Here is a 54,169-nt window from a genome sequence, read left to right as displayed (position 1 = left end):
AGCTCGCGCACCGGCTCGGTGTCCGAGGCGACGATCTGGCAGCCGGCCGCCATCGCCTCGGTCAGCGACCAGCTCAGCACGAAGGGATAGGTCAGGTAGCAATGCACCTTGGCGACCTGCAGCAGCGCCAGATATTGCGGATAGGGCACGCGGCCCATGAAATGGATGCGCGACAGGTCGAGCTGGCCGTCGAGCTCGGCCAGCATCTTCTCCTTCCAGCCGGCGGCATCGCGCGGCGGGCTGCCATAGCTGACGCCGTCGCCGCCGACCAGCACCACCTGCGCATCCGGCCGCGCCCGCATCACCGCGGGCAGCGCGCGCATGAAGCGGTGAAAGCCGCGATAGGGCTCCAGCGAGCGCGAGACATAGCTCAGCACCTCGTCACCCGGCCGCAGCACCCGCCCGTCCGGCAGGGTGAATTCCGCCGCCGGATTCGGGCAGACCTTGTCGGTGTCGATACCGTCATGGATCACGGTCAGCTTCTGGCGCAGCTCGGGCGGAAAGCTTTCGGCCTGATAGCGCGTCGGCGCCAGGCCCGCGTCCGCCTGCACCAGCCCCTGGATCAGATGCGCCGAGCGGGCGACGGTGGCGACCCGGCCCTCGTCGCTGTCGGGGCTGATCTCGGGGTCGAAGCCGACGTCGTGGCCGCGGGTGCGATACAGAAGCTCGGCATAGACCAGCAGTTTCGCCTGGGGCCAGATCTCGTGCAGGAACAGCGTCTCGCCCCAGCCGGAATGGCCGAAGATCACGTCGGGCGTATAGTCGTGGCGGTCGCGCAGCGCCCGGCAGCCGCGCGCGGTCAGCCAGCCGCGCTCGGCATGTTCGCTGTAGGTGCGGCCTAGGATGCCGGGCAGCTTCATGTCCTCGGGCGCCTTATAGCGCACCACCCGCACCGGGCTGGGGCGCGGGTTCTTTTCGTCGGTCAGCCCCATGACGTGATGGCCGCGCGCCGCCAGCGCCGGGGCCAGGTGCAGGAACTGGGCGGGGAAATTCTGGTGGACGAACAGGATCTTCATGCGATGGCCGTCAGAAAGGCCGCCTCGATCAGGCGGCGGGTGTAATCGCTTTGCGGATGCTCGAACACCGCCTCGGTCGTGCCCTGCTCGACCACCTCGCCGGCGCGCATGACCATGATCTGATGCGACATGGCGCGCACCACGCGCAGGTCGTGGCTGATGAACAGGAAGGCCAGCCCGTGCTTCTTCTGCAACCGCCGCAGCAGTTCCACGATCTGGACCTGCACGGTCATGTCCAGGGCCGAGGTCGGCTCGTCCAGCACCACCAGCTTGGGGTTCAGGATCATCGCCCGGGCGATGGCGATGCGCTGGCGCTGGCCGCCCGAGAACTCGTGCGGATAGCGGTGCATGGTGGCGGGGTCGAGGCCGACCTCGCGCATGATCTCATCGACCATCTGCCGCCGGTCGCGGCCGGGTTCGACGCCGTGGACGCCCAGGCCCTCGGCGATGATCTGCTCAACCGTCATGCGCGGCGACAGGCTGCCATAGGGGTCCTGGAACACGATCTGCATGTCGCGCCGCAAGCCGCGCAGCGCCCGCCCGCCCAGGCCGGCGATGTCGCGGCCCATATAGACCACCGGCCCGTCGCTTTCGATCAGCCGCATGATCGCCAACGCCAGCGTGGTCTTGCCCGAGCCGGATTCGCCGACGATGCCCAGCGTCTCGCCCGCCCGCACCGACAGCGTGGCGCCGTTGACCGCTTTGACGTGGCCGACGGTGCGGCGCAGGAAACCGCGCTGGATCGGGAACCAGACCTTGAGGTCGCGGGTCGAGACCACCTCGGGCGGATCGCCCACCAGCGGCTCGGCCCGGCCCTTGGGCTCGGCGGCCAGCAACATGCGGGTGTATTCGTGCTGGGGATCTGCGAAGATGCGCTCGACCGGGCCCTGCTCGACGATCTCCCCGCCCTTCATCACGCAGACCCGGTCGGCGATGCGGCGCACCAGGCCAAGGTCGTGGCTGATGAACAGCATCGACAGGCCCTCGGCGGCCTTGAGCTCGGCCAGCAGCTGCATGATCTGCGCCTGGATGGTGACGTCCAGCGCGGTGGTCGGCTCGTCCGCGATCAAGAGTTCGGGGCCGTTCGCCAGCGCCATGGCGATCATGATGCGCTGGCGCTGCCCGCCCGAGAACTGGTGCGGGTAATCGGCCAGCCGCTGTTCCGGGTCGCGGATGCCGACGCGGTTCAGCAGTTCGATGATCCGCGCGCGCGCCTGCGCGCCCCGCAGCCCCTGGTGCAGCGCCAGGCTCTCGCCCAGCTGGCGTTCCAGCGTGTGCAGCGGGTTCAGCGAGGTCATCGGCTCCTGAAAGATGAAGCTGATGTCATTGCCGCGCACCCGGCGCAGCTCGGCATCCGAGGCGCCGACCAGTTCGCGCCCGGCGTATGTCACCGAACCGGACAGCTCGGCGCTGTCGCCCAGCAGACCGACAGTGGACAGCGCCGTGACCGACTTGCCGGAACCGGATTCGCCGACCAGCGCCACCGTCTCGCCCTTGCCGACGCTGAAGCTGACGCCTTTCACGGCGGGCACCACCTGCCCGTCCTGGCGAAACCCGATGCGCAGGTCGCGCACGTCCAGAACCGGCGTCATCGGAAGGTCTTTCTTGGGTCGAAGGCATCGCGCACGCCCTCGAAGATGAACACCAGCAGCGACAGCATGATGGCGAAGGTGAAGAAGGCGGTGAAGCCCAGCCAGGGCGCTTGCAGATTCTGCTTGGCCTGCAAGGCCAGTTCCCCCAGCGAGGGCGCCGAGGTCGGCAGGCCGTAGCCCAGATAATCCAGCGCCGCCAGCGACGAGATCACGCCGGTGACGACAAAGGGCAGCATGGTCAGCGTCGCGACCATGGCGTTGGGCAGGATGTGGCGGAACATGATGGTGCGGTCGCTGACCCCCAGCGCGCGGGCGGCGCGGACATATTCGAAGTTGCGCGCCCGCAGGAACTCGGCCCGGACCACGCCGACCAGCGCCGGCCAGCCGAACAGGATCGAGACGAAGACCAGCAGCCAGAAGCTGCGTCCCAGGATCGCGAACAGGATGATGATGACGTAAAGCGAAGGCGTCGAGCCCCAGATTTCCAGCATGCGTTGCAGGAACAGGTCGGTGCGCCCGCCGAAATAGCCCTGCACGGCGCCGGCACTGATGCCGATGACCGAGCTGATGGCCGTCACGATCAGCGTGAACAGGACCGACAGCCGGAAGCCGTAGATCACCCGCGCCAGCACGTCGCGCGAGGTGTCGTCGGTGCCCAGCAGGTGGGCGCGGTCCGGGGCGCTTGGCGCGGTGCCGACGTTGTTGATGGTGCGGTAGTGATAGGGGATGGCGGGCCAGATCATCCAGCCCTTCTCGACCGCCTCGCCGCCGACCTCGCCGGTGTCGCGGGCCAGTTTCTCGGTGCCCTCGGGGTCGTCCCAGCATTCCTGCCGGCCGCCGGTGACGATCAGGCATTGCACGCCGGGGTCGGTATAGATCGCCTCGGTGCCGAAATCGCCGCCGAAGGCGGTCTCGGGGTAGAACTTGTAGACCGGGAAATACAGCCCGCCCCGGTAGCTGATCACGATCGGCTTGTCGTTGGCGATCAGTTCGGCAAACAGCGAGGCCACGAACAGCAGCGTGAACAGGATCAGCGACCAGAAGGCGCGCGTGTTGCGGCGGAAATTGCGCAGCCGGCGGCGGTTCAGTTCCGACATCGCCATCAGCCGGCCCTCCGCTCGAAGTCGATGCGCGGGTCGACCAGCACGTACATCAGGTCCGAGAGGATCCCGACCAAGAGACCCAGCAGGCCGAAGACATAGAGCGTGCCGAAGATCACCGGATAATCGCGCTGCACGGCGGCCTCGAAGCCCAGCCGCCCGAGACCGTCGAGCGAGAAGATGGTCTCGATCAGGATCGAGGAGCCGAAGAACACGCCCAGGAACATCGCCGGAAAGCCCGCGATCACGATCAGCATGGCGTTGCGGAAGACGTGGCCGTAAAGCACGCGGCGCTCGGTCAGGCCCTTGGCGCGGGCGGTCATGACATATTGCTTGTTGATCTCGTCCAGGAAGCTGTTCTTGGTCAGCAGCGTCAGCGTGGCAAAGCTGGAGATCGTCGTCGCCAGCACCGGCAGGGTGATGTGCCAGAGGTAGTCCTTGACCTTGCCCCACAGGCTGAGGTCGGCAAAATTGTCCGAGGTCAGGCCGCGCAGCGGGAATGTCTGCCAATAGCTGCCGCCGGCGAAGAGCACCATCAAGAGCACCGCGAACAGGAAGGCCGGGATGGCGTAACCCACGATGATGATGCCGCTGGTCCAGGTGTCGAAGGCGGTCCCGGCGCGCACCGCCTTGCGGATGCCGAGCGGGATCGAGATCAGATAGGCGATCAGCGTCGACCACAGCCCCAGCGTGATCGAGACCGGCATCTTTTCCAGCACCAGGTCGATGACCGAGATCGAGCGGAAGAAGCTGGTGCCGAAATCGAAGCGCAGGTAGTTGCCCAGCATGATCAGGAAGCGCTGCGCGGCGCCGATCTTTTCCTTGTGGCATTCGGGCGATTTCAGGTCGGGCTCACCCTCATGCGCGGGGGTGCAGGCGATCCTGGCAAAGCCCATCTGCACTTCCAGCTGGTCCAGCAGCTCGGACGGGATGCCGCGGGCGCCGGCATATTCGGTCGATTGCGCCGCCTGCGCATCACCGCCGCCGGTGATGTTGCGCAGGGCGTCGCCCTCGCCCTGGACGCGGGCGATGATCTGCTCGATCGGGCCGCCGGGGACGAATTGCGTCAGCGTGAAATTGACCAGCATGATGCCGATCAGCGTGGGTATGATCAGCAGCAAACGCCGCAGGATATAGGCTGCCATCCGCCCCTTTGCTCCGCCTTGCTCCGCGCCTGGGCCCGGGGGCCTAGCGCAGCGCGCCGGATTGTTTCAGCTTTTCCGCCTTATCCGCGTCATACCACCAGAAATCAAGTTCACCCAGCAGATAGGGCGGCAGCTTCTCGGGGTGGGCATAGATATCGTAATAGGCCAGGGTGTAATCGGCCTTGTACCATTGCGGCACCCAGAAGCGCAGGGCGCGCAGGCTGCGGTCCAGCGCATGGACGATGGCGTCCATCTCGGCTTGGGTTTTGGCCTCGATCCCCTTCTCGATCAGCGCGTCGATGGCCGGATTCGCCAGCCCCATCGGGTTGAACACGTCGCCCACGTTTTCCGAGCCGAAGACCTGCTCGGTGCCGCCGCCGACATAGAAGCCAAGCTGGGCGAAGTTGTCGGTGATCATGTCGAAGTCGTGGCCGCGGGTGCGGTTGGTCATCTCGGCATCGTCGACCCGCGCATTCACCGCATCGACGCCAAGCGCGCGCAGGTTCTGCACGAAGGGGTTGATGATGCGGTCGAAGCTCTGGTTGTCGTTCAGGATCTCCAGCTTCAGCCGCTGGCCTTTCTGGTTCACGCGCATGCCGTCCGGCCCCGGCTTCCAGCCCGCCTGGTCCAAAAGCGCCGAGGCCGCGCGCAGGTTCTTGCGGTCGAGCTGGGTCTTGCCCGAGACCGGCTGCACCACCGCATCCTCGGTCAGGACGCCCTCTGGCAGGTCCTTCGCCAGGGGTTCCAGCAGCGCCAGCTCCTCGGGCGAGGGCTTGCCGGTCGCGGCCAGTTCGCTGTTGTCCCAGAAGCTGTTGACGCGGGTGTTGAGCCCATAGAACAGCGTCTCGTTCGACCATTCGAAGTTGAACATCAGCCCGATGGCCTGGCGCACGCGGATGTCCTGCCAGGTCTCGCGCCGCAGGTTGAAGATCCAGCTTTGCCCGGTGGCGAGATCGCCGTTCGGCAGCACCTCCTGCTTGACCGCGCCGGATTTCAGCGCCGGGAAGTCATAGCGCGTCGCCCAATGGATCGAGGAGGTCTCGTTGCGGAAGGTATAGACCCCGGCCTTGAACGCCTCGAAGGCGGCGTCGTAATCCGAGAAATACTCCATGCGGATCTTGTCGAAATTGTGCCGACCCCTGTTGATCGGCAGGTCCTTGCCCCAGTAGTCTGGATTGCGCCTGACGCTGAGCGAGCGCCCCATCTCGGCGCTGTCGAAGACATAGGGGCCCGAGCCCAGGAAGGGGATATTGCTCGACTGTTCGATGTCGCGCTTGTTCTTGCGGAAATCCTCGCGCGAGAACACGATCTGGCTGCCGACCTGCTGGATCACGTCGCGGCGCGGATAGCCGGGCTGGAAGATGAACTTGATCGTATGCTCGTCGATCACCTCGGCCTTGGCGACCATCTTGGCGATGCCGGTGCGATAGGACGACAGGCCCTTGTCGCGCAGAAGCTCGAAGGAAAACAGCACGTCATGCGCGGTCAGCGGCGTGCCGTCCGAGAATTTCGCCTGCGGTCGCAGGTGGAAGATCACCCAATCGCGGCTTTCGGGATATTCGATGGTCTCGCAGAGCAGGCAATAGGACGAGCCGCGCTCATCCGCCGGATCCTCCATCAGCCGTTCCAGCATGATGACCGACAGCGCGGTGGCGCGGCCGCGATGGGTAAAGGGATTGTAGCTGTCGAAGCCGCCGATTCCCCATTCCGAGATCTCGCCGCCCTTGGGCGCATCCGGGTTCACGTAACGCAGATGCGGATAATCCGCCGGCAGTTCGGGCGTGCCGAAGACCGCGATGCCGTGCGACACGATGGTCCCGGGCTTGGGCTCTTGCGCGGGGGCGGTGACGGGCAGCAGCGCCAGCAGCAGGGCCATCGGGGCATGTCGCAAAAAGGGCATCGTCATCGGGTGTTGCTCGTCCTTGCATGTCGGGGCCTGATCCGGCCCGCTTGTTGCCCGCAGGCTAGCAGCCGGGCCGGGCGGTTCAACATGCAATTGCGTGATGGGACGACCCCGCCCTGCCCTCGCGCCATGAAAAGGGCGCCCGCAAGGGACGCCCCGTCATGATCTGCCGCGCGGAAGGCTTATTTCAGCGTTTCCAGATAGGCGATCAGGTTCGCGCGATCCTCGACCTTGGGCAGGCCGGCAAAGGCCATCTTGGTGCCTTTGACCACGGTCTTGGGGTTGGTCAGGAAATGCTCCAGCGCCTCGGGGGTCCAGTCCGGAGCCTCGGCGGCATGGGCCTTCATCGCGTCGGAATAGTTGAAGCCGGCGGCAGAGGCGACCGCGCGGCCGACCACGCCGTTCAGATGCGGGCCGGTGCTGTCCGAGCCGTCGATCTTGTGGCAGGCCTTGCACTTGCCGAAGACCTTCTCGCCCGCCGCGGCATCGGCCGAGGCCATGACGGTGGCGAAATCGGGGCCTTCCTCGGCCGCTTCCTCGGCGCCGCCGGCGCCGGCGTCCTCGACGGGAATCGTATAGGCCTGGGCGTGCTCTTCCTCGCCGCCATGGCCTGCGGGGCCGACGTGATAAATGCCCGAAGCGGCCCAGCCCATCAGCAGAAGGAACAGAAGCGAGCCGATGATAGCCCCGGCTGCCTTGGTGATGGTCATGGTATCGAACATGTCTGCGGGCCCCTTGGGTCTATCCGTGGATCTGGGCGGTATCTATCCGCTTTTGTTTCGCTGGTTCAAGGTATAGTTGTCGCTCGCGCGCGACAAAACCCGCCGGCGTCACCGCCTCGCCACGGGGCTTGTCGCCGCAAGACCGGGGTCGGACCCCGCGACGACAGGCCTGCAAGGACAAGGGGGCAAGGGATGAGCCAGACCGAAAGCCAGGGCGTGATCGCCTTCCAGGGCGAGCCGGGCGCCTATAGCCACCAAGCATGCCGCCACTACCGGCCGCGTATGGAGGCCCTGCCCTGCCGCACCTTCGAGGACACCATCGAGGCGGTGCGCGGCGGCCGCGCCGAACTGGCCATGCTGCCGGTCGAGAACTCCACCTATGGCCGGGTCGCCGACATCCACCACCTGTTGCCGGAAAGCGGGCTGCACATCATCGACGAGGGCTTCGTGCGGGTGCGCATCAGCCTGCTGGCCGTGCCCGGCGCCACGCTGGCCGAGGTGACCGATGCGATGAGCCACCCGGTCCTGCTGGGCCAGTGCCGCGGCTTCCTGCGCCGCCACGACATCCGCAGCCTGGTCGGCGCCGACACCGCCGGCTCGGCCATGGAGGTGGCGCGGCGCGGCGAGCGGTCGCTGGCCGCCCTGGCCGCGCCGCTGGCCGGCGAGATCTACGGGCTCGACGAGATCGCCTCGGGCGTCGAGGACCGGCAGAACAACACCACCCGCTTCCTGGTCATGGCGCGCCAGCCCGATTTCAGCCGCCGCAAGAATGCCCAGGGCGACGGCACGATGATGACCACCTTCGTCTTCCGCGTCCGCAACATCCCGGCCGCGCTCTACAAGGCGCTTGGCGGCTTCGCGACCAATGGCGTCAACATGACCAAGCTGGAAAGCTATATGGTCGACGGCGTGTTCACCGCGACGCAATTCTATGCCGACATCGAGGGCCACCCCGAGGATCCCAATGTCGCCCGCGCGCTGGAAGAGCTGGATTACTTCACCTCCAGCCTGAACATCCTCGGCGTCTATCCGGCCGATCCGCTGCGCGCCGCGCAATTGCGCGACCAGGCCCAGGGCTGAGACGCCGCCGGGCGCCGCTTAGGCGGCGGCCTCGGCCGAAATCTGGGTCACGAAATCGGCGATCCGCTGGGCGAACTTGCGGTCAAGCTGCGCCTTGCCCAGCTTCGCGGTCTGCAGCAGCAGCCGCGCCTTCATGCCGCGCGGCTGCACGTCGGCCTCGAAGATCAGCCGCGACCGGCTGGGGGTCAGCGCCACCACGGTCATGCGGATCTGCAATTCGAACTGGTCCGAGGTGCCATCCAGCGCGATCAGCTCATTGGGTTCGTAGCGGGCAACGCGCAGGTCCAGCCCGCGCCGGCGGCCGCGCCAGTCGAAGCCGATCTCCCAGCCTATGCCGACCCCGGGCCGCACCATGTCGTCCAGCCGCCGCACCGTGGCACCGCGCCGCACCAGCATCCGCTCGAGGCTGGGAAAATTGCCGACGGCGCGGAAAAGGGCATCGGCGGGAATGTCGGTGTCCTGGCGAGTCGAGAATTTCATCGAAGGTCCACTGCTGCTGAAAACGCCCAAAGCATCATGCGCGGTTTTTCCCATGTTGCAGCGCAGCATGCAAGCGCACCCCACCGTATCGGCGACGCAGCGTCAATATGCAATCCAAGGTTGCATAATGCTTATAATGTCCGCATGCATGGGCAATGGATCACGATCCCGCCCTGCCCCGTCACGCCGCCACCGCGGCTTCCGGCCCTGCCGAGGATTGCCTCGACCTGCGGGTGATGGCGACGACGGATCTGCACATGCATGTGCTGGGCTATGATTACCTCGCCGACCGGCCGTCCGAGCGGCTGGGCCTGTCGCGGGCGGCGGCGCTGATCGCGCGCGCGCGCCAGCAGGTGCCGAACTGCCTGCTTTTCGACAATGGCGACGCGCTGCAAGGCAGCCCGATGGGCGACTACCTGGCCGAATCCGGCGGCATCGGCCCGCGCCGCCGCCACCCGGCCATCGCTGCGATGAACGCGCTCGGCTATGACGCGGCAACGGTCGGCAACCACGATTTCAGCTTCGGCCTGGGCTTCCTGCGCGCCAGCCTGGAAGGGGCGGCGTTCCCGATCGTCGCCAGCAACCTGCAGCCGCGCCGGCCGCTGCCGGTCAGCCCGCATCTGCTGCTGGAGCGGCGCTTCCTGGACCGCCAGGGCCGCCCGCGCCGGCTGCGCATCGGCGTCCTGGGCTTCCTGCCGCCGCAGACCGTCGACTGGGAACCGGCCCTGCGCCCCGAGATCGCAGTCGCCGATATCCTCGACTCGGCCCGCGCCGGCATTGCCGCCCTGCGCCAGCGCGGCGCCGACCTGGTGCTGGCTCTGTCGCACAGCGGCATCGGCGCGCTGGAGCCGCAACCAATGATGGAGAATGCGGCAACCGCACTGGCCGCCCTGCCCGGGCTCGACCTGGTGATCGCCGGCCATACGCATCGGGTCTTCCCCTCGGCCAGCCATCCCGGCGGCCCCGGCATCGACGCCGAGCGTGGAACGCTGGCCGGGAAGCCCGCGGTGATGCCGGGCTTCTGGGGCTCGCATCTGGGGCTGATCGACCTGCGGCTGCAGCATGACGGCGCAGCCTGGCGCATCGCCGATTTCACCTGTCGCGCCGAGCCGGTCGCGGCCGAGGCCGACCACCCCGCCGTCACCGGCCCGGCCATGCCGGCGCATCGCCAGACCCTGCGGCATTTCCGCCGCCGCATCGGCCGCACCGAACGCGCGCTCAGCAGCTATTTCGCGCTGATCGGCCAGGATCCGGGGCTGCGGCTGGTGACCATGGCGCAACGCTGGCACGTTCGGCGGGCGCTGCGCGGCACGCGCTGGCAGGATCTGCCGATCCTTTCGGCGGCAGCACCCTTTCGCGCCGGCGGGCGCGGCGGGCCGCAGCATTACACCGACGTGCCGGCCGGGCGGCTGACGCTGCGCAGCATCGCCGATCTCTACCTGTTCCCGAACCGGCTCTGCGCCATCCGGCTGAGCGGGGCCGAGGTGCGCGAATGGCTGGAACGCTCGGCCAGCCTGTTCCTGCGGATCGAGCCGGGCCTTTCGGACCAGCCGCTGATCGACCCCGAGTTCCCGAGCTACAATTTCGACGTGATCGACGGGCTCGACTGGCAGATCGACCTCAGCCGGCCGCCGCGCTATGCGCCGGACGGGCGGCTGGCCCATGCCGATTCCCACCGCATCGCCGACCTGCGCCACCGCGGCCGGCCGGTCGCCCCCGGCCAGCCGTTCATCCTGGTCACGAACAGCTACCGGCTGTCGGATTGCGGGCTTTTCGCGGCACTGGCCGCAGGAAGGCCGGTGCTTCTGGACAGCACCGCCCGCACGCGCGAGGTGCTGCGCCGCTATGTCGCGCAGCGCCGGGTGCTGGCGCCCGATTCCCGCACCGGCTGGAGCTTTTCGCCCCTGCCCGGCACCTCGGTCCTGTTCGAGACCTCGCCCGCCGCCGCCGGCCATCTCGACCATCTCGATACCCCGGTCGAGCAGGCGGGGCTTGGCCCGGACGGATTCCTGCGGCTGCGGCTGCACCTCTGACGCCAAGGCGCTTGCATCCGCCGCCGCCCGCGCCTATCTAGGCGCCGAGAGGTTGGCGCGGGCGAGCGCCTCGCCAACCCGGTCAGGTCCGGAAGGAAGCAGCCGTAACGAGTCCCGCTTGGGTCGTTGTCCAGCCTCTCACCTGTTTTCCCCGCAACGCTTTGAAGCTAGAAGCCCTCGCTTTTCTGGGCTTGGTTCCGTTTCGGGGCCAGAATTCGGTGCCGGAAAGAGGGTTGCAGATGGCTGGTCAGATCCGGCCTTTGACGGTCAAGCTACGTCCGCGCAGTCCCCGTCACGCTGCAACCTGTCCTCGGCAAGAAGAGCTAACCGCCCCTCTCGGCCCCGACCGGCGAGGTGACCCGCGCCCATCATCAGGGGCGCCGAAGGGGGATTCCGGGTGTCGCCCGTTGAAGGGCGTCCGGCGGGGAAACGATCCACCGATCGCTTCTGAACCATCTTCCACCCCACGACCAGGATCCACCTCCGCGTCAATGGCGCGGACCTCCTCATGAGGTCGGACATCACCCCGGGGCAGACATCGGACCATCTCCTCGTCCGCCAGGGCAGCCGGGTCATCATCCACGAGCCAGCGGTTGGCGCGGGCGTGCTTCAGGACTTCCAACCTCGGTTGCGGAGACGCCGCGCGATGTTCCACCCTCGGCCGGACAGCCGGGCAGGCTCCAATCGACGCCAGGAACAGCGCCATGCGCCGAAAGCTGGAAAGGCTTACGAGTTGTAGCTGTCCTCGTCCCTGTGAATCTGCTGCTCCTTCAGGCCGAGCTTTCTCGCCAGCTCCTTCTCGGCAAGGCCGCGCGCGATGCGAGCGCCCACCAGCGTGAGGCCCGGGTCGTTCCCGGCCCGCCGCTGGAGGTCCCTCAAAGTTTCCGGTCTTCGCCGTCTCATCCGCCGCCAGAGCTTCGAGTTCATGCTTCGCCGCTGACAGGCTTTCGGAAGCCGTTCCCCGCCTCGGGAGGGAAGCCGGCGACGATCGGCCAAATGCCCGCTCCGATGACAGCAGTCCGTCGAGCTCGGAAGCCGCTGCCGGAGCATCCCGCGCCTGCCGTTCGTTCAGCATCACCGAATGTTTCCATCATGCCTTCTACACACCAAAATCGTTGTGTTCAGCGAAACGGGCGGGGCGGAGTCCCTGGCCTGTGGGAACTGGTGCCGGCGGAGAGGATCGAACTCCCGACCTTCGGTTTACAAAACCGCTGCACTACCGCTGTGCTACGCCGGCTCCGGCGGACACCGATCTCGGTGCCTATTCGGTACTCGGTCGGACCGCACGCTCGTTAAGCGCATGATCCGATTCGCATTCTCGCTCCAAGGCCCTCCGATTACAAATCAGCTGCTCTACCAGCTGAGCTAAACCGGCATCTGCCTGATCGGATAGCCCTTCGCGCGGCGCAGCGCAAGCGCGGGCTGATGCTCGCGACCGCTCAGCCGGTGACGGCCAGCACCGTCTCGACCAGCCGCTGCGGATCGAAGGGATGCGGCAGCCAGCCGGCGGCGCCGGCGTTGCGGGCCCGGGTCTTGAGGTCCGGCATGGCCTCGGCCGAAAGCACCAGGATCGGCATCCCGTAAAGCGCCGGCTGCTGACGCACCGCCTCGATGAAGGCGAATCCGTCCAGGCCGGCCATATTCACCCCGGTGACGATGGCGTCGATCTCGCGCTGGCCCAGCCGTTCCAGCGCCTGCGTCCCGTCGACGGCGGGAATGACCTCGAACCCCGCCTCGGTCAAGGCGGCGTAGGCCTGGGCGCAGAGCGCCGAATCGTCATGCAGCAGCAAAACCGTCAGCGTCATCGCGATTCACCGGACGGATAGCGGCACCGGCAAGCGGATTTCAGGACGGTCATGCGCAATCTTCCATGGCTGAATCGGTGTTCGTCTTGCGCGACCATCGCGCAAAGAGTTTAAGACATCGTTGACCGCCGAACTGCCCGGTTCGCCTTTTTGATGCTCTTGCGGCAGGCCGACGCGGCTTCGGGCTTGCATTCGCGGCCGAACCGGACTATGTCGCGCGCACTTCACAGGCGGGGTCGGGCCTTCGGGGGAGAAATCCCCGCAGGTCCACCGGTTGGGGCATCCGCCCTGAAAACCCTGCCAAGGCGCAAACCGGAAAGGAACATGGAATGGCGCTTCCCGAATTCTCCATGCGTCAGCTGCTTGAAGCTGGCGTGCACTACGGTCACCAGACGCAACGCTGGAACCCCCGGATGGCCGAGTTCATCTATGGTGAACGCAACGGCATCCACATCTTCGACCTGACCCAGACCGTCCCGATGCTGGACGCCGCTCTGCAAGCCGTGCGCGACACCGTCGCCAAGGGCGGCCGCGTGCTCTTCGTCGGCACCAAGCGCCAGGCGCAGAAATCCATCGCCGATGCCGCCGAGCGTTCGGCACAGTTCTACATGAACCACCGCTGGCTGGGCGGCACGCTGACCAACTGGAAAACCGTGTCGCAGTCGATCCAGCGCCTGAAGGCTCTGGACGAGACGCTGGGTTCGGGCGCCGAGGGCCTGACCAAGAAAGAACGTCTGCAGATGGAACGCGAGCAGGCCAAGCTGCAGGCCTCGCTGGGCGGCATCCGCGAAATGGGCGGCCTGCCGGACCTGCTGTTCGTCATCGACGTGAACAAGGAAGACCTGGCCATCCTGGAAGCCAAGAAACTGGGCATCCCGGTCGTCGCCGTGGTCGATACCAACTGCTCGCCCAAGGGCGTTGACTACATCATCCCGGGCAACGACGACGCCGCCCGCGCCATCGCGCTGTATTGCGACCTGGCCTCGCGCGCCGCTCTGGACGGCATGACCGCGCAGATGGGCGCCGCCGGCGTGGACCTGGGCGCGCTGGAAGCCTCGGTCGAGGAAACGCTGGAAGGCGCGACCGAAGAAGCCGAAGCCTGATCGGAAACCGGCGGGGGCCGACGCCCCCGCAAGGGTTTACGCAATATTCATCAGGCGGGGATAAGCCCCGCCTGACGCATTGAAAAGCAAGGAGATCCCCGATGGCTATCACCGCTGCGATGGTGAAAGAGCTGCGCGAAACGACCGGCGCGGGCATGATGGACGCCAAGAAGGCGCTGACCGAAACCGACGGCGACATGGAAGCCGCCGTGGACTGGCTGCGCACCAAGGGCCTGGCGAAAGCCGCCAAGAAGGCCGATCGCGTCGCCGCCGAGGGTCTGGTGGGTGTCTCGGTCAAGGCCGGCCGCGGCGTCGCCGTCGAGCTGAACTCGGAAACCGACTTCGTCGCCAAGAACGCCGACTTCCAGGCGCTGGTGCGCGAGATCACCAATGTCGCGCTGGAAACCGCCGAGGATGTCGAGGTGCTGCGCGCCACGCATCTGAACGGCAAGCCGGTTTCGGAAGTCGTGACCGACGCCATCGCCCGCATCGGCGAGAACCTGACCCTGCGCCGCATGCATGTCCTGGAAGGCGACACCGTGGTCTCTTATGTCCACAACGCAGCGACCGAGGGCATGGGCAAGATCGGCGTGCTGGTCGCGCTGAAGGGCCCGGCCGACAAGGCGCAGGCCATCGGCAAGCAATTCGCCATGCATATCGCCGCGACCAACCCGGTCTCGCTGTCGGAAGCCACGCTGGACCAGGCGCTGCTGGCGCGCGAGCTGGAAGTGCAGACCGCGAAGGCGCTGGAAGAGAACGCCGCCTCGGCCAAGCCGAAGCCCGAGGCCGTGATCCAGAACAACATCATCCCGGGCCGGATGAAGAAGTTCGTGGCCGAGAACACGCTGCTGGGCCAGGCTTTCGTCATCAACCCCGACCTGACCGTCGAGCAGGCCGCGAAAGAAGCCGGCGTCGAGATCACCGGCTTCGCCCGGGTCATGGTCGGCGAAGGCATCGAGAAGAAGGAAGAGGATTTCGCCGCCGAGGTCGCCAAGACCCGCGCCGGCGCCTGATCCCCGTCTTTCTGCCAGACAGCAACGCCGGTCCGCGAGGGCCGGCGTCGTTCTTTTGGAGCGCCGCCTTTCGCGCTCCGCCGGCAGGTGGCCGGTCGCATGCGATGGCACCGTCGAGGCAGCGCGGCGACATGCGCGCGGCGCGGGCCTTCGGCTGACTCGCAGTGCGGTCTGCGACCGCAGGGTCCGGCGGCGCTGGCCTGCGGCGGTCGTATCAGGTCGCCCGGCGGTTCGGGCATAGCGTTTTCGCACAGGCTTCCCGGCGCTCTGCGCGGTCGGAAGCCGCCCGGATGACGAGCCGCCCAACCGACCGATGGCGTCGGCCTCATCTTATCAGACCCTGGACGGCGTCACGGGACACCGCGGCCCTGATGGGCGGATCCCCTGCCTGCCATCCGGCACGATCCTCGCAACTCGCCCCGGCACCGATATGCGTCAGGCCTGCCCGCAGCGCGGCAGCCTGGCGACGGCCGTCTCGGTCCGGGGGGCCGGCGCTGCGAAGCTCTGGCAGCGCCAGGCGCGGCCAGCCGCCAGGCTCTCGCCGGGCTCGACGGTGCAGCGCTCGCCTGGGCCCACGAAGATCTGCCGGCGGTTGCTGGCCAGCAGGATCGCCTGCGGCGTGGTTCGCGCCGCCAGCGCCTGGCGCGCCAGCCGCAGGTGCTTTTCCACCGTCGCCCGCGACACGCCCAGAAGCCCGGCGATCTCTTGCGTGGTGCGGCCGACGGCGATCTGCTCCAGCACCTCGCGCTGGCGCTGCGTCAGCACCTGCTCGGGCGGTTCATAGGGCAGCACCGACAGCCGCAGGTGGATCAGCCCGGTCAATGCCTCGACCAAAGATCCATGCTGCTGCCACAGCCCGTCCAGCCGGCGCTGGTCCACGCCCAGGACGCCCGACAGGATCACGCCCGCCCGCACCGGCTGCACGCTGTCGCCCAGGCCGACCGCATAGCCCGCGACATGGCCATGGCGCGCGAACAGGTCCAGCATCCGCTCCTCGGCCGGGCTGAGCCGGCCGGCCTGGCGCAGCCGGCGCATCCAGTCCCAGCTTTCGCTGCCGCGGTTCCCCGCCGTCCAGCGATACATCGGCACGCTGGCCAGGGCGTCCTGCGCCAGGATCTCCTGCAACAGGCGCGGCGTGCAATTCGTCAGGAACAGGCAATCGTCGATCTGGCGCTCGCCCGCCGTCTCGATGATGCGGACGCTGTAATAGGAGGCATAGGGGAAACCCAGCCCGGCCAGCCGCTCGGAATAGTACCGCCACAGGCTGTCGGTCGTGCGCGCCGCCAACACCGTCTCGATGTCCGTCAGGAGATCCATGGGTCGGGAACTCTCAATGCCTGTCGTCATAATTGCCGGTGAAAAGCGAAATGTGAAACGATCTTTCCCCCGCTGGAACCGCGCGCAGGACGCCACCCGGCGGATTTCCCCGATGTCGCGCGAAATTACCGCAGGCAATTCACATAAAGCAATTGGAAAGCCGAGTTAATCCGGTTGCATCCCGTTGACGTAGCGTCAGCGGTTCTGCGCGCCCGGAATTCAACCAGCGGGTTTTCCCGGCCGGCATAGCTGGTTACTGTGCGCCGGAAACGAGTCAGGAGTTCCCCGCACCATGCAGGTCGTCTTTCACTGCGGCGTCCACGGCACCGATCTTTACCGCATGGTCAAGACCCTGCTGCAGAATCGCGACTGGCTCTTGCGCAACGGGATCGAGCCGGTGACGCCGAACCGGCACCGCGACGTCTTCAACGAGGCGCTGAGCGCGCTGAACGGCGGCGCCGCCACGGCCGAGATGGAGCAGGTGATGCTGGATGCGATCCTGGACAGCGACGATCCGCAGCGCATCATCTGCAGCACGCCGACCTTCCTTGGCAAGGCCGAGCGGGCGCTGTCGCTCGACGGGCTCTATGCCGCGGCGGGCGAGAAGATGGCGGCGCTGGCCAATCTTTTTCCCAGCGCCGAGGTCGAATTCTTCATGGGGCTGAAGAACCCGGCGACGCTGATCCCCTTCGTGCTGGCGCAAGAGGGCAGCGGCACCTATGCCGAGGTCATGGGCGGCATCGACCCGGAAAGCCTGCGTTGGGCGCCGGCGATCCGGCGTATCCTCGCCGCCCTGCCCGGCCACCGCCTGGTGGTCTGGTGCCACGAGGATACCTCGCTGATCTGGCCCGAGGTGGTGCGGCGCATCTCGACCATGCCCAGCGACGTGCCCCTGAAAGCGGGCCTGCAGATCCTGGGCGACATCCTGCACCCGGACGGCATCCGCATGATCCGCGATGCCATGGCGCAGGAAACCCGGCTGACCATCGAAAGCCGGCGGCGCATCTTCTCGGCCGCCTTGCAGAAACACGCCCTGCCCGACCAGATCGAGGTCGAGCTGAACCTGCCCGGCTGGGACCAGGCCCTGGTCGACCGCATCGGCGCCGCCTATGACGACGACATGGCCGAGATCGCCGCCCTGCCCGGGGTCGAATTCATCACGCCCTGACGCCGCACCGTTTCACCGTTTTCCAAATACTCCGGCAACCGTGCCTCAGGCCGGCCAGACCGCCAGGATCAGCGGCACGCCGACCAGCACCACCAGGGCCGACAGCGGCGCGCCCAGCCGGGCGTAGTCGCCGAAGCGATAGCCGCCCGGCCCCATGACCAGCGTGTTGCACTGGTGGCCGATGGGCGTCAGGAAATCGCAGCCCGCGCCCACCGCCACCGCCATCAGAAAGGGGTCGGGCGCATGGCCCAGCCGCTCGGCGAAGATCGCGGCGATGGGCGCCATGACCAGCACGGTGGCGGCATTGTTCAGGAAGGGCGTCACCGCCATGGCTGCGACCATGATCAGCGCCACCGCGCCCCAGACCGGCAGGCCGGCCGCCGTCGCCGACAGCAGGTCGCCGATCAGTTCGGCGCCGCCGGTCTTTTGCAGCGCCTCGCTGACCGGGATCAGCGCGCCCAGCATGATCAGGATCGGCCATTCGATCGCCTCATAGGCGGCCTCGGCGCTGATCGCCCCGGTCAGGATCATCGCCAGCGCCGCGCCGAAGAAGGCGATGGCGACCGGCACCAGCCCGACCGCCGTCAGCGCCATGGCCGCGGCCAGGATCGCGACCGGCAGCAGGTCGCGCCGGACCGAGCCGAAGCGCAGCTCGCGCTCGGCCAGGGGCAGAAGGCCAAGCGCCTGCATCCGCCCGGGCAACAGGTCGAGCGGGCCCTGCACCAGCAGCACGTCGCCGGCGTCGAGCATGGTCTCGGACAGCCGCTCGGTCATGCGCTTGCCCGCACGCGACAGGGCAAGCAGATTGACCCCGTGCTGGTCGAAAAGCTGCAGCCGCGCCGCGCTTTGCCCGACCAGCGGCGAGGCGGTCTTGACCACCGCCTCGATGACGCCGATGCGGGCCTCGGGCGTGTCGGGCGGCGAGGGCACGTCCTGGCGCGCCAGCAGCAGCCCGCCCTTGGACACCGCCCGCTCCAGCGCGTTGGGCTTGCCGCGCAATTGCAGCACGTCGCCCGGCTCGATCACGCTGTCCGAAAGCGTCACGGCGCGGCGCTTGTCGTTGCGGATCACCCCGGTGACGGTCACCTCGCCATCGGCGAGGCCCAGGAAGTGGCCGATGGTCTTGCCGGCGACCGGGGCATCGGGCGGCACGCTGGCCTCGGTGTTGTAATCGGCGATATTGACCGCCTCGCCCAGCGAGGCGGTGGCGCGGCGGTCGGCGGGCAGCAGATGGCGCGCGGCGAACATCAGGAAGACCAGGCCGACCGCCGACAGGCCAAGGCCGACCGGGGCATAGTCGAACATGCGGAACGGCTCGCCCGTCATCTGCTCGCGCACCCGGCTGACGATGATATTGGGCGAGGTGCCGACCAGGGTGATGAGCCCGCCCAGAAGCGAGCCGAAGGCCATGGGCATCAGGTAGAGCGCCGGCGAGCGGCCTGATTTCCGCGCCATCTTCAGCGAGGCCGGCATCATCATCGCCAGCGCGCCGATGTTCTTGATCAGCGCAGACAGGATCGTCACCCCGCCGACCAGCACCGCAAGCTGCGCGTGATAGCTGCCGAGCTTGCGCACCAGCCAGCGCAGCGCCACCTCGATCATCTCGGAGCGCGAGACGGCGGCGCTCACCACGAGTGCGCTGCCGACGATGATGACGATATCGTCGCTGAAGCCGGAAAACGCATCCTCGGGCGTCACGGTGCCGGCCAGCAGCGATACGGCCAGCGCCAGCATCGCCACCAGATCATAACGCAGCCGGCCCCAGATGAAGAGCACCATCATGCCGATGATGATGGCGAAGGACAGCACCTGGGGTAAGGTCATGGAAATTCCGCGCAAAAAGGCAGCCCGACCGACAGGCTGCCACGCGAAACGTGCCGCTGCCCCGCCGGGTTCCGGCGGGCGTAGGGTTTCGGAAGGCTTCGGCTCAGCTGCCGACCGGCACCACCTTGACCGCGCCGTTCTGAGCCGAAAGCGCGATCTCGCCGGCGGCAAGGCGCAGCGCGTCGCGGCCAAAGACCTCGGCCCGCCAGCCCGCCAGCGCCGGCAGATCCCGCGCGCCCGAGGCGATGGCGTCCAGTTCCGCCGCCGAGGCGATCAGCCGCGGCGCCACGCCCGCCGCATCCGACTTGGCCTTCAAGAGCACCCGCAGCAGTTCGGCCAGCGCGGCATTGCCGGGGCGGCCGGGTTCTTCGGGCGCGGGCTTGGGCAGGTCCTTGGCCTCGAGCCCGGCCTTGACCGCCGCAAGGATGCCGTTCGCGATGTCGCCGCGCCGCGCGTCGCGCAACAGCAGGCGCGACTTCGCCAGGTCCGCCTCGGTCAGCGGCTTGGTCGAGGCAAGCTCGATCAGCGCATCGTCCTTGAAGACGCGGGCGCGCGGAATGTCGCGTTCCTGGGCATAGGTTTCGCGGAAGCGCGCCAGTTCGCGCACCACCGCCAGGAAGCGCGGCGAGCCCGAGCGGGTGCGCACCCGCTCCCATGCCTCGTCGGGGCGGGTGATATAGGTTTCCGGGTTCAACAGCACCGCGACCTCCTCGCCCAGCCAGGGCCCGCGGTCGGTCTTGTCGAGCTGCGCCGCGAGGAACTCGTAGATCGCCCGCAGATGCGTCACATCGGCCAGCGCATAGGCCGCCTGCGCATCCGACAGCGGCCGGTGCGACCAGTCGGTGAAGCGCGAGGACTTGTCGAGCGGCTGGCGCGCGATCTTCTTGACCAGCGTCTCATAGCCCGCCTGCTCGCCGAAGCCGCAGACCATGGCGGCGATCTGGGTGTCGAACAGCGGGTCGGGAAACACGCCGGCATCGTGAAAGAAGATCTCCAGATCCTGGCGGGCGGCGTGGAACACCTTCACCGTCGCCTTGTGGCGGAACAGGTCATAGAGCGGTTCCAGCGACAGGCCCTCGACCAGCGGGTCGATCAGCACGGCCGGGCCGCCCGGCAGATTGCTGGCCGAAGCCGGCGGCAGCGCGGCCTGGATCAGGCAGAGCTTGGAGTAATAGGTGCGCTCGCGCAGGAATTCGGTGTCGAGCGTGACATAGGGCTGAGCCTTGGCCAGTTCACAGAACTCGGCCAGTTCGGCCGTGGTGGTGATGGTGCGGATCTCGGTCTTGTGGTCGGTCTGTGGGTTGGCTGCCATTGGGTTCTTTCAGGGGCGGCGGGTCATCCGCCGGGCGATTCCCTTCGGCAATATCGAAGGTTTGGCGAAATTCAAGGAATTACCTTGGGTTTCACAGCGGATCGATATCGCCCTGTGCTCGCAATGCCGCGAATTCCGTCACGAATGCGGTCAGTTCCCCGCGCGCGATGGCCTCGCGCAGCCCGGCCATCAACTCCTGGAAGTAATGCAGGTTGTGCCAGGTCAGCAGCATCCCCGAGATCATCTCGCCGGCGCGGAAGACATGGTGCAGATAGGCGCGGCTGTAGCCGGTGCAGGCCGGGCAGCTGCAATGCTCGTCCAAGGGCCGCGGATCGTCGGCGTGCCGCGCGTTCTTGACATTGATCTGACCGCGCCGGGTCCAGGCCTGGCCGGTGCGCCCGGAACGCGAGGGCAGCACGCAATCCATCATGTCGATACCGCGCAGCACGGCGCCGACGATGTCGTCGGGCTTGCCCACGCCCATCAGATAGCGCGGCTTGTCCGCCGGCAGGAAGCCCGGGGCATAGTCGAGCACGCCGAACATCGCCTCCTGCCCCTCGCCCACGGCAAGGCCGCCGATGGCATAGCCCTCGAAGCCGATCGCCTTCAGCGCCTCGGCCGATTCCTCGCGCAATTCGCGGGTGACGCCGCCCTGCATGATGCCGAACAGCGCATGACCGGGCCTGTCGCCGAAGGCGTCGCGCGAGCGCGCGGCCCAACGCATCGACATGCGCATCGACTGCGCCACCACCTCGTCGCTCGCCGGCAGCGCCGGGCATTCGTCGAAGGCCATGACGATGTCCGAGCCCAGCAGGCGCTGGATCTCCATGCTGGTTTCGGGCGAGAGATGGTGCTTGCTGCCGTCGATATGGCTGGAAAAGGTCACGCCCTCTTCGGTCAGCTTGCGCAGGCTTGCCAGCGACATGACCTGGAAGCCGCCGGAATCAGTCAGAATCGGGCGGTCCCAGTTCATGAACCGGTGCAAGCCGCCCAGCCGGGCGATGCGCTCGGCGCCGGGGCGCAGCATCAGGTGATAGGTATTGCCCAAGAGGATGTCGGCGCCGGTGGCGCGTACCGATTCGGGCAGCATGGCCTTGACCGTGGCGGCGGTGCCGACGGGCATGAAGGCCGGCGTGCGGATCCGGCCGCGCGGCGTGTCGATGATGCCGGTGCGGGCGCGGCCATCGGTGGCCGAGACCTGGAAACTGAATTTCTCGCTCATGCGGCTGCTGATAGGCGTTCCGGCGCCGGATGCAAGGCCCGCTCAGGCCCCGGCGGCACGCAGGAGTTTCGCCCGGGTCGAGGGAATGGCGCCGATCTCGAGCCCGGTGAAGACATGCAGCGTGTCCATCTGCCGGTCGACGACGGCATGGTCGCTGACCCAGCCACCCATGGCCAGATAGCTGCGCAGCAAGGGCGGCATCGCCGCCATGGCCCGGCGCGGGTCGGGCTTGCGCAGCCGCAGCACGCGGGCAAAGCGGAACACCTGCGGCGCCTTGACCCGCGGCAGCCAGCGTTTCGGCGCCAGGTGCCGCTCGCGCAGCATGGCAAAGGCGTCCTCGTAGCCGCGCGTGTCGGTGCCGATGAAGCTGGAGCAGCCGAAGAGCATCGCCACGCCCTGGGCATCGACATGGCGCGCCAAGGCGCCCCAGGCCAGGCGCAGGATATCGGGATCACGGATCTCGGGATGGATGCAGAAGCGGCCGATCTCGACCATGCGGCCGTGGAAATCGCGCAGACGTGACAGGTTGTAGTAGCGCGCGGAATAGCTTTCGCCGATCTGCGCCCCGCCCTCCAGCGTCATCATGCGGAAACAGGCCACCAGCCGGCCGCCGGTCTCGCGAATCAGCACATGGGTGCAGCGGTCGTCATAATCGTCGGCGTCCAGCAATCCGGTGTCGCCGTCCTCGCGCCCGCGCGCGATGAAGCATAGCCAGCGCAGGTGCTGCGCCTCGCGGATTTCCTCTGCGGTTTCAGCGAAACCGACCTCGTAGCGGCCCTTGCGGAATGCCATCATCGCGCCTTGCCCGATCCTGAGTTCGACCGTCACCCGGTCCCGATCCGACTTGTTACGCCCCTCCCTGCACCCATCTTGTAACAGCTGCATGGTGGATTGAAGCGCAAAGATGACAGCGCGCGCCAGCAGACGCCCCGCGCGCTTGCGGCAGGCAGCGCGGGCCGCGCCTTGCCTATTGCTGGTCCAGCAGCTGCCCGGCCGAGACGCGGCCGACGTTGCCCATCAGCTGCCGGATCAGCCCGAGGCTGGTCACGCCGCTGTCGGTGACGCGCTGCGACAGCACCACGACGCGGCCGCGCTCCAGCCCGAAACGCTCGACATTGCTGACGGTGCCGGATTCGTTGAAGCTGACGGCGACGACCTCGCGGTTGATCTCGCGCGGCTGGCGGGCGCCGAAATATTCCCAGCGCGAGCCGACGTAATACCAGCCCGATCCGGTCAGCAGGCCCTGGGCCGAGGGCCGGCCGACCAGCCCCTCCAGCTCGGATTGCGAGGTCTGGCCGACGACCACCTGCGACAGCTGCTCCTCGGGCGGGACATAGCCGTGGTTGCGATAGGTGGCCTGGCAGGCGGAAAGCGCAAGAGGTGCGACCAGTGCCAAGGCCATGATCTGCCGCCGGGAAATCTTCATCGTCTCTCTGCCCCTCTACGCGCCTGTTGACGCCGCGCGACCGGCTTAGCAAACTCACGCCCTGCGCTCAAGAATATCCAGACCCAGGGCGAAGCCGCCCGCGAAAGGCCCATGATGACCGATATGAAGCCCCCGCAGTCCCGCTTTCGGGTGGCCCATCTGAACCCGCGCCAGCCGACCGAATTCACGCTGGCGCCCGACGCCGCGACGCGCCAGGCGCTGGCGGCCGAGCTGGGGCTGCTGGATCTGCCGAAGCTGCGCTTCGCCGGCCGCATCCAGGCCGTGGCCCAGGACGCCTGGCAGGTGACGGGCGCGCTCAAGGCCCGCGTGGTCCAGCCCTGCGTGGTGACGCTGGCGCCGGTCACGACCGATCTCGAGGAGCCGGTGCACCGCGTCTTCTCGCCCCATGTCAGCGCGCCCGAGGGCGACGAGATCGAGATGCCCGACGACGAACTCGAGCCCCTGGGTCCGTTCATCGACCTGGCCGCCATCATGGCCGAGGAACTGTCGCTGGCCCTGCCGCTCTATCCGCGTGCCAAGGGCGCCGAACTGGACACCCCCGAGACACCGGATGCCGAGGAACCGACCCGCAAGCCCTTCGCCGGCCTTGCGGATCTGCTGAAGGATTCGAAAAAGCCGCAGTAAGCTACGCGGAACGCTGCCTTTCCTGCCATTCCGGGTCCATCTGCGGCCCCAGGTTCAAGGGCGCCAGCATGCCTTGGCCCAGGATGTGATCGGCGGCCTTCTCGCCGGTCATGATCGAGGGCGCGTTCAGGTTGCCGTTGGTGATGCGCGGGAAGATCGAGCTGTCGGCCACGCGCAGCCCTTCGACCCCGATCACCCGCAGCTCGGGATCGACCACCGCCATGTCGTCGTCCCGCCGGCCCATGCGGGCCGTGCCGCAGGGGTGAAAGGCCGACTCGGCATGCTCGCGGATGAAGGCATCGATCTCGGCGTCCGTGACCACGCCCTCGCCCGGCTGGATTTCATAGCCCTTGTAATCGGCAAAGGCCGATTGCTCGAAAATTTCCCGGGTCAGGCGCACGCAGGCGCGGAACTCGGCCCAGTCGTCGGCATGCGACATGTAGTTGAAGCGGATCTCGGGCGCCTGTTTCGGATCGCCCGACTTCAGCCGCACCGTGCCGCGCGATTTCGAGCGCATCGGCCCGACATGGACCTGGAAGCCATGACCCTCGGCCGCCGCCTTGCCATCGTAACGCACCGCCAGCGGCAGGAAGTGATACTGGATATCGGGATATTCCACCCCGGCGGCCGAGCGGATGAAACCGCAGCTCTCGAACTGGTTCGAGGCGCCCAGGCCCGTCCCGGTCGCCATCCATTGCGCCCCGATCGAGCCCTTGCCCCACAGGTTCCAATGCTTGTAAAGCGTGATCGGCTTGGTCGCGGTATATTGCATATAGATCTCAAGGTGATCCTGCAGGTTCGACCCCACGCCGGGCCGGTCCGCCCGGACCTCGATGCCATGCTCGCGCAGATGATCCGCCGGCCCGATCCCCGACAGCATCAGGATCTTCGGCGTGTTGATCGAACTTGCCGAGAGAATCACCTCATGTTTCGCCCGGAACACGTTGACGCCGCGCGTATTCCTGACCTCGACACCGACCGCGCGCCCATCCTCGAACACCACGCGCTGCGCCATGCCGCGCCGCAACCGCAGCAGGCCGGTTTCCTGCGCCGGGCGCAGATAGGCATTGGCGGCAGACCAGCGCCGGCCTTCCCAGATGGTGGCCTCCATGGCGCCGAAGCCCTCCTGCCGGGCGCCGTTGTAATCATCGGTCATCGCATAGCCGGCCTCGTTGCCGGCGCGGATGAAGGCGTTGAACAGCGGATTCTTGCGCGAGCCACGGGTGACATGCAGCGGGCCCTCGGTGCCGCGATAGGCGCTGACCGCGCCATGCGAGGTCTCCATGCGCTTGAAATAGGGCAGCACATCGGCATAGGCCCAGCCGGCCGCGCCGCTCTCGGCCCAGAAATCGAAGTCCCGGGCATGGCCGCGCACGAAAACCATGCCGTTGATCGAGGACGACCCGCCCAGAACCTTGCCGCGCGGCGTCACCAGCCGCCGCCCGCCCAGATGCTCCTCGGGCTCGGACGAGAATCCCCAGTCATAGCGCCGCATGTTCATCGGATAGCTCAGCGCCGCCGGCATCTGGATGAAGGGCCCGATGTCCGAGCCGCCATATTCGATGATATCGACGCGCTTGCCGGCCATCACCAGCCGATAGGCCAGCGCGCAACCGGCCGAGCCGGCACCGACGATCACATAATCCGGGATCATGCCCTGACCTCCTGCACCGCCCTGCGGGCTTTCTCTGTTTTCCAAATACCCATGCCGACCGCGCCGCCGGCGCGGCGCCGCTCAATAGGGCGCATCGACGCCCCCCATGCCGACATAGACCGACTTCAACTGCGAATAATGCTCGATGGCCGCGGCCGAGTTCTCGCGGCCGATGCCCGACAGCTTCACCCCGCCGAAGGGCGCCTCGACCGGGGTCAGGTTATAGGCGTTGATCCAGGTCGTTCCCGCCTGCAAACCCGCCGCCATCCGGTGCCCGCGCGCCAGATCGCGGGTAAAGAGCCCCGCCGCCAGCCCATAGGGCGAGGCATTGGCGCGGGCGAGCACCTCGGCCTCATCGGCGAAACTCAGCACCGACATGACCGGGCCGAAGATCTCCTCGCGCACGATGAACATCTCGTCCGTGGCATCGGCAAAGACGGTCGGCGGCACGAAGGCGCCCTCGCCCGCCCCGCCGCAGACCAGCCGCGCGCCTTCGGCCTGGCCCTTGCCGATGGCTTCGCGGATCTTGGCGGCCTGGGCCGGGCTGACGATGGGACCGTGCTGGGTGTCCTCATCCAGCGGATCGCCGGCCTTGACCGAGGCGAGCCGCGCCGACAGCCGCTCGAGGAAGGCCGGCAGGATGCCCTCTTGCACAAAGACCCGGGTGCCGTTCGAGCAGATCTGCCCCGAGGAATAGAAATTCGCCAGGATCGCCGCGCCCACGGCATCCTCGAGGCTGGCGTCGTCGAAGACGATCAGCGGCGACTTACCGCCCAGTTCCATGGTAACGTGGCGCATGCCCTCGGCCGCGGCGGCATAGACCTTCTGCCCGGTCGCGACCGAGCCGGTCAGCGAAACCTTGGCGACCAGCGGGTCCGTCACCAGCGCCGCGCCGACCGCGCCGCGGCCCTGCACGACGTTGAAGATCCCCGCCGGCAGCCCGGCTTCGGTCAGGATCTCGGCCAGTTTCAGCGCGCCCAAAGGCGTCTCCTCGCTGGGCTTGAAGACCATGGCATTGCCCATGGCCAAGGCCGGCGCCGCCTTCCAGCAGGCGATCTGGCTGGGATAGTTCCAGGCGCCGATGCCGGCGCAGACGCCAAGCGCCTCGCGGATGGTATAGACGAAATCGCCGCCCAGCGGGATGCTCTGCCCGGTCACGGTCGGCGCCAGCCCGGCGAAATATTCTAGCGCATCCGCGCCCGAGGGCCAGTCGGCCACTCGCGTTTCCTGGATCGGCTTGCCGGTGTCCAGCGTTTCCAGCCGGGCGAGTTCCTCGCCGCGCTCGCGGATGATCTGGGCGGCCCGCATCAGCACGCGGGCACGCTCGACCGGGCGCAACGCCGCCCAGGCCGGCTGCGCGGCGGCGGCGGCGGCGGTGGCCTGCGCCACCTGGGCGACCGAGGCTTCGCGCAGATCGGCGATCACCGCGCCGGTATAGGGGTAATGCACGGGCAGCGCGACGCCCTCGCCCTCGACGAAGGCGCCGTCGATATAGAGGCTGGCGGCGGGTTGCGCGGTTTGGCGGGCGTCATGGCTCATGGCAGCACCTTCTCCAGATAGTCCATTGTCGTGCGTTCGGCGGCGGCGGCATCGGCCTCGTTCGACAGCGCCGCGCGCAGGTAAAGCCCGTCGATCAGCGCGCCGACGGTGCGGGCGATACGCTCGGCCCCGGCGCCGGCCAGCGGCCGCAACGCCACCAGCAGGTTCGAGCGCAGCCGCTTGTGATAGATGCGCAAGAGCCGCGCCGCCTCGGGTTCGACCAGCGCCAGCGCATAGAAGTTCAGCCAGGCGGCGACCGTCTCGCGCGCAAAGTTCTGCGGCGTGAAGTTCGCCCGCACCACGGCGCGCAGCCGCTCTTGCGGTTCGGGCGCGTCCTTCAGCAGGCCGCGCGCCGACTCGGCATATTGCGTCAGGATATGCCGCATCGCGGCAAGAAAGATCCGCTCCTTGGAGCCGAAATAGTGATGCGCCAAGGCCGAGGACATCCCCGCCTCGCGCGCGATCTGCGCCACGGTCACGTCAAGCGACCCTGCGCGCCCCACCGTGGCAATGGTGGCGTTGATTAATGCCGCCTTTCGGATAGGCTCAACACCCAGTTTGGGCATGACAGGACACCATTTTGCAGCTTGTTTCAGCTTTCACGCGGAAAATTCCGCCCCATTCACCTGCATCTGGCAGATCTTTGATTGACTCGTCAATCAATAAAAGCCTTAATCAGGTAACGAGTCAACAAACCAGGGAGAACAAGATGACATTACGCCGCACCGCAGCGCTGATCGCGGCCGGGCTGGCCACCCTGCTCGGGCCGGTCGGCGCCGCGCAGGCCGAGGAACCGGCCGAGTGCCGCGAGGTCGTCTTCTCGGATGTCGGCTGGACCGACATCAGTTCGACGACTGCGCTGGCCTCGACCGTGCTCCAGGCCTTGGGCTACGCGACCGAGACCAAGATCCTGTCGCTGCCGGTGACCTATACCGCCATGGCCAAGGACGATGTGGACGTGTTCCTGGGCAACTGGATGCCCAGCCAGGAAAACGACCTGAAGCCCTATCGCGACGCGGGCACCGTGGACGTGCTGCGCACGAACCTGACCGGCGCGAAATACACGCTGGCGACCAACGAGGCCGGCGCCAAGCTGGGCATCGACGATTACAGCAAGATCGCCGCGCACAAGGCCGAGCTTGACGGCAAGATCTACGGCATCGAGCCGGGCAATGACGGCAACCGCCTGCTCTTGGAGATGGTGGCCGAGAACAAGTTCGACCTGGGCACCTTCGAAGTGGTCGAAAGCAGCGAGCAGGGCATGCTGGCGCAGGTCGCCCGCGCGGACGGCGCCGGCAAGCCGGTGGTCTTCCTGGGCTGGGAGCCGCATCCGATGAACACCCAGTTCAAGATGACCTATCTTTCCGGCGGCGACGAGATCTTCGGGCCGGACTTCGGCGGCGCACGGGTCGACACCAACGTCCGCGCGGGCTATGCCGAGACATGCCCGAATGTCGGAAAGTTCCTGCAGAACCTGGAATTCACCCTGCCCATGGAAAGCGAAGTCATGGGCCTGATCCTGAACGACGGCGAGCAGCCCGGCGATGCGGCGCTGAAATGGCTGAAAGCCAATCCCGATGCCGCGAAGCCCTGGATCGCGGGCGTGACCACCGCCGATGGCGGCGACGCGCAGGCCGCACTGGACAAGGTGCTGAACGACTGACGTCAAGCACGGCCGCCCGGCACGGGCGGCCGTTTCCGCAGGGCGCGATCGTGCCGAATCCTGTCGCGATTGCGCCATCCGCCGCCCGGGCCGGGCCGTAATCCGGTCCCACCGTCGCGGCCCGATGCCGAGATGACGAACCGTCCCCGCCGGGACCGACCATTCCGCCACGCCTCACAAACCCCGGGTCTTGATGACCCCGAACGGTAGCAAAGGAAGCATGGACCAACTCACAGCTCTGTTGACCGACACCAAGATCCCTGTCGGCAAGACCGCCAAAGCCATATTCGACTGGCTGAACGCCCATGCCGCGTTCATCTTCAACGCCATTTCCAAGCTGCTCGACGGGCTGATCAACGGCATCCTGCAGATCCTCGACTTTCCGCACCCGCTGGTCTTCACCCTGCTGGCGGTGGCGCTGACCTGGGGCCTGCAACGCAGCTGGAAGACCTGCCTGCTGGTGGCTCTCAGCCTGCTCTTCATCCTGAACCAGGGCTATTGGGACGAGACGATGCAGTCGCTGACCCTGGTGCTTTCGGCCTGCGTGGTCTGCATGGCGCTGGGGGTGCCGATCGGCATCGCGGCGGCGCACCGGCCCCGGCTTTATGCCTGGATGCGGCCCGTGCTCGACCTGATGCAGACGCTGCCGACCTTCGTCTATCTGATCCCCGCCATCGTCTTCTTCGGCATCGGCATGGTGCCCGGCCTGATCGCCACGGTGATCTTCGTGCTGCCGGCGCCGATCCGGCTGACCTATCTCGGCATCAGCTCGACCCCGCAGGCGCTGGTCGAGGCCGGGACCGCCTTCGGCGCCACCCCGCGCCAGCTTCTGTGGAAGGTGGAACTGCCCAGTGCCGCGCCGCAGATCATGGCCGGGCTGAACCAGACCATCATGCTGTCGCTGTCGATGGTCGTCATCGCGGCGCTGGTCGGGGCCTCGGGCCTGGGCGTGCCGGTGGTTCGGGCGCTGAACAGCGTGAACACCGCGCTGGGTTTCGAAAGCGGCTCGATCATCGTCGTCGTCGCCATCATGCTGGACCGGATGCTGCGGGTGGGGAAACACCATGACTGAACGCGCCATGACGGAACGCAATGCCGTCGAATTCGACAATGTGAACATCGTCTTCGGCGACCGGCCCGAGGCCGCGCTGCCGCTGATGGACCAGGGGCTGGAGCGCGGCCCGATCAAGACCGAGACCGGCCAGGTCCTGGGCGTGCACAATTGCAGCCTGACCGTCAAGGAGGGCGAGATCCTGGTGCTGATGGGCCTGTCCGGCTCGGGCAAGTCCACGCTTCTGCGCGCGGTGAACGGGCTGAACTCGGTCTGCCGCGGCGACGTGCGGGTCTGGGACGGCGACCGCATGGCCTCGGTCAGCAATGCGGGCGGCGCCGAATTGCGGCGGCTGCGGCGCGAGCGCGTCGCGATGGTCTTCCAGCAATTCGGCCTGCTGCCCTGGCGCACGGTGCGCGAGAACGTCGGCCTGGGGCTGGAACTGGCCGGCATGCCCGCGGCCGAACGCGCGCGTCGCGTCGATGCGCAGCTGGCCACGGTGAACCTGACCGAATGGGCCGACCGCAAGGTGGGCGACCTGTCGGGCGGAATGCAGCAGCGCGTGGGCCTGGCGCGCGCCTTCGCGACCGAGGCGCCGATCCTCCTGATGGACGAGCCCTTTTCGGCGCTGGACCCGCTGATCCGCAACCGGCTGCAGGACGAATTGCTGGAGCTGCAAGAGCGCCTGCGCCGCACCATCATCTTCGTCAGCCACGACCTCGACGAGGCGTTCCGCATCGGCAACCGCATTGCGCTGATGGAGGGCGGCCGCATCGTGCAGATCGGCACCGCGCGCGAGATCATCGCCAATCCGGTCAATGCCTATGTCGAGGATTTCGTCGCCCATATGAATCCGCTCGCCGTGCTGACCGCCGAGGATATCGCCGAACCCGGCGAGGCCCCCGGCACGCCCATCGACCGCGAGACGCCGGTGCGCGAGGTCATGCGCAGCCTGGCCGCCAGCAGCGCCGAGGCCCTGCCCCTGCAAGGCGGCGGCCGCATCACCCAGGCCGGCATCCTGAAGCGGCTCGCAACCGAGCACAAGGCCGGCGGCGCCGTCGAGCACTGACAGCGCCATTGTTGCCGTTCTGCCATAGCCCGCCCCGCGCCTGCCGCGGGGCGGGTTGTCGCGAATCGGGAAGCGTGCCTATCAAGAGGCGTTCCGCAACCCCAGCATGGAAAGGGCAGAGGCATGACCGATCACGACGCCGCCCGTTTCGGGGTGAATCGACGCCAGTTCCGGCGCGATTGACGGCAACCCGGGGTCCGGCCGCAGGCTGACCCATCCCGACATCGCCGATGCCTGACCGCCGCGCGCAACCGCGTGGCGCGCCGCATCCGCGATTCCCAACCCTGCAAGACATGAGGGCCGCGCCGTGCGAACGGGCGGCAAGACCGGATGACCCTTTCCGACCTGCGTTCCACGTGCGACCTGCGCGTGCCGCTTGACGAGCTGATCCAGACCCATGGCCTCGGCCGCGTGGCCCTGGCCTTGATGCGCGCGGCGCTGCGGCCCGGCCGAGGGCGGCCGCCGCCGGTCAGCACGCTCTCGGACCACCTGCTGCGCGACATCGGGCTGGAGCCGGGCGATCGCCGCCGGCGCTAGTCCCTTTCCTGTCCCGGCTGCGGGGTGATCCCGCCCCGCCGCGACTCGCGCCAGGTGATATAGCTGATCGCGGCGATCATCGTGGCGCCGCCGACCAGCACCCAGACATCGACCGGCTCGGCAAAGACCAGCGCGCCCAGCAGGCTGGCCCAGATCAGCTGCAGCAGCGTCACCGGCTGGGTCACGGTCAGCGGCGCCGCGGCAAAGGCCCGGGTCATGGCGTAATGCCCGGCGGTGGCGAAGAAGGCGGTGCAGGCCAGCACCGCGCATTGCACCGCGCTTGGCGGCACCCAATGCAGCGCCGCGATCGGCGCCAGCCCCAGGCAGACCGTCAGCGACATCATCGCCACCACGACCGAGGCCGGCACCCGCTCGGACAGCCGCTTGGCCACCAGGTAGGAGGCGCCGAAGGTGACGGCGGCGCCAAGCTGCGCCAGATGCCCCTCCTCGAGCTGCCGCAGCCCCGGGCGCAGCACGATCAGCGCGCCGACCAGCGCCACCGCGATGGCCAGCGCCCGGCGCCACGAGATCCGCTCGCCCATCAGAGCCGCCGCGCCCAGGGTCACGACGATGGGATTGAGGAAGCCGATGGCCGTGACCTCGGCCACGGTGATGCGGGCCATGGCGTGGAACCACAGGATCACCGCGACGATATGCAGCGCGCCGCGCAGCACGAACAGCCGCCAGATCCGCGCCGGAAAGCCGCGCCGCAGGGCCGGACCCAGCGCCGGCAGCAGGAACAGCAGGCCAAAGGCGAAGCGGATGAAGGCGCCCTCGGCCGCCGGCAGCGCCTGGCCCAGCCAGCGCACCGTGCCGTTCACGGCGACGAAGCACAGACCCGCCGTCAGCATCCACAGGATACCCGACAGGTCGTTGCGCAAGGAGGGGGTTGCGGTATGGCTCATGCCCCAGCCATGCCCCGCCCCGAGGCCCGGCGCAAGGGTCAGCCCTTCAGCACCAGCCCCAGCGCGATGGCCCACATGGTCAGCCCGACCAGCGCGTCCAGCACCCGCCAGGCCGCCGGCCGGGCAAAGACCGGCGCCAGCAGCCGCGCCCCGTAACCCAAGCCAAAGAAGAACAGCACAGAGCCGCTGATCGCCCCCAGCGTGAAGCCCGGCTTGTCCGGCCAGCCGGCCGAGATCGAGCCGATCAGCACCACCGTATCCAGCCAGACATGCGGGTTGAGCCAGGTCAGCGCCGCCAATACGCCCAGCGTCGCCACCAGGCCGGCGGCACCCTGCCCGCCCCCCATGCTGGCGCCGCCGCGCCAGGCGGCGCGAAAGGCGCGCGCGCCATAGACCAGCAGGAAGGCCGCGCCGCCCCAGCGCATCGCCACCAGGAACCCCGGCGCATGGTCGGCCAGCGCCCCCGCCCCCAGCACCCCGGCCGAGATCAGGATCGCGTCCGATACCGCGCAGAACAGGCAGGTCGCCAGCACATGGCGCCGCATCAGCCCCTGCCGCAGCACGAAGGCGTTCTGCGCCCCGATGGTGACGATCAGCGACAGCGTGGTGCCGAGCCCGGCCAGATAGGCATGCATGGCGATCTCCTTTCAACCGCGTCTTGCCCGGCCCGGGCAGTTCAGGCAAATTCAAAATCGTTACCTGGATTAAGGCTGCCTGATGCTCGACTATGCCGCCCTGGCCGCGCTGGCCGAGATCATCCGCCGCGGCAGCTTCGACGCCGCCGCCGCGGCGCTTGGCGTCACGCCCTCGGCGATCTCGCAGCGCATCAAGGGGCTCGAGGAACGGCTGGGCCAGGTGCTGATCCACCGCGGCCCGCCGGCCACCGGCACCGAGACCGGGTTGCGGCTGATGCAGCATCTGGAACAGGTGCGGCTGCTGGAAGCCACGCTCGACGGCGCGCGGCGCCCCGGCGCCGGCCCGGCCCGGCTGCGGCTGGCGGTGAATGCCGACAGCCTGGCGACCTGGTTCCTGCCGGCGCTGACGGCGCTGCCGCTGCTCTACGAACTGGAAGTCGACGACCAGGACCATGCCCGCGACTGGCTGCGCCAGGGCCAGGTCTCGGGGGCGATCTGCTCGGACCCGCAGCCGGTGCCGGGCTGCGACGTGCATCCGCTGGGCCATATGCGCTATCTCGCGCTGGCCACACCCGGCTTCATCGCCCGCCACTTCCCGGACGGCGTCACCGAATCCGCGCTGAAACGCGCACCGGCGGTGATCTTCAACCAGAAGGACGCCGCTCAATCCCGCTGGGCCGAACAGGCCACCGGCCGGCGCCTGCATCTGACCGGCCACCGCATCCCGGCCTCGGAGGCCTTCGCGCGGGCGGTGGACCTGGGCCTCGGCTGGGGCATGGTGCCCGAGAGCATGGCCGGCGCCGGGCTGCGGGAACTCGTCCCCGGCCTGCCGCTGGACGTGCCGCTCTACTGGCACGTCCAGCGCGCCATGGCGCCGGCGCTGGCGCCACTGACCGCCGCAATGAAAAGGGCCGCAGCAGACCTGCGACCCTGATTTCTTTGCTCTTCAAATACCCCCGCCGGAGGCGTCACTCCAGTTGCGCCGCGACGTCCTCGGGAATGTCGAAATTGCCGGTGACGTTCTGCACGTCGTCGTCGTCTTCCAGCGCGTCGATCAGCTTCATCAGCCTTTGCGCGGTCTCCAGGTCGATCTCGGTCGGAGCCTGCGGCTTCCAGATCAGCTTGGCCGATTCCGACTCGCCAAGCGCGGCCTCCAGCGCATTCGAGACCTCCGCCAGGTCGGTGTCGGCGGTATAGATCCAGTGGCCGTCCTCGTCGCTCTCGACATCCTCGGCCCCGGCTTCGATCGCCGCCATCATCACCGTGTCGGCATCGCCGGCGCTGGCCGGATACATGATCTCGCCCTTGCGGTCGAACATGAAGCTGACCGAGCCGCTCTGCCCCAGGTCGCCGCCGTATTTGGTGAAATAGCTGCGCACGTTCGAGGCGGTGCGGTTGCGGTTGTCGGTCATCGCCTCGACCATGATGGCGATGCCGTTCGGGCCATAGCCCTCGTAACGGATCTCGTCATAGTTCTCGGCATCGCCGCCCATCGACTTCTTGATCGCGCGGTCGATCACGTCCTTGGGCATCGAGTTCGATTTCGCCTCCTTCACCGCCAGGCGCAGGCGCGGGTTCTTCTCGGGGTCGGGATCGCCCATCTTCGCGGCGACGGTGATCTCTTTGGCCAGTTTCGAAAACAGCTTCGAGCGCAGCTTGTCCTGCTTGCCCTTGCGATGCTGGATATTGGCCCATTTGCTATGGCCTGCCATGGTCTTTCCCAGTTTTCATACGGAATATCGCCGGCGCTTTTATGCGGCGCGGGCCGAAATCGCAAGCCTAGCCCTGATGGCGGCCGATCTCGGACAGCACATAAAGCCGCAGCGCGGTGGCCAGCCCCACCCCCGGCGGCCGCTTGCGGTCGATGGCGGCGATCAGCCCGGCCGCGGTCTCGCCGCGCTCGCGCGCCAGCCCGCGCAATTCGCGCCAGAACGCATCCTCGAGGCTGACCGAGGTGCGATGCCCGCCGATGGTGACCGAGCGCTTGATCGGCGGCGTCATCTCGGGCAGGTCAGGCATCCGCGTCCCCTTCGTCGCACCGATTCTGGTCCAGGTGATGCTGGTCCAGATGCCGGGCGGCGCGGGCCAGGTCGGCCGCCTCGGCCTGCTTCGCCGCCTTGCTGCGGCCGAATTTCGCCGCATTCTCGTCGCCCTGGCGACGGGCGGCGTCACGGGCGGCGCTCTTGCGCGCCACCCGCAGGTTCACGACCTTGCCCTTGCCTGATCCGGTGTCGGGGCCGGCCACCATCAATCCTCGGGGCCGACCATCTGCTCGGGACGGACCACGCGGTCGAAGGTCTCGCCGTCGACCAGGCCCAGGGCGATGGCCTCCTCGCGCAGCGTGGTGCCGTTCTTGTGCGCGGTCTTGGCGACCTTGGTGGCGTTGTCATAGCCGATGGTGGGCGCCAGCGCCGTCACCAACATCAGCGATTCCTTCATCAGCTTGTCGATGCGCGGAATGTTCGCCTGCGTTCCCACGACCATATTGTCGGTGAAGGACCCCGCCGCGTCGCCCAGAAGCTGCATGGATTGCAGCACATTGTAGGACATCATCGGGTTGTAGACGTTCAGTTCGAAATGGCCCTGCGATCCGGCAAAGCCGATGGCGGCGTCGTTGCCCATGACATGGGCGCACACCATGGTCAGCGCCTCGGCCTGGGTCGGGTTGACCTTGCCCGGCATGATCGAGGATCCCGGCTCGTTCTCGGGCAGGATCAGCTCGCCCAAGCCCGAGCGCGGGCCCGAACCCAGCAGCCGCATGTCGTTGGCGATCTTGAACAGCGAGCCCGCCACCGTCTTCAGCGCGCCCGAGAAGAACACCATCGCATCATGCGCGGCCAGCGCCTCGAACTTGTTCGGTGCGGTGACGAAGGGCAGGCCGGTGATCTTGGCGATCTCGGCAGCGATGGCCGTGTCCCAGCCCTTCTTGGTGTTCAGCCCGGTGCCGACCGCGGTGCCGCCCTGCGCCAGCTCGTAGATGTCGCCCAGCGCCAACTTGACGCGCTCGATGCCCTTGGCGACCTGATGCGCGTAACCGCCGAATTCCTGGCCCAGCGTCAGCGGCGTCGCGTCCTGGGTATGGGTGCGGCCGATCTTGATGATATCCTTGAATTCCTCGGATTTCGCCGCCAGCGCCTTGTGCAGCTTTTCCAGCCCGGGGATCAGCACGTCATGCGCCTGCATGGCAATCGCCACATGCATCGCAGTCGGGAAGGTGTCGTTCGAGGACTGGCCCATGTTCACATGGTCGTTCGGGTGCACGGGCTTCTTCGAGCCCAGCTCGCCGCCCAGGATCTCGATGGCGCGGTTCGAGATCACCTCGTTCGCGTTCATGTTCGACTGCGTGCCCGAGCCGGTCTGCCAGACCACCAGCGGGAAGTTGTCGTCGAACTTGCCGGCCACGACTTCCCCGGCCGCCTGCACCATCGCCGCGCCCAGCTTGGGGTCCAGGTTGCCCGTCGCCATGTTCACCTGCGCCGCGGCCTGCTTGATCACGCCGAGCGCGCGCACGATGGCGACCGGCTGACGCTCCCAGCCGATGGGAAAGTTCTGGATCGAGCGCTGGGTCTGCGCGCCCCAATACTTGTCGCCGGGGACTTCCAGCGGACCGAAGCTGTCGGTCTCGGTGCGGGTGGTCTTGGTCATCGCATGCTCCCTCACGGTGTCGCGAGGGGTTCTAGGCAAGATGGCGAGGATTCGCAATCTGTATGCCGTCGTATGCCATGCGCTAACAGCGGCTTATTTGCGCCACTTGTCCAGGCTGACCACCTCGGCACCGCCCGGAGGCGTGTCGGGCGCCGGCGCCTCGGCCTCGTCCTCATCCTCCTCCGCGGCTTCGTCGTCCTCTTCGTGGTTTTCGAATCGCAATCCGAATTCCACCGCCGGATCGACGAAGGTGCGCAGTGCGTCAAAGGGGATATACAGCGGCTCGGGAGAATCGCCGAAGTTCAGCGTGATGCGGAACCCGTCCTGGGAAATCTCCAGATTCTCGAACCAGTGCTGGATGACGATGGTCATTTCCTCGGGATAGCGCGCCCGCAGCCAGTCCGCCATTTCCACATCCGGGTCGCGGGTGTCGAAGGTGATGAAGAAATGATGCTCGCCCGGCAGGCCCTCGGCCGCGACCTGGGCCAGGACATCGGCGATCAGCCGCACCATGGCCCGGTGCATCATGCCGCCGTAATCGATTCCGCGTGCCATGGGCCCTCCGTATCTCTGGCCGCCAGCATAGGGAATTGGGCCGGCTTGAAAAGCCCCTGAAAACCCCCGGCCGCCGCCGACTGCCCCGACGCAAGCGCCTTCACCGTTTCCAAATACTCAAAGCCGCCCGCGCCAACGGCGCCGCGGTCAAGTCCATGAGACTGAAAGGGAAAGTCGAAAATGGCGCGGTTGACGGGGCTCGAACCCGCGACCCCCGGCGTGACAGGCCGGTACTCTAACCAACTGAGCTACAACCGCGCTTTTCGTGGCGACGTTCGGAAATGGTGGCGCGGTTGACGGGGCTCGAACCCGCGACCCCCGGCGTGACAGGCCGGTACTCTAACCAACTGAGCTACAACCGCGCAGACCATCTCCCCCGGATCGCCGTCCGGGGTGCGAGGGGGTTTACGCATGGGGGCGGATGGCGTCAAGGCCGTTTCCACCGAAAAAACGACGGGGCGCCCCGAAAGGCGCCCCGAGTATCATTCGGCAAGGCGCGCAGGCCTTATTTCCGCACGGTCTTTTCGTCGAAATCGGGCAGCGCCTCGAGTTCGGCCTTGGTGTAATTGGTGGCGAAGAAGGTGTCGTTGCCGACGGTGATCAGATGGATCGCATCTTCGCCCAAGAGCACCTTCTTGGCGCCGATGCCCAGGAAGCCGCCGATATCGGCGATATAGCCCACCACCTGGCCCGAATCGTCCATGACGATGTCATTGACCTTGGCGATGTCCTGCCACTCGGCGGGGCGTTCCTCGATGGTCGGCGCCACCCATTCGGTCGAGGAGGGCTGGTTGGTGGTCCAGATCCGGCGGCTGGTTACCCAGCTCGACAGCACGCCCGGCTCGGCCTCCGAAATCGCGGGGGCGTTCACATCGGGCGGCGTGACCGGGGCGGCCTCGGCCGCGTCCTGGGCGGCATCGGCGGCATCCTCGGCCGCATTGTCGGCAGAGGCCGCCGCGTCATCGGCAGCATCGGCCGCGTCCTCCGCGGCGTTTTCGCCCATTCCGGCCGTGGCATTCGCGGCATCGTCAGCGGCGGTTGCGGCCGCATCGGCTGCGGTATCGGCCGCAGTCGCGGCATCGTCGGCGGCCTTCTCGGCTGTGGCGCCGGCCTGGTCGGCCGCCTGGTCCGCAGCGGTCGCGGCCTGGTCGGCGGCCTGCTCGGCAGTATTGGCGGCGCCCTGCGCCTGCTCGGCCGAATCGGCCGGCATGGTGGTGGTCGCATCTTGCGCGAAGGCGGCACCCGCCAGCGCCAGGGTCGTCGCGGCAATGACAAGAGGTTTCATGGACGCTGTCCTTTCCGGTTGTCTTTTGTCACGGACGGGCGAAGCCGTCCCATGGCGACCCAACGCGGCCTTTCCCGCTTCGTTCCCGGAAATGGCGTGAAAAGCGCCGGTTGGCAGAAACCCGCCGCGCGGAGCCTCAGCGCCGGCCGGGCGGGCTGATGCGGCCGCCGCAGACCGGCGCCGGCGCCGCCGTGGTGCCGGACCCCGAGGTCGGCAGCCCGCGCAGCACCCGCACCGCGAGCCAGCCGAAGGCCTGCGCCTCCAGCATGTCGCCGTCCAGCCCCGCCGTCTCGACCGGCGCCACCGGCACCGGCAGGCGCGCCGCCAGCGCCGCCATCATCGCCCCGTTCAGCCGGCCGCCGCCGCAGACCAGCACGCGTCCGGGCAACCGCTCCAGAGCCGAAAGCCCCGCCGCGACCGCCGCCGCCGCGGCATGGGTCAGGGTGGCCGCGGCATCCGCATCGCCCAGATGCGCCACGTCCAGCGTTCCGGCAAAAGCGTCGCGGTCCAGCGATTTTGGCAGCGGCCGGGCGAAATGCGGATGGCGCAGGAAGGCCGCGATCACACCCTCGTCCGGCACGCCTTGCGCGGCAAGCCGCCCGCCCTCGTCCCGCGCCTGGCCGCGCCGCGCGCGCATCAGGTCGTTCAGCGGCGCATTGGCCGGGCCGGTGTCGAAGGCGATGCAGGCGCCCGGCGCCTCGGGGGCCGGCGCCTCGGGGTCGACAAAGGTCAGGTTGCCTACCCCACCCAGGTTCAGGAACGCGACCGGCGCGCGCGGCAAGAGCCCTTGGCCCATGGCCCATTCCGCGCAGGCCCAGTGGAAGAAGGGCGCGAGCGGCGCGCCCTCGCCGCCCTGCCGCACGTCCTCGGAGCGGAAATCCCAGACCACGCGCCGCCCCAGCAAGCGCGCCAGCGCCGCGCCATCGCCGGCCTGATGCGTGCCCCGCCCCCTTTGCGTTTTCGTGCCCGGATCATGCGCCAGCGTCTGACCGTGATAACCGACGAGTTCCGCCTCGGGGAAGCCCTCGGCCAGCGCGGCATGGGCGGCAACGGAAAGCGCCGCCGCCTCGGCCACGTCCGGCCCGCCCGGCCATTGCCCCAGCGCGGCATGCAGCAGCCCGGATTCATTGCCGGAATAGGGGCGATAGGCGCTGCGGCCGAAGCCGGCGATGCGGATGCCGTCGGTCTCGATCATCGCCGCATCGACCCCGTCCAGCGAGGTGCCCGACATCATCCCCAGCGCCCGGATCATCATGCTTTCCCTTTTTTCGCCCCAACGGTATATCCGCGCCATTCGAAAGGAAAAGCCCATGACCTACCATGCCAAATCCGATTTCCTGAACGTGATGATCGAGCGTGGCTATCTGGCGGACTGCACCGACCTGCAGGCGCTGGACGAAGCCCTGATCAACGGACCGGTGACGGCATATATCGGTTATGACGCGACGGCAGCCAGCCTGCATGTCGGGCACCTGCTGAACATCATGATGCTGCGCTGGTTCCAGAAGACCGGCAACCGTCCGATCACCCTGATGGGCGGCGGCACCACCAAGGTCGGCGACCCCAGCTTCCGCAGCGAGGAGCGCCCGCTGCTGACCCCGGACGCGATCCAGGCGAATATCGACGGCATGCAGCAGGTCTTTGCCCGCTACCTCGACTATGGCGAGGGGCGCGCGATGATGCTCAACAATGCCGAATGGCTGGACAGCCTCAACTACCTCGATTTCCTGCGCGACATCGGCCGGCATTTCTCGGTCAACCGGATGCTGTCGTTCGAATCGGTCAAGTCGCGGCTGGATCGCGAGCAATCGCTGAGCTTCCTCGAATTCAACTACATGATCCTGCAGGCCTACGACTTCCTAGAACTGTATCGCCGCTACGACTGCCGGCTGCAGATGGGCGGCTCGGACCAGTGGGGCAATATCGTCAACGGCATCGACCTGACCCGCCGCGTGCTGGATGGCGAGATCTGGGGCCTGACCTCGCCCTTGCTGACCACCTCGGACGGGCGCAAGATGGGCAAGTCGCAGGGCGGCGCGGTCTGGCTGAACGGCGCCATGCTGTCGCCTTACGAGTTCTGGCAGTTCTGGCGCAACACCACCGACGCCGACGTGGGCCGGTTCCTGAAGCTTTATACCGACCTGCCGGTCGCGGAATGCGACCGCCTGGGCGCGCTGTCGGGGTCCGAGATCAACGCCGCCAAGATCATCCTGGCCAACGCGGTGACGACGCTGCTGCACGGCGCCGAGGCCGCCGCCTCGGCCGAGGCCACGGCGCGCGAGGTCTTCGAACAGGGCGGCGCCGGCGGCGACCTCGAGGTGGTGACGGTTGGCGCGGATGCGCTGCCCCTGTCGGTGGTGCAACTGCTGGCGCAGACCGGCATCGCCGCCTCGGGGAAAGAAGCCAAGCGGCTCATCGCCGAGGGCGGGCTGCGGCTGAACAACGACCCCGTCAGCGACCCGCAGCTGGCGGTGGACGCGGCGCTGATCGGCGACGGGCTGAAGGTCTCGGTCGGCAAGAAGAAGCACCGCATGGTGCAACTGGGCTAGGCGGCCAGGCCGGGGGCGACCCCGGCCTTTTCGTCAGAAGCGCCAGGTGGCGCCCAGGATCGGCCCGGCCATGGTCACGTCCAGCCGCGTGCCGCCGTCGCGATAATCGACGTTCAGTTGGCGGTAGCCGGCCGAGACGTAAAGCTGGTCGGTGACCTGATAATTCACCGTCGCGAGGAACTGGCTGGTGTGCTCGGACCCCGCGCCGCCGCCCACATCGGCATAGAGGATCGCCGACCATTGCGGCGCCAGCGCGACATTGGCCCGCAGCGCCAGGATCGGATCGATGAAATCCTTGCCGGGCGAGGCCTGGATCGCGCCGCCGGCGATCTTGATCCGGCTTTCGACCCGCCAGGCCCGGGCACCGGCCAGCGCATCCAGCGTCATGCGGTCGTTCGACACCACGCGCCAGCCGGCAAGCAGCGTCAGCGAGCGCTGCGTGACCTTGCCCGCGGCCGGCAGGCCCGGCGGCAGGGTGCCGGCCTTGGAGCTGGCCGACCAGCTCAGATCGCCCATCAGCACCAGCCGATCGCGCCGGGCGAAGCCCGACAGGAAGAAGGCGCCGTCGGTATCCTCGAGCACCTCGGACAGCGACTTGTCGAAGGCCAGCGTCGGCGCCCCGGCAAAGGGCGTCACGTCGCCGCCCAGGCCCGCGCCCCAGACATAGGGCGTGATCTGCCCCGACCAGTCCTGCGCCATGGCGGGGGCAAGCCCCGTGGAAAGCACCGCCGCGGCGGCCGCCAGGAATTCGCGCATCCTCTACCCCCCTTGCAACTCGTTCTTGAACAGGCGGCCGTTCTTCATGATCAGCCGCAGATTGGCGGTATCGGCCAGCCAGTCGAGGCTCGCCTCGGTATCGCCGTCGATGACCAGCAGGTCGGCCAGCGCGCCCTCGGCGATCACCCCCAGCCGCCCGTCATAGGGCGCGCGGCCGCCCGACAGCGCCAGCAATTCGCCAGCCGCGCCGGTCGCGCGATGCAGCGCCGCCAGCGGCGACATGAAACGCGCCAGCTTCGCCAGCTGCCGGCCCTGCGATTCGCCGCCGCCATACAGGATATCGGTGCCGAAGGCCCAGTTAACCTTGTGCCTGTCGGCCCATTCAAAGGCCTGCACCGTGCCCTCGGCCACCGCCTTTTGCGCGGCGGCGGCCTTGGGGTCGGTGTAGGTGTTGGAATCCTCGTCGGCCAGGAAGGGCTGGATCGACCACCAGATGCCGCGGTCGGCCATCATGCGCACGGTATCCTCGTCGGCCAGCTGGCCGTGCTCGATGGATTTCACCCCGGCCTCGATGCAGCGGCGAATGCCGGGCGCGGTATAGACATGGGCGCAGACATAGGTGCCCCAGTCGCTGGCCGCATCCACCGCCGCCCGCATCTCGTCCAGGGTGAACTGCAGCGATTCCAGCGGGTCGTATTGCGAGGCGACGCCGCCGCCGGCGCTGATCTTGATCTGGCTCGCGCCCTTCATCAGCTGCTCGCGCGTGCGGCGCAACACCTCGGGGGCGCCGTCGGCCAGCGCGGTCATGCCCTGGCGCGTGGCATAATCCGCCGGGTCCGAGGGCATCATCGGCAGCGCGTTCGAAAAGCGAAAATCGCCATGGCCCGAGGTCTGCGACAGGATCGCGCCCGAGGGGAAGATCCGCGGCCCGGTCACCACGCCGCGGTCGATGGCCGCCTTCAGCCCGAAGGCCGGGCCGCCGACGTCGCGCACGGTGGTAAAGCCGCGCATCAGCGTGTCGCCGGCCTGCTTGCCCGACATCAGGTGCACGAAGCCGATGTCCTGCGTCATCGCCGCGATCTGGCTCACCCCGGCCAGCGTCGCATGCCAGTGGCTGTCGATCAGGCCGGGGATGACCGTGCGCCCGCCGCAGTCGATGCGCTCGGCGTCCTGCGGCCCCTGCCCCACCCCCGGCAGCGCGGCGATGCGGCCGGAATCGACCAGGATCTCGACCCCTTCGCGCAGGGACAGGGTCTGGCCGTCGAAAAGCCGCAGGTTGGTCAGCAGCAGCGGCCGGGCCGGGGTCTGGGCCCGCAGTTCGCGCGGGGCGAGGCCGAAGCCCGCGAACATGCCCAGCACCGCCGCCATGCCGCCGATGATCTGCCGGCGCGAGATGTCGGCCTCGATCCGGGCCATGGCGGCCAGGGTCTGGGGGCTGCCGCATTGGCAGAAACGCACCGTGCCGGTGCTTGCGACGGTTTCAAGGCAGGTCAGGCACATGCGCGCTCCGTATATCGAGACGGTGCCGCGCATCTCCCGACCCGCGGCGATGCGCACATATCAGGCTTATCTGTCGTTGCTGGCAACAGGATTCCGCGCCCGCGCGACCGCGGCCGGGTTGCCTAGCGCGGCTGCACGCGCAGCGCCGCGGCCATCACCCGGTCCAGCGATTGCAGGAACCGCGCCCGCTCCGCCTTGCCGAAGCCGCCGCCCCGGCCCTGCAGGAACGGGTCCGAGGCGCGCAGGTCCTGCATCAGGTCGCGCGTCGCCAGCCGGCCGCCGATATTGGCCAGCGTCAGCACCTCGCCGTCGGGCTGGACCACCTGCGCCCCGGCCTTGAGGCAGCGGTCGGCCAGCGGGATGTCCGAGGTGACCACCACGTCGCCCGGCCCGCAGGCGCTCGCGATCCACTTGTCGGCCTCGTCCGGGCCGTCGGGGACGATCTGCAAACGCACGAAAGGATTCGCCGAGGGCCGCAGCCCGCCGTTGCAGACCAGCACCATCGGCAGCCGCAGCCTGGTGGCGACGCGCTCGGCCTCGGCTTTCACCGGGCAGGCGTCGGCGTCGATGTAAAGCGTGGTCATCGGTCCTCCTGCGATGAAAAAGCCCCGCGCTGGCGGGGCTTTCCGGGTCGGGTCGGCCGGATCACTCCTGAACCGTGACCTTGACCATGTAATCGGGCTCGATCACCGCGCCATTGGCGGCCGGATCGCCCTTCTTGACGGCGTTCAGCACGTCCCAGCCGTCGACCAGCTGGCCCACGACGGTATACTGGTTGTCCAGGAACTCGGCCGGGGCCAGGTCGATGAAGAACTGGCTGTTGGCGCTGTTGGGATCCTGCGAGCGCGCCATGCCCACGGTGCCGGCCTGGAAGCTGACATCGTTGAATTCGGCCGGCAGGTCCGGCAGGCTGGAACCACCCATGCCGGCGCGCGCGGTATCGCCGCCGTGCTTGCCGAATTCCACGTCGCCGGTCTGGGCCATGAAGCCGTCGATCACGCGATGGAACACCACCCCGTCATAGGCGCCGGATTTCGCCAGGCCGACCAGACGCTCGACATGCTTCGGCGCCTTGTCGTTGTAGAGATCCAGCACGATCTGGCCCTTGGCCGCGCCCTTGGCGTCGGCGACCTCGATCACCAGGTTCGGACCCGGCCCGTCGGTCACGCCCGGCAGGCCCGCCGCCTGCGCCGAGGCCGCGCCGAAGACCAGCGCCGGGATCAGCAGCTTATTCCACATCGGCCGCCACCTTCACCGAGATCATCCGGTCGGGGTTCGCCGGCGGCTCGCCGCGGGCGATCTTGTCGACATGCTCCATGCCCTCGATGACGCGGCCATAGACGGTATACTGGCCGTTCAGGAAATGGTTGTCCTTGAAGTTGATGAAGAACTGGCTGTTCGCGCTGTTCGGGTTCATCGAGCGCGCGGCGCCCAGCGTGCCGCGGTCATGCGGCAGGCGCGAGAACTCGGCCGGCAGGTCCGGCAGGTCCGACCCGCCCGTGCCGGCGCGGCCCGGGTTGTAGTTGTTTTCCATGTTGGCGTGTTCCACGTCGCCGGTCTGGGCCATGAAGCCCTCGATCACGCGGTGGAAGGCCACGTTGTCGTATTTCCCGGCCCGGGCCAGTTCCTTCATGCGCTCGGCATGCCTGGGGGCAACGTCGGTCAGCAGTTCGATCACCACCGGGCCGTCCTTCAGCGCGATGATGACCGTGTTCTCGGGATCCTTGATCTCGGCCATGGGGGTCTCCTCTTCTCAGGCTCGGGTGCAGCCTTACGCATTTCGTCCCGGTCGCACAACGCCGCCCGGGCATCCGGGTTCGCCCTGCCGGTTGACGAATATGTCATTGTGCGGGAAAACCGCGCACGGCTGCGTCAGCCCGGCAGGAAAGGAAACGAGATGGCGGATTTCAACACGATCGACGATCTGGATCTGAACGGCAAGGTTGTGCTCGTCCGCGTGGACGTGAACGTCCCGGTCGAGAGCGGCCAGGTCACCGACGCGACCCGGATCGAGAAGATCGTGCCGACCGTCAGGGACATCCAGGCCAAGGGCGGCATCCCGGTGCTGCTGGCGCATTTCGACCGTCCCAAGGGCAAGCGCGTGGATGCGATGAGCCTGAAGGTCGTGCTGCCGGCGCTGGAGGCGGCGCTTGGCCAGCCGGTGAAATTCGCCGAGGAAGCCATCGGCGGCCCGGCCAAGCGCGTGGTGGCCGACCTGAAGCCGGGCGATGTGGCGCTGCTGGAAAACACCCGCTTCTATCCCGGCGAAGAGGAAAACGACCCGACCTTTGCCGCCTCGCTGGCGGCGCTGGGGCAGGCCTATGTCAACGACGCCTTCTCGGCCGCGCATCGGGCCCATGCCTCGACCGAGGGGCTGGCGCGGCTGCTGCCCGCCGCCGCCGGCCGGCTGATGGAGGCGGAGCTGAAGGCGCTGGACGCCGCGCTTGGCAATCCGCAGCGCCCGGTGGTGGCGGTGGTCGGCGGCGCCAAGGTCTCGACCAAGCTCGACCTGCTCGGCAACCTGATCGAGAAGGTCGACCACCTGGTGATCGGCGGCGGCATGGCCAATACCTTCCTGGTCGCCCAAGGCATCGAGGTCGGCAAATCGCTGGCCGAACGCGACATGGCCGAGACCGCGCGCGAGATCCTGACCAAGGCGCAAAGCGGCGGCTGCACCATCCACCTGCCGGTCGATGTCGTCGTGGCCCGCGAGTTCAAGGCCGGCGCGGACAGCGAAACCGTGGCCGCCGACGCCTGCCCGGCCGATGCGATGATCCTCGACGCCGGGCCGCAGACGGTCGAGGCGATCCGCGCCGTCTTCGAGGCCTCGCGCACGCTGATCTGGAACGGCCCGCTCGGCGCCTTCGAGATCGCCCCCTTCGACGCCGCGACCAATGCCGCCGCGGCTGAGGCGGCGCGGCTGACGCGCGAGGGCAAGCTGATCTCGGTCGCCGGCGGCGGCGACACGGTGGCGGCGCTGAACAAGGCCGGGGTCGCGGGCGATTTCACCTTCATCTCGACCGCCGGCGGCGCCTTCCTGGAATGGATGGAAGGCAAGGAGCTGCCCGGCGTCGCGGCGCTGCAAAAGCACTGAGGCCGGCGAAGCGATCCTGGGGGCCGTAGCGGTCCCCTTTTTCAGTTCTGCGCAGGCGCGGCGGGCGCCTCGGTCGGCTGCGCGGGCGCCGGGGTTGCCGTGCCCTCGGCCGTCGCCGGCGTTTCCGATTCGACGCGCGAGACGTCGTTCGTCTCCTCGGGCTCGGCGCCAAGGAACAGGAAGGCCGCCAGCGCGGCGATCGCCAGCGCGACCGCAATGGCGATGATCGCCGCCGGGTGACGGCGGGCGGCTTTCTCGGGTTCGGTATTGTGTGACATGACGATCTCCTCTCCGGCAAAACCCGGCAAGGGAAGCCGCGGTTCCCGTCAAGGTTGCCGGGCGGACGGCAAACCCCCGCCCGGCAGGCTGGCCTTAACCAGAGGCCGCAGCGGGGGCCTGCGGCGCCGGCACCGTGACGGCCGGCGGCAGGTTGCGCTCGATGTCGCGGTCGCTGGTATCCATGAACAGGATATACAGGAAGGCGCAGATGGAAATCGCGAACGCCAGGCCAAGCACCAGGAAGAAAGGCCGGTTCTGGCGGATCTGTTCGGGAATGCCTGCGGGGTCTTCGTTCGCCATGGGAATATCCTCCCGATTACGAGCGCATATAACGCGCGGCCGGGCAGGAAGTTCCGTTAGCGCAACCCTGATTGCCCTTGGCGGCGGGTCTGCTAAGCAGCCGCCATTCTCGACATGGAGTTCCCGATGCAGATGACCGATACCGTCCGCAAGATCCTCGCCAATTACGAGGGCGAAGCGCCTGGTGTGAAGGCCCAGCTGGCCCGCATGCTGATGACCGGCAAGCTGGCCGGCACCGGCAAGATGATCATCCTGCCGGTGGACCAGGGCTTCGAGCACGGCCCGGCGCGCAGCTTCGCCCCGAACCCGGCCGGCTATGACCCGCATTACCACTATCAGCTGGCGATCGACGCCGGGCTGAACGCCTATGCCGCGCCCTTGGGCATGATCGAGGCGGGCGCCGATACCTTTGCCGGCCAGATCCCGACCATCCTGAAGGTGAACTCGGCCAATTCGCTGATGTCGGACACCGCCGGCAAGAACCAGGCGATCACGGCTTCGGTCGACGACGCGCTGCGGCTGGGCTGCTCGGCCATCGGCTTCACCATCTATCCGGGCTCGGACATGGCGCTCGACATGGTCGAAGAGATCGTCGAGATGCGCAAGGAAGCCGCCGCCAAGGGCGTGGCGACCGTGATCTGGTCCTATCCGCGCGGCGAGGCGATTACCAAGGACGGCGAGACCGCCATCGACATCGCCGCCTATGCCGCCCAGATCGCGGCGCTGATCGGCGCGCATATCATCAAGATCAAGCTCTCCACGGACCACCTGATGCTGCCGGAAGCGAAGAAAGTCTACGAGGACAAGAAGATCGACGTCTCGACCCAGGCCAAGCGCGTGGCGCATTGCATGCAGGCCTCGTTCAACGGCCGCCGCATCGTGGTGTTCTCGGGCGGCGCGGCCAAGGGTGCGGACGCGGTCTTTGACGATGCCCGCGCCATCCGCGATGGCGGCGGCAATGGCTCGATCATCGGCCGCAACAGCTTCCAGCGCTCGCGCGAGGATGCGCTGGAGATGCTGCAGAAGCTGGTCGACATCTATCTGGGCAAGGCCTGAGCGCCCGCGGGGGCGCTGCCCCCGCACCCCCGGGATATTTCGACAAGAAAGAAGGGCGCTTCGCAGGCGCCCTTTTCCTTTGGCCGCGGAACGCCTAGTCTCTCGCGCCACAGGCAGAAGGATGGGTGCATGGCGTTTTTCTCGAAACTGCGCGAGCGGCTGACGCGGTCGTCGTCGAAGATCGGCGCGGGGCTGGATGACATCGTGTCCGAAGGCGCCGAACCGCAAGGCGCGGCATCGGTGCAGCCTGCGCCGCCGGTTGCCGCACCCGCCCCGGAGGCCCCGCCCCCTGAAGCGCCGGCCAAGCCCGGGCTTCTTGGCCGCATCTTCGGCCAGGCCGCCCCGGCCGAGCCGCGGCGCGAGCTGGACGACGAGATGCTCGAGCAACTGGAGGAGATGCTGATCCAGGCCGACATGGGCGTCGAGACCGCGCTGCGCGTCACCGCCAATATCGCCGAGGGCCGCATGGGCCGCCGCATCTCGGCCACCGAGCTGAAGGAACTGCTGGCCGCCGAGATCGCCCGGATCATGACCCCGGTCGCGCGGCCGCTGCCGATCTATCCCAAGCGGCCGCAGGTGGTGCTGGTCGTGGGCGTGAACGGCTCGGGCAAGACCACGACCATCGGCAAGCTGGCAAGCCAGTTCAAGGCGGCGGGCAAGAATGTCGTCATTGCCGCCGGCGACACTTTCCGCGCCGCCGCCGTCGAGCAATTGCAGGTCTGGGGCCAGCGCGCCGGCGTGCCGGTGATGACCGCGCCCGAGGGTTCGGACCCCGCCAGCCTTGCCTTCGACGCCATGACCCGGGCCGAGGCCGAGGGCGCCGACCTGTTGATGATCGACACCGCCGGCCGCTTGCAGAATCGCCAGGACCTGATGGAGGAGCTGGCCAAGATCGTCCGCGTCATCCGCAAGAAGGACCCCTCGGCGCCGCACAACACGCTGTTGGTATTGGACGCCACCACCGGCCAGAACGCGCTGAGCCAGGTCGAGACCTTCCAGAAGCTCGCCGATGTCTCGGGCCTGGTCATGACCAAGCTCGACGGCACCGCGCGCGGCGGCGTGCTGGTGGCGCTGGCCGACCGCTTCGGCCTGCCGATCCATGCCATCGGCGTCGGCGAACAGATCGACGACCTCGACGCCTTCGACGCCCGCGACTTCGCCCGGGCGCTGGTCGGGCTCGACTGAGGCTTTCTCTGTTTTTCAAATACCCCTGCGACCGGGCAAGCCGGGCGACGTCAGGGCTTGACCAGATGCGTATCCGTCTTGGTCGTTTCCTCGGGCACGACGTTGCCCTCGCTGGTCGCGGCCGGCATCGACACGTCCTTGGGCTGCTCGAAGGCGGCGGTCAGCTCGGCCGTCTTGGCCTTCTTGTCGTAGATGCAGACATAGCGGTCGGCACCGCAATCGGCCAGCGTGGTGATCAGCAGCGCCGCGCCATAGCTTTCGGAGCCGAAGGGGTTGATCTCGATCGCCGTTTCGCCCTCGGCCGGCGCCAGCGCCGTGCAGGCCTGTTCCACCTCGGCACGGAACTGCTCCCAGGCTTCGTCGCTGGAGGCCAGGGCGGGGGTGGCGGCAAGGGCGATCAGCAGGACGGGCAAGCGCATCGGTTTCCTCCGGTTGGTTGCCAAGAGGAACGTCCCTGCCCCGTCCGCGGTTGCTAGAGTCCCAGCCGGGCGGCGAATTCCCGCACCTCGGCCGCGTCCCCGGCCGCGACCGAGCGCAGCAGCGTCGCCTGGCTGCGCAGGATCGGCGCGCCCTCGATGATCTTGAGGTGGTTCGCCCGCAAGGTCTCGCCCGAGGAGGTGATGTCGGCAATGGCCTCGGCGGTCAGGTTCGCCACCGTGCCCTCGGTCGCGCCCTGGCTGTCGACCAGCTGGTAATCCGCGACCTCCTCGGCCGAAAGCCAGGCCCGCACCAGCCGGTGGTATTTCGTGGCGATGCGCAGGCGGAAGCCGTGCTCGGCGCGGAAGTCGCGGGCGATGGTGGCGAAATCGTCCAGGCTCTCGCAATCGCGCCAGCAGGCCGGCACGGCCAGGATCAGGTCGGCATGGCCGAAGCCCATCGGCGCCAGTTCCTCGACATGGCTGCGCCAGCCGGCCAGCTTCTCGCGGATCAGGTCGGTGCCGGTCACGCCCAGGTGGATGCGGCCGGCCTGCAACTCGCGCGGGATCTCGCCCGCCGACAACAGCACCAGCGCGACATTCTCCGCGCCCTCGACCCGGCCGGCATATTCGCGGTCCGAGCCCGCGCGCGACAGCCGCACGCCGCGTTCTGCGAACCAGTCGAAGGTCTGCTCCATCAGCCGCCCCTTGGACGGCACCCCCAGCCGGATCATGCCGATTTCCCCAAGACTGGCCCCCCCAGTTCATGCACCAGCCCGGGGCGGATGATGCCGCCCACCGCCGGGATCGAGCGGCCCTGTGCCTGCCCCAGCACCGCGGCCAGGGCATCATAGCGCCCGCCGGTGGCGACCGGCGGCCAGTCGGCCCGGCCCGGGGCGGTGAAGCTGAAGGTCATGCCGTCGTAATATTCCATCGTATGCCGGCCGTGGCTGGCGTCGAACCGGATCGCCGCCACGTCGATGCCGCGCGCCGCGAGCAGGCCGAGGTTGCGTTCCAGCCGGTCCACCGCCGGGGCGATGTCGGGAATGTCGGCGGCCAGTCCGCGCAACTCGCGCAGCGCCTCGGGCGCCGGGGCGTCGATGGCAAACAGCCGCTCGAGCCGCGCGACCCAAAGCGCCGGCAGCGGCGCCTCGGCGGCATCGGCGCGCAGCCGGTCAAGCCGGGCCTGCATCTCTTCCGGGCTGCGCAGCCCGGTCCAGGGCGCCGTGCTGTCGGCCCAGGCGCGCGGCTCGGACGGCGCGGCGAAACGCGCCAGCGCCTTGGCAAAGCGGCGCGGTCGCCAGATGTGGTGCAGAAGTGCGGCGCGGCGCGCGCCCGACAGCGGCAGCGCGCGCACCGCATCCATCAGCAGGTCCATGTCGCCCATGCTGGCCTGCAGGCCCAGCGGCTTGAGCACGCTGTGAAACAGCGCAAAGACCTCGGCATCGGCGTCCGGGTCGCGGGCGAAAAGCTCGAAACCGGCTTGCAGGTATTCGTTGTCGCGCGGGTGCTCGGGCCGGGTCTCGCCATGGTCCTGCTTGCGGAACACCTCGCCCAGGTAGCAATAGCGCGCGGGCTCGGCGCCGTTCTGCATATGCATCTGCACGACCGGCACGGTGAAGTCCGGCCGCAGCATCATCTCGCCCCGGATCGGGTCCTGGGTGACATAGGCGCGGGCGCGGATATCCTCGCCGTAAAGGTCCAGCAGCGTCTCGGCCGGCAGCAGCAGATCGGGCGCGACTTCCTGCGCGCCGGCGGCGCGGAAGGCCGCGAGGATCTGCTGGCCGATGGCCTGTTTCTCGCGCTTGCTCATCCGAGGATGCGCCGGACTTCGGCGACCAGCCGGTCGCGCGGCACCTCGGTCTGGGCGGGCTGGGATTTCCATTCCTCGTGGCTGGCCTCGGCGGCGATCTTCGCGCCCAGGACCAGGTCCTTGACCTGCACCACGCCGCGCGCCGCCTCGTCGCCGCCCTGGATGATCGCGACCGGGGCATTGCGCTTGTCGGCATATCTCAGCTGGTTGCCGAAGTTCTTCGGGTTGGCCAGATAGACCTCGGCGCGGATGCCGGCGGCGCGCAGCTCGGCGGCCATGGCCTGGTAATCGGCCATGCGGTCGCGGTCCATAACGGTGACGACCACCGGGCCCTGCGCCTCGCCGCCCATCAGCCCCTTGGCGCGCAGCGCGGCCAGCAGCCGGTCGACGCCGATGGAGATGCCGGTCGCCGGCACCTTCTGGCCGGTGAAGCGTTCGACCAACCCGTCGTAGCGCCCGCCGCCCGCGACCGAGCCGAACTGGCGCTTGCGGCCCTTGTCGTCGAGGATCTCGAAGGTCAGCTCGGCCTCGAACACCGGGCCGGTGTAATAGCCGAGGCCGCGCACGATCGAGGGGTCGATCACGGCGCGATCCTCGCCCACGCCCATGGCGGCGAGCATGTCGGCGATCTGGGCGAGTTCCTCGACCCCCTCGGCGCCCACGGCCGAGGCACCGACGGCGGCGCGGAGATTGGCCAGCGTCGCGGCGTTGTCCGCACCCTTCGAGGTCAGAAAGGCCAGCACCGGCCCGGCCTGTTCCGGGCTCAGGCCCACGCCGTCGATGAAGGCGCCGGATTCGTCCTTGCGGCCCGAGGTCAGCAGCTGGCGCACGCCCTCCTCGCCGACCTTGTCGAACTTGTCGATGGTGCGCAGCACGTCGTCCGCGGGCTTGCCCTCGGCCACGCCCATGGCTTCCAGGATGCCGTTCAGCACCTTGCGGTTGTTGATGCGGATCAGGTAATCGCCGCGGGCGATGCCGGCATGTTCCAGCGCCGCCGCCAGCATGGCGCAGATCTCGGCATCCGCGGCGACCGAGGCAGAGCCCACGGTATCGGCATCGCATTGATAGAACTGGCGGAACCGGCCCGGCCCCGGCTTTTCGTTGCGCCAGACCGGGCCCATGGCATAGCGCCGATAGGGGCTGGGCAGGTCGTTTCGGAACTGCGCCGCGACGCGCGCCAGGGGCGCGGTCAGGTCATAGCGCAGCGCCAGCCAGTCGCCGGCGCCGCCCCCCGGAACCTCGGCCTCTTGCCAGGCAAAGACGCCCGCGTTCGGGCGGTCCACGTCGGGCAGGAACTTGCCCAGCGCTTCGACGGTCTCCACGGCGCTGGTTTCCAGGGGCTCGAAGCCGTGGCGATGATAGATCTCGGCGATGCGGTCCAGCATCTGCTTGCGTTCGGTGACGTCCGCGCCGAAATAGTCACGGAACCCCTTGGGCGTTTCCGCCTTGGGTCGGGGCTGTTTCTTCTGATCTTTCGCCATGGTTTGCCTCGGGCTTTTCCAGGCGCGGGTCTAGCGGATGGAGGGTTGATGGACAAGCACGAGCGGGAGTTGCGGCTGGAGGAGACCGTGGCGCATCTGAGCCGGGTGGTCGACGACCTGTCCGAGGTCGTGGCGCGCCAGGAGCGCGAGATCGTCCGGCTGAGCCGGCGGGTCGGGCTGCTGATGGAGCGCGAGGCGGAACGCGAAGCCGAGGGCGGCACCATTCCCTTGGCCGACCAGCGCCCGCCGCATTGGTGAAGGGCCGAGGGGCGCTGCCCCGCGCCCCCTTGCCGGGCTATCGGGCCCGTGCCGGCGCCTTCTCGACTGAAAAGGTCTCCCGGACCTTTTCCCGGGCGTCTGGAAGCCCGGGGGTATTTCCGAAACGGAGAAGGGTCAGCGGGTTGCCGGGCCGAGGCGCGGGCCGGCCGGCATCGCGGCCTGCGGCGGCGCGGTCAGCGGCGGTTCGGCGGCGCGGGCATGGGCCTGCTGTTGCGGCATGGCGCGCATCGGCTGGCTGAAGGGCGCGCGGACCGGCGCGGATTGGGCCGCGGTCGGCTCCGCCGGGCGAATCGGTGCCGGCGCTTCGGGCGCAACGGATGGCGCGGCGGTCGGAGGTGTGGTCGGGGTCGCGACGGGCTCCTCGAGAGGCAGGCTGCGGGCAGGCTCGGCCACGAGGGCGCGGCGGAAGACCAGCAGGTTGTGATAGACGGTGGTGCGGCTGGTGAGGCCCGAGCGTTCCTCGGCCGGCAGCACCTCGGCGCGGACATATTCCCAGCCCTCGCGCGCCATGTCGTTCAGCACGTCGGCCAGCGTCGCGGCGAAGCGTTCGATGCCGGTGCGGGCACCCTTGGCCTTTTCGCCGCGCGCCGGGGCGGGAATGACGGTGTATTCGTAGCTGCTCATGCTCTCGCCTTTCTTTTGCGCGCAGGTTAGGCGAGATGCGCCGGCAAGGGAAGCGTCGCGCGCTGCCCCGGACGAGGGCGGGCGCGAGGCGCGGCCCAAGGACGCGCGGCTGCGCGACATCACCAACGCGATGATGCAGCGCAGGGCTTTTCCCCGACCGGCTGGGCTGGCCGGGGGCGCAAGATGGGCGCGCGCGGGTTCTTCGTGGATGAGGTGCGGGCATGGACGGACGGCCCGAGGTGTTCGACGATTGGCCGAAGAAGAGGCCGCATGTTGCAGATCGCAATCAGCACCCGCGAGAACTTCCACGACAGGCTGACTTGCTGGCATCAGAGCAACGATGGCGGAAGGCGCAGAACGCGCTTGGACCTGATGCAAGCAGGTGGTGCGGTCTGGACTGATGCCGGGCCCCTCCCCGAACCGTCCCGGCAG

At 68.1% G+C, this 54,169-nt stretch carries 55 protein-coding genes, 3 tRNA genes and 1 other RNA gene (1 of these 59 running past the window's edge); 17 read left to right on the top strand and 42 right to left on the bottom strand.

The genetic code is table 11. The features are described from left to right. The 6 genes from E3D03_RS06985 to E3D03_RS06960 form a co-directional block, all read right to left on the bottom strand. On the bottom strand, positions 1–1,016 hold the 5' portion of the coding sequence (locus E3D03_RS06985; RefSeq protein WP_263566363.1) for a glycosyltransferase. The gene continues 202 nt to the left of window position 1, outside the view; 1,016 of the gene's 1,218 nt are visible here — the first part of the coding sequence; its start codon is at positions 1,014–1,016; its stop codon lies beyond the left edge, outside the window. Next, positions 1,013–2,608 carry an ABC transporter ATP-binding protein gene (locus E3D03_RS06980; protein ID WP_263566362.1) on the bottom strand — a complete coding sequence of 532 codons (1,596 nt, stop codon included), beginning with the start codon at positions 2,606–2,608 and terminating at the stop codon, positions 1,013–1,015. Before E3D03_RS06980 ends, E3D03_RS06985 begins: the two co-directional genes overlap by 4 nt. Then, on the bottom strand, positions 2,605–3,711 hold the full coding sequence (locus E3D03_RS06975; RefSeq protein WP_263566361.1) for an ABC transporter permease: 1,107 nt from the start codon (positions 3,709–3,711) through the stop codon (positions 2,605–2,607). Before E3D03_RS06975 ends, E3D03_RS06980 begins: the two co-directional genes overlap by 4 nt. Beyond that, positions 3,711–4,853: a microcin C ABC transporter permease YejB gene (locus E3D03_RS06970; protein WP_263566360.1), complete on the bottom strand. Its 1,143-nt coding sequence runs from the start codon at positions 4,851–4,853 to the stop codon at positions 3,711–3,713. The genes E3D03_RS06975 and E3D03_RS06970 overlap by 1 nt, the downstream gene beginning before the upstream one ends. Before the next feature lie 43 nt (positions 4,854–4,896). Next, positions 4,897–6,759, bottom strand: coding sequence for an extracellular solute-binding protein (locus tag E3D03_RS06965; RefSeq protein WP_263566359.1), 1,863 nt, complete (start codon positions 6,757–6,759; stop codon positions 4,897–4,899). A gap of 179 nt (positions 6,760–6,938) precedes the next feature. Then, the gene (locus tag E3D03_RS06960) at positions 6,939–7,478 is read right to left on the bottom strand and encodes a c-type cytochrome (protein ID WP_263566358.1); all 540 of its coding nucleotides are present in this window, start codon (positions 7,476–7,478) and stop codon (positions 6,939–6,941) included. A gap of 192 nt (positions 7,479–7,670) precedes the next feature. Here E3D03_RS06960 and E3D03_RS06955 point away from each other — a divergent pair, with 192 nt between their 5' ends. After that, entirely contained in the window at positions 7,671–8,558 is an 888-nt protein-coding gene (locus E3D03_RS06955; RefSeq protein ID WP_263566357.1) for a prephenate dehydratase, read from the top strand. 18 nt (positions 8,559–8,576) lie between these two features. Here the strand turns inward: E3D03_RS06955 and E3D03_RS06950 are convergent, their stop codons facing one another. Continuing rightward, the gene (locus tag E3D03_RS06950) at positions 8,577–9,038 is read right to left on the bottom strand and encodes a hypothetical protein (protein WP_263566356.1); all 462 of its coding nucleotides are present in this window, start codon (positions 9,036–9,038) and stop codon (positions 8,577–8,579) included. Between the two features lie 155 nt (positions 9,039–9,193). Between E3D03_RS06950 and E3D03_RS06945 the strand changes: the two genes are divergently transcribed. Continuing rightward, positions 9,194–11,071: a bifunctional 2',3'-cyclic-nucleotide 2'-phosphodiesterase/3'-nucleotidase gene (locus E3D03_RS06945; protein ID WP_263566355.1), complete on the top strand. Its 1,878-nt coding sequence runs from the start codon at positions 9,194–9,196 to the stop codon at positions 11,069–11,071. A 45-nt stretch (positions 11,072–11,116) separates the two neighbouring features. After that, an RNA gene (gene ffs, locus E3D03_RS06940) (signal recognition particle sRNA small type) lies at positions 11,117–11,215 on the top strand. A 582-nt stretch (positions 11,216–11,797) separates the two neighbouring features. On the opposite strand, the gene E3D03_RS06930 is transcribed toward ffs, so the two are convergent. From E3D03_RS06930 to E3D03_RS06920, 3 genes are all read right to left on the bottom strand, one after another. Continuing rightward, the gene (locus E3D03_RS06930) at positions 11,798–11,998 is read right to left on the bottom strand and encodes a hypothetical protein (RefSeq protein ID WP_263566354.1); all 201 of its coding nucleotides are present in this window, start codon (positions 11,996–11,998) and stop codon (positions 11,798–11,800) included. 235 nt (positions 11,999–12,233) lie between these two features. Further along, a tRNA-Thr gene (locus E3D03_RS06925) sits at positions 12,234–12,308 on the bottom strand. 202 nt (positions 12,309–12,510) lie between these two features. Next, positions 12,511–12,876: a response regulator gene (locus tag E3D03_RS06920; protein ID WP_263566353.1), complete on the bottom strand. Its 366-nt coding sequence runs from the start codon at positions 12,874–12,876 to the stop codon at positions 12,511–12,513. Between the two features lie 329 nt (positions 12,877–13,205). Here E3D03_RS06920 and rpsB point away from each other — a divergent pair, with 329 nt between their 5' ends. Further along, positions 13,206–13,979: a 30S ribosomal protein S2 gene (gene rpsB / locus E3D03_RS06915; protein ID WP_018000258.1), complete on the top strand. Its 774-nt coding sequence runs from the start codon at positions 13,206–13,208 to the stop codon at positions 13,977–13,979. A 101-nt stretch (positions 13,980–14,080) separates the two neighbouring features. Beyond that, the gene (gene tsf, locus E3D03_RS06910) at positions 14,081–14,992 is read left to right on the top strand and encodes a translation elongation factor Ts (RefSeq protein ID WP_062563755.1); all 912 of its coding nucleotides are present in this window, start codon (positions 14,081–14,083) and stop codon (positions 14,990–14,992) included. Between the two features lie 435 nt (positions 14,993–15,427). Here tsf and E3D03_RS06905 read toward each other — a convergent pair whose 3' ends face one another. Continuing rightward, on the bottom strand, positions 15,428–16,309 hold the full coding sequence (locus E3D03_RS06905; protein WP_263566352.1) for a helix-turn-helix transcriptional regulator: 882 nt from the start codon (positions 16,307–16,309) through the stop codon (positions 15,428–15,430). 292 nt (positions 16,310–16,601) lie between these two features. Here E3D03_RS06905 and E3D03_RS06900 point away from each other — a divergent pair, with 292 nt between their 5' ends. Then, positions 16,602–17,477, top strand: a complete 876-nt coding sequence (locus E3D03_RS06900) for a hypothetical protein (protein WP_263566351.1) — start codon at positions 16,602–16,604, stop codon at positions 17,475–17,477. A 45-nt stretch (positions 17,478–17,522) separates the two neighbouring features. Here E3D03_RS06900 and E3D03_RS06895 read toward each other — a convergent pair whose 3' ends face one another. From E3D03_RS06895 to E3D03_RS06875, 5 genes are all read right to left on the bottom strand, one after another. Further along, the gene (locus E3D03_RS06895; RefSeq protein WP_263566350.1) at positions 17,523–19,301 is read right to left on the bottom strand and encodes an SLC13 family permease; all 1,779 of its coding nucleotides are present in this window, start codon (positions 19,299–19,301) and stop codon (positions 17,523–17,525) included. 103 nt (positions 19,302–19,404) lie between these two features. Continuing rightward, the gene (gene rnd / locus E3D03_RS06890) at positions 19,405–20,577 is read right to left on the bottom strand and encodes a ribonuclease D (protein WP_263566396.1); all 1,173 of its coding nucleotides are present in this window, start codon (positions 20,575–20,577) and stop codon (positions 19,405–19,407) included. Between the two features lie 127 nt (positions 20,578–20,704). Then, positions 20,705–21,835 (bottom strand): tRNA guanosine(34) transglycosylase Tgt, encoded by a 1,131-nt coding sequence (gene tgt / locus E3D03_RS06885; RefSeq protein WP_263566349.1) that lies wholly within the window; start codon positions 21,833–21,835, stop codon positions 20,705–20,707. Between the two features lie 42 nt (positions 21,836–21,877). Next, the gene (locus E3D03_RS06880; RefSeq protein ID WP_263566348.1) at positions 21,878–22,630 is read right to left on the bottom strand and encodes a GNAT family N-acetyltransferase; all 753 of its coding nucleotides are present in this window, start codon (positions 22,628–22,630) and stop codon (positions 21,878–21,880) included. Between the two features lie 172 nt (positions 22,631–22,802). Then, positions 22,803–23,261, bottom strand: coding sequence for an outer membrane protein assembly factor BamE (locus E3D03_RS06875; RefSeq protein ID WP_062563749.1), 459 nt, complete (start codon positions 23,259–23,261; stop codon positions 22,803–22,805). Between the two features lie 114 nt (positions 23,262–23,375). Here E3D03_RS06875 and E3D03_RS06870 point away from each other — a divergent pair, with 114 nt between their 5' ends. Next, entirely contained in the window at positions 23,376–23,906 is a 531-nt protein-coding gene (locus tag E3D03_RS06870) for a DUF177 domain-containing protein (RefSeq protein WP_318013710.1), read from the top strand. A gap of 1 nt (position 23,907) precedes the next feature. Here E3D03_RS06870 and betA read toward each other — a convergent pair whose 3' ends face one another. The 3 genes from betA to betI form a co-directional block, all read right to left on the bottom strand. Further along, positions 23,908–25,560 (bottom strand): choline dehydrogenase, encoded by a 1,653-nt coding sequence (betA, locus tag E3D03_RS06865; protein ID WP_263566346.1) that lies wholly within the window; start codon positions 25,558–25,560, stop codon positions 23,908–23,910. Between the two features lie 81 nt (positions 25,561–25,641). Next, positions 25,642–27,099, bottom strand: coding sequence for a betaine-aldehyde dehydrogenase (betB, locus tag E3D03_RS06860; RefSeq protein ID WP_263566345.1), 1,458 nt, complete (start codon positions 27,097–27,099; stop codon positions 25,642–25,644). After that, positions 27,096–27,665 carry a choline-responsive transcriptional repressor BetI gene (gene betI, locus E3D03_RS06855; protein ID WP_263566344.1) on the bottom strand — a complete coding sequence of 190 codons (570 nt, stop codon included), beginning with the start codon at positions 27,663–27,665 and terminating at the stop codon, positions 27,096–27,098. The genes betB and betI overlap by 4 nt, the downstream gene beginning before the upstream one ends. Positions 27,666–27,808: 143 nt before the next feature. On the opposite strand from betI, the gene choX reads away from it, so the two are divergent. The 4 genes from choX (at position 27,809) to E3D03_RS06835 (ending at position 31,419) form a co-directional block, all read left to right on the top strand. Next, the gene (gene choX, locus E3D03_RS06850) at positions 27,809–28,762 is read left to right on the top strand and encodes a choline ABC transporter substrate-binding protein (protein WP_263566343.1); all 954 of its coding nucleotides are present in this window, start codon (positions 27,809–27,811) and stop codon (positions 28,760–28,762) included. Positions 28,763–28,982: 220 nt separating this feature from the next. Beyond that, positions 28,983–29,834, top strand: a complete 852-nt coding sequence (gene choW, locus E3D03_RS06845; protein ID WP_263566342.1) for a choline ABC transporter permease subunit — start codon at positions 28,983–28,985, stop codon at positions 29,832–29,834. After that, positions 29,827–30,882, top strand: coding sequence for a choline ABC transporter ATP-binding protein (choV, locus tag E3D03_RS06840; protein WP_263566341.1), 1,056 nt, complete (start codon positions 29,827–29,829; stop codon positions 30,880–30,882). The genes choW and choV overlap by 8 nt, the downstream gene beginning before the upstream one ends. Positions 30,883–31,212: 330 nt before the next feature. Further along, positions 31,213–31,419: a DUF1127 domain-containing protein gene (locus E3D03_RS06835; protein WP_263566340.1), complete on the top strand. Its 207-nt coding sequence runs from the start codon at positions 31,213–31,215 to the stop codon at positions 31,417–31,419. Here E3D03_RS06835 and E3D03_RS06830 read toward each other — a convergent pair. Then, a complete protein-coding gene (locus E3D03_RS06830) occupies positions 31,416–32,324 on the bottom strand; it encodes a DMT family transporter (protein WP_263566339.1) in 909 nt (302 codons plus the stop codon). The two genes, E3D03_RS06835 and E3D03_RS06830, sit on opposite strands and share 4 nt — an antisense overlap. Positions 32,325–32,362: 38 nt before the next feature. Further along, complete coding sequence (locus tag E3D03_RS06825; protein WP_263566338.1) at positions 32,363–32,959, bottom strand: LysE/ArgO family amino acid transporter; 597 nt, start codon at positions 32,957–32,959, stop codon at positions 32,363–32,365. A gap of 82 nt (positions 32,960–33,041) precedes the next feature. On the opposite strand from E3D03_RS06825, the gene E3D03_RS06820 reads away from it, so the two are divergent. Further along, on the top strand, positions 33,042–33,893 hold the full coding sequence (locus tag E3D03_RS06820; protein WP_263566337.1) for a LysR family transcriptional regulator ArgP: 852 nt from the start codon (positions 33,042–33,044) through the stop codon (positions 33,891–33,893). 34 nt (positions 33,894–33,927) lie between these two features. On the opposite strand, the gene E3D03_RS06815 is transcribed toward E3D03_RS06820, so the two are convergent. The 9 genes from E3D03_RS06815 to E3D03_RS06775 form a co-directional block, all read right to left on the bottom strand. Beyond that, the gene (locus tag E3D03_RS06815) at positions 33,928–34,671 is read right to left on the bottom strand and encodes a YebC/PmpR family DNA-binding transcriptional regulator (protein ID WP_062563739.1); all 744 of its coding nucleotides are present in this window, start codon (positions 34,669–34,671) and stop codon (positions 33,928–33,930) included. A gap of 67 nt (positions 34,672–34,738) precedes the next feature. After that, a complete protein-coding gene (locus E3D03_RS06810; protein WP_018000237.1) occupies positions 34,739–34,978 on the bottom strand; it encodes a ribbon-helix-helix domain-containing protein in 240 nt (79 codons plus the stop codon). Further along, positions 34,971–35,207, bottom strand: coding sequence for a DUF4169 family protein (locus E3D03_RS06805; protein WP_263566336.1), 237 nt, complete (start codon positions 35,205–35,207; stop codon positions 34,971–34,973). Before E3D03_RS06805 ends, E3D03_RS06810 begins: the two co-directional genes overlap by 8 nt. Further along, positions 35,207–36,604, bottom strand: coding sequence for a class II fumarate hydratase (gene fumC / locus E3D03_RS06800; protein WP_263566335.1), 1,398 nt, complete (start codon positions 36,602–36,604; stop codon positions 35,207–35,209). Before fumC ends, E3D03_RS06805 begins: the two co-directional genes overlap by 1 nt. A 93-nt stretch (positions 36,605–36,697) precedes the next feature. Continuing rightward, positions 36,698–37,159: an SspB family protein gene (locus E3D03_RS06795; RefSeq protein WP_062563736.1), complete on the bottom strand. Its 462-nt coding sequence runs from the start codon at positions 37,157–37,159 to the stop codon at positions 36,698–36,700. Positions 37,160–37,340: 181 nt separating this feature from the next. Then, positions 37,341–37,417 (bottom strand) — tRNA-Asp (locus E3D03_RS06790). Between the two features lie 27 nt (positions 37,418–37,444). Further along, a tRNA-Asp gene (locus E3D03_RS06785) sits at positions 37,445–37,521 on the bottom strand. Between the two features lie 143 nt (positions 37,522–37,664). Then, positions 37,665–38,444, bottom strand: a complete 780-nt coding sequence (locus E3D03_RS06780) for a PRC-barrel domain-containing protein (protein ID WP_263566334.1) — start codon at positions 38,442–38,444, stop codon at positions 37,665–37,667. Positions 38,445–38,580: 136 nt separating this feature from the next. Beyond that, positions 38,581–39,699 (bottom strand): anhydro-N-acetylmuramic acid kinase, encoded by a 1,119-nt coding sequence (locus E3D03_RS06775; RefSeq protein WP_263566333.1) that lies wholly within the window; start codon positions 39,697–39,699, stop codon positions 38,581–38,583. 55 nt (positions 39,700–39,754) lie between these two features. Here E3D03_RS06775 and tyrS point away from each other — a divergent pair, with 55 nt between their 5' ends. After that, entirely contained in the window at positions 39,755–40,993 is a 1,239-nt protein-coding gene (gene tyrS, locus E3D03_RS06770; RefSeq protein WP_263566332.1) for a tyrosine--tRNA ligase, read from the top strand. Positions 40,994–41,026: 33 nt separating this feature from the next. Here tyrS and E3D03_RS06765 read toward each other — a convergent pair whose 3' ends face one another. From E3D03_RS06765 to E3D03_RS06745, 5 genes are all read right to left on the bottom strand, one after another. Continuing rightward, on the bottom strand, positions 41,027–41,749 hold the full coding sequence (locus tag E3D03_RS06765) for a hypothetical protein (RefSeq protein ID WP_263566331.1): 723 nt from the start codon (positions 41,747–41,749) through the stop codon (positions 41,027–41,029). Positions 41,750–41,752: 3 nt separating this feature from the next. Beyond that, positions 41,753–43,210 (bottom strand): metal-dependent hydrolase family protein, encoded by a 1,458-nt coding sequence (locus tag E3D03_RS06760; RefSeq protein WP_263566330.1) that lies wholly within the window; start codon positions 43,208–43,210, stop codon positions 41,753–41,755. A 122-nt stretch (positions 43,211–43,332) separates the two neighbouring features. Then, a complete protein-coding gene (locus tag E3D03_RS06755; RefSeq protein WP_263566329.1) occupies positions 43,333–43,794 on the bottom strand; it encodes a YaiI/YqxD family protein in 462 nt (153 codons plus the stop codon). Between the two features lie 61 nt (positions 43,795–43,855). After that, positions 43,856–44,449, bottom strand: coding sequence for a peptidylprolyl isomerase (locus E3D03_RS06750; protein WP_263566328.1), 594 nt, complete (start codon positions 44,447–44,449; stop codon positions 43,856–43,858). Beyond that, positions 44,439–44,948 carry a peptidylprolyl isomerase gene (locus tag E3D03_RS06745; protein WP_263566327.1) on the bottom strand — a complete coding sequence of 170 codons (510 nt, stop codon included), beginning with the start codon at positions 44,946–44,948 and terminating at the stop codon, positions 44,439–44,441. The genes E3D03_RS06750 and E3D03_RS06745 overlap by 11 nt, the downstream gene beginning before the upstream one ends. A 159-nt stretch (positions 44,949–45,107) precedes the next feature. Here E3D03_RS06745 and E3D03_RS06740 point away from each other — a divergent pair, with 159 nt between their 5' ends. Next, the gene (locus E3D03_RS06740) at positions 45,108–46,304 is read left to right on the top strand and encodes a phosphoglycerate kinase (RefSeq protein WP_263566326.1); all 1,197 of its coding nucleotides are present in this window, start codon (positions 45,108–45,110) and stop codon (positions 46,302–46,304) included. 41 nt (positions 46,305–46,345) lie between these two features. Here the strand turns inward: E3D03_RS06740 and E3D03_RS06735 are convergent, their stop codons facing one another. Together E3D03_RS06735 and E3D03_RS06730 are read right to left on the bottom strand one after the other, a co-directional pair. Next, complete coding sequence (locus E3D03_RS06735) at positions 46,346–46,582, bottom strand: hypothetical protein (protein WP_263566325.1); 237 nt, start codon at positions 46,580–46,582, stop codon at positions 46,346–46,348. Positions 46,583–46,676: 94 nt separating this feature from the next. Continuing rightward, a complete protein-coding gene (locus tag E3D03_RS06730; RefSeq protein ID WP_263566324.1) occupies positions 46,677–46,883 on the bottom strand; it encodes a hypothetical protein in 207 nt (68 codons plus the stop codon). 126 nt (positions 46,884–47,009) lie between these two features. On the opposite strand from E3D03_RS06730, the gene E3D03_RS06725 reads away from it, so the two are divergent. Both E3D03_RS06725 and ftsY read left to right on the top strand, forming a co-directional pair. After that, complete coding sequence (locus E3D03_RS06725; protein WP_263566323.1) at positions 47,010–47,939, top strand: class I fructose-bisphosphate aldolase; 930 nt, start codon at positions 47,010–47,012, stop codon at positions 47,937–47,939. A 129-nt stretch (positions 47,940–48,068) separates the two neighbouring features. After that, positions 48,069–49,124 carry a signal recognition particle-docking protein FtsY gene (gene ftsY / locus E3D03_RS06720; protein WP_263566322.1) on the top strand — a complete coding sequence of 352 codons (1,056 nt, stop codon included), beginning with the start codon at positions 48,069–48,071 and terminating at the stop codon, positions 49,122–49,124. Between the two features lie 50 nt (positions 49,125–49,174). On the opposite strand, the gene E3D03_RS06715 is transcribed toward ftsY, so the two are convergent. From E3D03_RS06715 to hisS, 4 genes are read right to left on the bottom strand one after another with little or no spacing between them, the layout of a single operon-like run. After that, complete coding sequence (locus tag E3D03_RS06715; RefSeq protein WP_263566321.1) at positions 49,175–49,543, bottom strand: hypothetical protein; 369 nt, start codon at positions 49,541–49,543, stop codon at positions 49,175–49,177. Between the two features lie 53 nt (positions 49,544–49,596). Next, the gene (gene hisG, locus E3D03_RS06710; protein ID WP_263566320.1) at positions 49,597–50,274 is read right to left on the bottom strand and encodes an ATP phosphoribosyltransferase; all 678 of its coding nucleotides are present in this window, start codon (positions 50,272–50,274) and stop codon (positions 49,597–49,599) included. Further along, a complete protein-coding gene (locus tag E3D03_RS06705) occupies positions 50,271–51,353 on the bottom strand; it encodes an ATP phosphoribosyltransferase regulatory subunit (RefSeq protein WP_263566319.1) in 1,083 nt (360 codons plus the stop codon). The genes hisG and E3D03_RS06705 overlap by 4 nt, the downstream gene beginning before the upstream one ends. Further along, a complete protein-coding gene (gene hisS / locus E3D03_RS06700) occupies positions 51,350–52,834 on the bottom strand; it encodes a histidine--tRNA ligase (protein WP_263566318.1) in 1,485 nt (494 codons plus the stop codon). Before hisS ends, E3D03_RS06705 begins: the two co-directional genes overlap by 4 nt. 48 nt (positions 52,835–52,882) lie before the next feature. Here hisS and E3D03_RS06695 point away from each other — a divergent pair, with 48 nt between their 5' ends. Continuing rightward, positions 52,883–53,092 (top strand): SlyX family protein, encoded by a 210-nt coding sequence (locus E3D03_RS06695; RefSeq protein ID WP_263566317.1) that lies wholly within the window; start codon positions 52,883–52,885, stop codon positions 53,090–53,092. Positions 53,093–53,227: 135 nt separating this feature from the next. Here the strand turns inward: E3D03_RS06695 and E3D03_RS06690 are convergent, their stop codons facing one another. Further along, entirely contained in the window at positions 53,228–53,737 is a 510-nt protein-coding gene (locus E3D03_RS06690; RefSeq protein ID WP_263566316.1) for a DUF4177 domain-containing protein, read from the bottom strand. Positions 53,738–54,169: the final 432 nt, after the last annotated feature.

This window comes from Paracoccus sp. DMF (assembly GCF_004407025.1).
Taxonomy (GTDB): domain Bacteria; phylum Pseudomonadota; class Alphaproteobacteria; order Rhodobacterales; family Rhodobacteraceae; genus Paracoccus; species Paracoccus aminovorans_B.
The sequence above is the reverse complement of the archived record's forward strand: the minus strand, read 5'-3'. Positions and strand labels throughout refer to the sequence as shown.

What these genes read in the sequence shown, in the direction of transcription:
- E3D03_RS06980 (WP_263566362.1), bottom strand. Translation starts at nt 2,608, where the DNA reads ATGACGCCGGTTCTGGACGTGCGCGACCTGCGCATCGGGTTTCGCCAG.
- E3D03_RS06975 (WP_263566361.1), bottom strand. Translation starts at nt 3,711, where the DNA reads ATGGCGATGTCGGAACTGAACCGCCGCCGGCTGCGCAATTTCCGCCGC.
- E3D03_RS06970 (WP_263566360.1), bottom strand. Translation starts at nt 4,853, where the DNA reads ATGGCAGCCTATATCCTGCGGCGTTTGCTGCTGATCATACCCACGCTG.
- E3D03_RS06965 (WP_263566359.1), bottom strand. Translation starts at nt 6,759, where the DNA reads ATGACGATGCCCTTTTTGCGACATGCCCCGATGGCCCTGCTGCTGGCG.
- E3D03_RS06960 (WP_263566358.1), bottom strand. Translation starts at nt 7,478, where the DNA reads ATGTTCGATACCATGACCATCACCAAGGCAGCCGGGGCTATCATCGGC.
- E3D03_RS06955 (WP_263566357.1), top strand. Translation starts at nt 7,671, where the DNA reads ATGAGCCAGACCGAAAGCCAGGGCGTGATCGCCTTCCAGGGCGAGCCG.
- E3D03_RS06950 (WP_263566356.1), bottom strand. Translation starts at nt 9,038, where the DNA reads ATGAAATTCTCGACTCGCCAGGACACCGACATTCCCGCCGATGCCCTT.
- E3D03_RS06945 (WP_263566355.1), top strand. Translation starts at nt 9,194, where the DNA reads ATGGATCACGATCCCGCCCTGCCCCGTCACGCCGCCACCGCGGCTTCC.
- E3D03_RS06930 (WP_263566354.1), bottom strand. Translation starts at nt 11,998, where the DNA reads ATGAACTCGAAGCTCTGGCGGCGGATGAGACGGCGAAGACCGGAAACT.
- E3D03_RS06920 (WP_263566353.1), bottom strand. Translation starts at nt 12,876, where the DNA reads ATGACGCTGACGGTTTTGCTGCTGCATGACGATTCGGCGCTCTGCGCC.
- rpsB (WP_018000258.1), top strand. Translation starts at nt 13,206, where the DNA reads ATGGCGCTTCCCGAATTCTCCATGCGTCAGCTGCTTGAAGCTGGCGTG.
- tsf (WP_062563755.1), top strand. Translation starts at nt 14,081, where the DNA reads ATGGCTATCACCGCTGCGATGGTGAAAGAGCTGCGCGAAACGACCGGC.
- E3D03_RS06905 (WP_263566352.1), bottom strand. Translation starts at nt 16,309, where the DNA reads ATGGATCTCCTGACGGACATCGAGACGGTGTTGGCGGCGCGCACGACC.
- E3D03_RS06900 (WP_263566351.1), top strand. Translation starts at nt 16,602, where the DNA reads ATGCAGGTCGTCTTTCACTGCGGCGTCCACGGCACCGATCTTTACCGC.
- E3D03_RS06895 (WP_263566350.1), bottom strand. Translation starts at nt 19,301, where the DNA reads ATGACCTTACCCCAGGTGCTGTCCTTCGCCATCATCATCGGCATGATG.
- tgt (WP_263566349.1), bottom strand. Translation starts at nt 21,835, where the DNA reads ATGAGCGAGAAATTCAGTTTCCAGGTCTCGGCCACCGATGGCCGCGCC.
- E3D03_RS06880 (WP_263566348.1), bottom strand. Translation starts at nt 22,630, where the DNA reads ATGATGGCATTCCGCAAGGGCCGCTACGAGGTCGGTTTCGCTGAAACC.
- E3D03_RS06875 (WP_062563749.1), bottom strand. Translation starts at nt 23,261, where the DNA reads ATGAAGATTTCCCGGCGGCAGATCATGGCCTTGGCACTGGTCGCACCT.
- E3D03_RS06870 (WP_318013710.1), top strand. Translation starts at nt 23,376, where the DNA reads ATGACCGATATGAAGCCCCCGCAGTCCCGCTTTCGGGTGGCCCATCTG.
- betA (WP_263566346.1), bottom strand. Translation starts at nt 25,560, where the DNA reads ATGATCCCGGATTATGTGATCGTCGGTGCCGGCTCGGCCGGTTGCGCG.
- betB (WP_263566345.1), bottom strand. Translation starts at nt 27,099, where the DNA reads ATGAGCCATGACGCCCGCCAAACCGCGCAACCCGCCGCCAGCCTCTAT.
- betI (WP_263566344.1), bottom strand. Translation starts at nt 27,665, where the DNA reads ATGCCCAAACTGGGTGTTGAGCCTATCCGAAAGGCGGCATTAATCAAC.
- choX (WP_263566343.1), top strand. Translation starts at nt 27,809, where the DNA reads ATGACATTACGCCGCACCGCAGCGCTGATCGCGGCCGGGCTGGCCACC.
- choW (WP_263566342.1), top strand. Translation starts at nt 28,983, where the DNA reads ATGGACCAACTCACAGCTCTGTTGACCGACACCAAGATCCCTGTCGGC.
- choV (WP_263566341.1), top strand. Translation starts at nt 29,827, where the DNA reads ATGACTGAACGCGCCATGACGGAACGCAATGCCGTCGAATTCGACAAT.
- E3D03_RS06835 (WP_263566340.1), top strand. Translation starts at nt 31,213, where the DNA reads ATGACCCTTTCCGACCTGCGTTCCACGTGCGACCTGCGCGTGCCGCTT.
- E3D03_RS06830 (WP_263566339.1), bottom strand. Translation starts at nt 32,324, where the DNA reads ATGAGCCATACCGCAACCCCCTCCTTGCGCAACGACCTGTCGGGTATC.
- E3D03_RS06825 (WP_263566338.1), bottom strand. Translation starts at nt 32,959, where the DNA reads ATGCATGCCTATCTGGCCGGGCTCGGCACCACGCTGTCGCTGATCGTC.
- E3D03_RS06820 (WP_263566337.1), top strand. Translation starts at nt 33,042, where the DNA reads ATGCTCGACTATGCCGCCCTGGCCGCGCTGGCCGAGATCATCCGCCGC.
- E3D03_RS06815 (WP_062563739.1), bottom strand. Translation starts at nt 34,671, where the DNA reads ATGGCAGGCCATAGCAAATGGGCCAATATCCAGCATCGCAAGGGCAAG.
- E3D03_RS06810 (WP_018000237.1), bottom strand. Translation starts at nt 34,978, where the DNA reads ATGCCTGACCTGCCCGAGATGACGCCGCCGATCAAGCGCTCGGTCACC.
- E3D03_RS06805 (WP_263566336.1), bottom strand. Translation starts at nt 35,207, where the DNA reads ATGGTGGCCGGCCCCGACACCGGATCAGGCAAGGGCAAGGTCGTGAAC.
- fumC (WP_263566335.1), bottom strand. Translation starts at nt 36,604, where the DNA reads ATGACCAAGACCACCCGCACCGAGACCGACAGCTTCGGTCCGCTGGAA.
- E3D03_RS06795 (WP_062563736.1), bottom strand. Translation starts at nt 37,159, where the DNA reads ATGGCACGCGGAATCGATTACGGCGGCATGATGCACCGGGCCATGGTG.
- E3D03_RS06780 (WP_263566334.1), bottom strand. Translation starts at nt 38,444, where the DNA reads ATGAAACCTCTTGTCATTGCCGCGACGACCCTGGCGCTGGCGGGTGCC.
- E3D03_RS06775 (WP_263566333.1), bottom strand. Translation starts at nt 39,699, where the DNA reads ATGATGATCCGGGCGCTGGGGATGATGTCGGGCACCTCGCTGGACGGG.
- tyrS (WP_263566332.1), top strand. Translation starts at nt 39,755, where the DNA reads ATGACCTACCATGCCAAATCCGATTTCCTGAACGTGATGATCGAGCGT.
- E3D03_RS06765 (WP_263566331.1), bottom strand. Translation starts at nt 41,749, where the DNA reads ATGCGCGAATTCCTGGCGGCCGCCGCGGCGGTGCTTTCCACGGGGCTT.
- E3D03_RS06760 (WP_263566330.1), bottom strand. Translation starts at nt 43,210, where the DNA reads ATGTGCCTGACCTGCCTTGAAACCGTCGCAAGCACCGGCACGGTGCGT.
- E3D03_RS06755 (WP_263566329.1), bottom strand. Translation starts at nt 43,794, where the DNA reads ATGACCACGCTTTACATCGACGCCGACGCCTGCCCGGTGAAAGCCGAG.
- E3D03_RS06750 (WP_263566328.1), bottom strand. Translation starts at nt 44,449, where the DNA reads ATGTGGAATAAGCTGCTGATCCCGGCGCTGGTCTTCGGCGCGGCCTCG.
- E3D03_RS06745 (WP_263566327.1), bottom strand. Translation starts at nt 44,948, where the DNA reads ATGGCCGAGATCAAGGATCCCGAGAACACGGTCATCATCGCGCTGAAG.
- E3D03_RS06740 (WP_263566326.1), top strand. Translation starts at nt 45,108, where the DNA reads ATGGCGGATTTCAACACGATCGACGATCTGGATCTGAACGGCAAGGTT.
- E3D03_RS06735 (WP_263566325.1), bottom strand. Translation starts at nt 46,582, where the DNA reads ATGTCACACAATACCGAACCCGAGAAAGCCGCCCGCCGTCACCCGGCG.
- E3D03_RS06730 (WP_263566324.1), bottom strand. Translation starts at nt 46,883, where the DNA reads ATGGCGAACGAAGACCCCGCAGGCATTCCCGAACAGATCCGCCAGAAC.
- E3D03_RS06725 (WP_263566323.1), top strand. Translation starts at nt 47,010, where the DNA reads ATGCAGATGACCGATACCGTCCGCAAGATCCTCGCCAATTACGAGGGC.
- ftsY (WP_263566322.1), top strand. Translation starts at nt 48,069, where the DNA reads ATGGCGTTTTTCTCGAAACTGCGCGAGCGGCTGACGCGGTCGTCGTCG.
- E3D03_RS06715 (WP_263566321.1), bottom strand. Translation starts at nt 49,543, where the DNA reads ATGCGCTTGCCCGTCCTGCTGATCGCCCTTGCCGCCACCCCCGCCCTG.
- hisG (WP_263566320.1), bottom strand. Translation starts at nt 50,274, where the DNA reads ATGATCCGGCTGGGGGTGCCGTCCAAGGGGCGGCTGATGGAGCAGACC.
- E3D03_RS06705 (WP_263566319.1), bottom strand. Translation starts at nt 51,353, where the DNA reads ATGAGCAAGCGCGAGAAACAGGCCATCGGCCAGCAGATCCTCGCGGCC.
- hisS (WP_263566318.1), bottom strand. Translation starts at nt 52,834, where the DNA reads ATGGCGAAAGATCAGAAGAAACAGCCCCGACCCAAGGCGGAAACGCCC.
- E3D03_RS06695 (WP_263566317.1), top strand. Translation starts at nt 52,883, where the DNA reads ATGGACAAGCACGAGCGGGAGTTGCGGCTGGAGGAGACCGTGGCGCAT.
- E3D03_RS06690 (WP_263566316.1), bottom strand. Translation starts at nt 53,737, where the DNA reads ATGAGCAGCTACGAATACACCGTCATTCCCGCCCCGGCGCGCGGCGAA.